At 70.7% G+C, this 56,781-nt stretch carries 53 protein-coding genes and 1 tRNA gene (1 of these 54 only partly in view); 24 read left to right on the top strand and 30 right to left on the bottom strand.

Going from position 1 to position 56,781, the window contains the following annotated elements:
- Positions 1-26 precede the first annotated feature (26 nt).
- Together ACTWQO_RS30385 and ACTWQO_RS30390 are read right to left on the bottom strand one after the other, a co-directional pair.
- Positions 27-743 (bottom strand): hypothetical protein, encoded by a 717-nt coding sequence (locus ACTWQO_RS30385; RefSeq protein ID WP_443240565.1) that lies wholly within the window; start codon positions 741-743, stop codon positions 27-29.
- 1 nt (position 744) lies between these two features.
- A complete protein-coding gene (locus ACTWQO_RS30390) occupies positions 745-1,266 on the bottom strand; it encodes a sigma-70 family RNA polymerase sigma factor (RefSeq protein ID WP_443240566.1) in 522 nt (173 codons plus the stop codon).
- Between the two features lie 208 nt (positions 1,267-1,474).
- Here ACTWQO_RS30390 and ACTWQO_RS30395 point away from each other — a divergent pair, with 208 nt between their 5' ends.
- Complete coding sequence (locus ACTWQO_RS30395; RefSeq protein WP_443240567.1) at positions 1,475-2,491, top strand: aspartate-semialdehyde dehydrogenase; 1,017 nt, start codon at positions 1,475-1,477, stop codon at positions 2,489-2,491.
- Positions 2,492-2,549: 58 nt separating this feature from the next.
- Here the strand turns inward: ACTWQO_RS30395 and ACTWQO_RS30400 are convergent, their stop codons facing one another.
- From ACTWQO_RS30400 to ACTWQO_RS30410, 3 genes are read right to left on the bottom strand one after another with little or no spacing between them, the layout of a single operon-like run.
- On the bottom strand, positions 2,550-2,897 hold the full coding sequence (locus ACTWQO_RS30400) for a type II toxin-antitoxin system PemK/MazF family toxin (RefSeq protein WP_443240568.1): 348 nt from the start codon (positions 2,895-2,897) through the stop codon (positions 2,550-2,552).
- Positions 2,884-3,114, bottom strand: coding sequence for a ribbon-helix-helix domain-containing protein (locus tag ACTWQO_RS30405; protein ID WP_443240569.1), 231 nt, complete (start codon positions 3,112-3,114; stop codon positions 2,884-2,886). The genes ACTWQO_RS30400 and ACTWQO_RS30405 overlap by 14 nt, the downstream gene beginning before the upstream one ends.
- Positions 3,115-3,172: 58 nt before the next feature.
- Complete coding sequence (locus ACTWQO_RS30410) at positions 3,173-3,646, bottom strand: DUF1203 domain-containing protein (protein ID WP_443240570.1); 474 nt, start codon at positions 3,644-3,646, stop codon at positions 3,173-3,175.
- Between the two features lie 120 nt (positions 3,647-3,766).
- Between ACTWQO_RS30410 and pepN the strand changes: the two genes are divergently transcribed.
- Positions 3,767-6,337 (top strand): aminopeptidase N, encoded by a 2,571-nt coding sequence (gene pepN / locus ACTWQO_RS30415; protein WP_443240571.1) that lies wholly within the window; start codon positions 3,767-3,769, stop codon positions 6,335-6,337.
- Between the two features lie 64 nt (positions 6,338-6,401).
- Here the strand turns inward: pepN and ACTWQO_RS30420 are convergent, their stop codons facing one another.
- The 4 genes from ACTWQO_RS30420 to ACTWQO_RS30435 form a co-directional block, all read right to left on the bottom strand.
- Entirely contained in the window at positions 6,402-6,905 is a 504-nt protein-coding gene (locus ACTWQO_RS30420) for a nucleoside deaminase (RefSeq protein WP_443240572.1), read from the bottom strand.
- 28 nt (positions 6,906-6,933) lie between these two features.
- Positions 6,934-9,258 carry a xanthine dehydrogenase subunit D gene (pucD, locus tag ACTWQO_RS30425; protein WP_443240573.1) on the bottom strand — a complete coding sequence of 775 codons (2,325 nt, stop codon included), beginning with the start codon at positions 9,256-9,258 and terminating at the stop codon, positions 6,934-6,936.
- Positions 9,259-9,481: 223 nt separating this feature from the next.
- On the bottom strand, positions 9,482-10,378 hold the full coding sequence (locus ACTWQO_RS30430) for a LysR substrate-binding domain-containing protein (RefSeq protein WP_443240574.1): 897 nt from the start codon (positions 10,376-10,378) through the stop codon (positions 9,482-9,484).
- A 9-nt stretch (positions 10,379-10,387) separates the two neighbouring features.
- A complete protein-coding gene (locus ACTWQO_RS30435; protein ID WP_443240575.1) occupies positions 10,388-11,308 on the bottom strand; it encodes a DMT family transporter in 921 nt (306 codons plus the stop codon).
- Between the two features lie 225 nt (positions 11,309-11,533).
- Between ACTWQO_RS30435 and ACTWQO_RS30440 the strand changes: the two genes are divergently transcribed.
- Entirely contained in the window at positions 11,534-12,412 is an 879-nt protein-coding gene (locus ACTWQO_RS30440; RefSeq protein WP_443240576.1) for a trypsin-like serine protease, read from the top strand.
- Between the two features lie 63 nt (positions 12,413-12,475).
- Here ACTWQO_RS30440 and ACTWQO_RS30445 read toward each other — a convergent pair whose 3' ends face one another.
- On the bottom strand, positions 12,476-13,951 hold the full coding sequence (locus ACTWQO_RS30445; protein WP_443240577.1) for an FAD-dependent monooxygenase: 1,476 nt from the start codon (positions 13,949-13,951) through the stop codon (positions 12,476-12,478).
- A 116-nt stretch (positions 13,952-14,067) separates the two neighbouring features.
- On the opposite strand from ACTWQO_RS30445, the gene ACTWQO_RS30450 reads away from it, so the two are divergent.
- Positions 14,068-14,646: a TetR/AcrR family transcriptional regulator gene (locus ACTWQO_RS30450; protein WP_443240578.1), complete on the top strand. Its 579-nt coding sequence runs from the start codon at positions 14,068-14,070 to the stop codon at positions 14,644-14,646.
- Between the two features lie 172 nt (positions 14,647-14,818).
- Here the strand turns inward: ACTWQO_RS30450 and ACTWQO_RS30455 are convergent, their stop codons facing one another.
- The 3 genes from ACTWQO_RS30455 to ACTWQO_RS30465 all read right to left on the bottom strand — a co-directional run bounded on the left by ACTWQO_RS30455 (position 14,819) and on the right by ACTWQO_RS30465 (position 17,611).
- Positions 14,819-15,106: a hypothetical protein gene (locus tag ACTWQO_RS30455; RefSeq protein ID WP_443240579.1), complete on the bottom strand. Its 288-nt coding sequence runs from the start codon at positions 15,104-15,106 to the stop codon at positions 14,819-14,821.
- A gap of 91 nt (positions 15,107-15,197) precedes the next feature.
- A complete protein-coding gene (malQ, locus tag ACTWQO_RS30460) occupies positions 15,198-17,291 on the bottom strand; it encodes a 4-alpha-glucanotransferase (protein WP_443240580.1) in 2,094 nt (697 codons plus the stop codon).
- 44 nt (positions 17,292-17,335) lie between these two features.
- Positions 17,336-17,611 carry a hypothetical protein gene (locus ACTWQO_RS30465; protein ID WP_443240581.1) on the bottom strand — a complete coding sequence of 92 codons (276 nt, stop codon included), beginning with the start codon at positions 17,609-17,611 and terminating at the stop codon, positions 17,336-17,338.
- A gap of 198 nt (positions 17,612-17,809) precedes the next feature.
- Here ACTWQO_RS30465 and ACTWQO_RS30470 point away from each other — a divergent pair, with 198 nt between their 5' ends.
- Genes ACTWQO_RS30470 through ACTWQO_RS30485 form a run of 4 tightly spaced genes read left to right on the top strand, consistent with a single transcriptional unit; the run spans position 17,810 to position 20,536 of the window.
- Positions 17,810-18,343: a PadR family transcriptional regulator gene (locus tag ACTWQO_RS30470; RefSeq protein WP_443240582.1), complete on the top strand. Its 534-nt coding sequence runs from the start codon at positions 17,810-17,812 to the stop codon at positions 18,341-18,343.
- A complete protein-coding gene (locus ACTWQO_RS30475; protein WP_443240583.1) occupies positions 18,340-19,026 on the top strand; it encodes an ABC transporter ATP-binding protein in 687 nt (228 codons plus the stop codon). The genes ACTWQO_RS30470 and ACTWQO_RS30475 overlap by 4 nt, the downstream gene beginning before the upstream one ends.
- Positions 19,023-19,190, top strand: a complete 168-nt coding sequence (locus ACTWQO_RS30480; protein ID WP_443240584.1) for a hypothetical protein — start codon at positions 19,023-19,025, stop codon at positions 19,188-19,190. Before ACTWQO_RS30475 ends, ACTWQO_RS30480 begins: the two co-directional genes overlap by 4 nt.
- Positions 19,187-20,536, top strand: coding sequence for an FtsX-like permease family protein (locus tag ACTWQO_RS30485; protein ID WP_443240585.1), 1,350 nt, complete (start codon positions 19,187-19,189; stop codon positions 20,534-20,536). Before ACTWQO_RS30480 ends, ACTWQO_RS30485 begins: the two co-directional genes overlap by 4 nt.
- 105 nt (positions 20,537-20,641) lie before the next feature.
- Here the strand turns inward: ACTWQO_RS30485 and ACTWQO_RS30490 are convergent, their stop codons facing one another.
- Complete coding sequence (locus ACTWQO_RS30490) at positions 20,642-21,181, bottom strand: HNH endonuclease (RefSeq protein WP_443240586.1); 540 nt, start codon at positions 21,179-21,181, stop codon at positions 20,642-20,644.
- 318 nt (positions 21,182-21,499) lie between these two features.
- Between ACTWQO_RS30490 and ACTWQO_RS30495 the strand changes: the two genes are divergently transcribed.
- Positions 21,500-22,594, top strand: a complete 1,095-nt coding sequence (locus ACTWQO_RS30495) for a mechanosensitive ion channel family protein (protein ID WP_443240587.1) — start codon at positions 21,500-21,502, stop codon at positions 22,592-22,594.
- A gap of 11 nt (positions 22,595-22,605) precedes the next feature.
- Here the strand turns inward: ACTWQO_RS30495 and ACTWQO_RS30500 are convergent, their stop codons facing one another.
- Both ACTWQO_RS30500 and ACTWQO_RS30505 read right to left on the bottom strand, forming a co-directional pair.
- Positions 22,606-23,025 carry a VOC family protein gene (locus tag ACTWQO_RS30500; protein WP_443240588.1) on the bottom strand — a complete coding sequence of 140 codons (420 nt, stop codon included), beginning with the start codon at positions 23,023-23,025 and terminating at the stop codon, positions 22,606-22,608.
- Positions 23,026-23,058: 33 nt separating this feature from the next.
- Entirely contained in the window at positions 23,059-23,256 is a 198-nt protein-coding gene (locus tag ACTWQO_RS30505) for a hypothetical protein (RefSeq protein WP_443240589.1), read from the bottom strand.
- Positions 23,257-23,488: 232 nt separating this feature from the next.
- On the opposite strand from ACTWQO_RS30505, the gene ACTWQO_RS30510 reads away from it, so the two are divergent.
- From ACTWQO_RS30510 to ACTWQO_RS30570, 13 genes are all read left to right on the top strand, one after another.
- Positions 23,489-24,700, top strand: coding sequence for an ROK family transcriptional regulator (locus tag ACTWQO_RS30510; protein ID WP_443240590.1), 1,212 nt, complete (start codon positions 23,489-23,491; stop codon positions 24,698-24,700).
- Positions 24,701-24,766: 66 nt separating this feature from the next.
- Positions 24,767-26,104 carry an ABC transporter substrate-binding protein gene (locus tag ACTWQO_RS30515; protein WP_443240591.1) on the top strand — a complete coding sequence of 446 codons (1,338 nt, stop codon included), beginning with the start codon at positions 24,767-24,769 and terminating at the stop codon, positions 26,102-26,104.
- Positions 26,104-27,045 carry a carbohydrate ABC transporter permease gene (locus ACTWQO_RS30520; RefSeq protein ID WP_443240592.1) on the top strand — a complete coding sequence of 314 codons (942 nt, stop codon included), beginning with the start codon at positions 26,104-26,106 and terminating at the stop codon, positions 27,043-27,045. The genes ACTWQO_RS30515 and ACTWQO_RS30520 overlap by 1 nt, the downstream gene beginning before the upstream one ends.
- Positions 27,045-27,938 carry a carbohydrate ABC transporter permease gene (locus ACTWQO_RS30525; RefSeq protein WP_443240593.1) on the top strand — a complete coding sequence of 298 codons (894 nt, stop codon included), beginning with the start codon at positions 27,045-27,047 and terminating at the stop codon, positions 27,936-27,938. The genes ACTWQO_RS30520 and ACTWQO_RS30525 overlap by 1 nt, the downstream gene beginning before the upstream one ends.
- A gap of 7 nt (positions 27,939-27,945) precedes the next feature.
- On the top strand, positions 27,946-29,211 hold the full coding sequence (locus ACTWQO_RS30530) for a 6-phospho-beta-glucosidase (protein WP_443240594.1): 1,266 nt from the start codon (positions 27,946-27,948) through the stop codon (positions 29,209-29,211).
- Positions 29,202-30,173, top strand: a complete 972-nt coding sequence (locus ACTWQO_RS30535; protein ID WP_443240595.1) for an N-acetylglucosamine kinase — start codon at positions 29,202-29,204, stop codon at positions 30,171-30,173. The genes ACTWQO_RS30530 and ACTWQO_RS30535 overlap by 10 nt, the downstream gene beginning before the upstream one ends.
- A 305-nt stretch (positions 30,174-30,478) precedes the next feature.
- Positions 30,479-31,894: a hypothetical protein gene (locus tag ACTWQO_RS30540; protein ID WP_443240596.1), complete on the top strand. Its 1,416-nt coding sequence runs from the start codon at positions 30,479-30,481 to the stop codon at positions 31,892-31,894.
- Positions 31,895-31,908: 14 nt separating this feature from the next.
- The gene (locus ACTWQO_RS30545) at positions 31,909-32,955 is read left to right on the top strand and encodes a glutamate ABC transporter substrate-binding protein (RefSeq protein WP_443240597.1); all 1,047 of its coding nucleotides are present in this window, start codon (positions 31,909-31,911) and stop codon (positions 32,953-32,955) included.
- 62 nt (positions 32,956-33,017) lie between these two features.
- Positions 33,018-34,352, top strand: coding sequence for a hypothetical protein (locus ACTWQO_RS30550; protein WP_443240598.1), 1,335 nt, complete (start codon positions 33,018-33,020; stop codon positions 34,350-34,352).
- Positions 34,349-36,868 carry a tetratricopeptide repeat protein gene (locus ACTWQO_RS30555; protein WP_443240599.1) on the top strand — a complete coding sequence of 840 codons (2,520 nt, stop codon included), beginning with the start codon at positions 34,349-34,351 and terminating at the stop codon, positions 36,866-36,868. The genes ACTWQO_RS30550 and ACTWQO_RS30555 overlap by 4 nt, the downstream gene beginning before the upstream one ends.
- Positions 36,869-38,194, top strand: a complete 1,326-nt coding sequence (locus tag ACTWQO_RS30560) for a PP2C family serine/threonine-protein phosphatase (RefSeq protein WP_443240600.1) — start codon at positions 36,869-36,871, stop codon at positions 38,192-38,194.
- Positions 38,195-38,307: 113 nt separating this feature from the next.
- On the top strand, positions 38,308-39,654 hold the full coding sequence (locus tag ACTWQO_RS30565) for a vWA domain-containing protein (RefSeq protein WP_443240601.1): 1,347 nt from the start codon (positions 38,308-38,310) through the stop codon (positions 39,652-39,654).
- An 82-nt stretch (positions 39,655-39,736) separates the two neighbouring features.
- On the top strand, positions 39,737-41,236 hold the full coding sequence (locus ACTWQO_RS30570) for an FHA domain-containing protein (RefSeq protein WP_443240602.1): 1,500 nt from the start codon (positions 39,737-39,739) through the stop codon (positions 41,234-41,236).
- Positions 41,237-41,264: 28 nt separating this feature from the next.
- Here the strand turns inward: ACTWQO_RS30570 and ACTWQO_RS30575 are convergent, their stop codons facing one another.
- The gene (locus ACTWQO_RS30575; protein ID WP_443240603.1) at positions 41,265-42,275 is read right to left on the bottom strand and encodes a methyltransferase domain-containing protein; all 1,011 of its coding nucleotides are present in this window, start codon (positions 42,273-42,275) and stop codon (positions 41,265-41,267) included.
- Between the two features lie 141 nt (positions 42,276-42,416).
- Between ACTWQO_RS30575 and ACTWQO_RS30580 the strand changes: the two genes are divergently transcribed.
- Positions 42,417-42,830, top strand: coding sequence for a globin (locus ACTWQO_RS30580; protein WP_362937883.1), 414 nt, complete (start codon positions 42,417-42,419; stop codon positions 42,828-42,830).
- Between the two features lie 41 nt (positions 42,831-42,871).
- Here ACTWQO_RS30580 and ACTWQO_RS30585 read toward each other — a convergent pair whose 3' ends face one another.
- The 7 genes from ACTWQO_RS30585 to ACTWQO_RS30615 form a co-directional block, all read right to left on the bottom strand.
- Positions 42,872-43,567, bottom strand: a complete 696-nt coding sequence (locus ACTWQO_RS30585) for a hypothetical protein (RefSeq protein ID WP_443240604.1) — start codon at positions 43,565-43,567, stop codon at positions 42,872-42,874.
- Complete coding sequence (locus ACTWQO_RS30590; RefSeq protein WP_210576617.1) at positions 43,564-43,977, bottom strand: acyl-CoA thioesterase; 414 nt, start codon at positions 43,975-43,977, stop codon at positions 43,564-43,566. The genes ACTWQO_RS30585 and ACTWQO_RS30590 overlap by 4 nt, the downstream gene beginning before the upstream one ends.
- Before the next feature lie 2 nt (positions 43,978-43,979).
- A complete protein-coding gene (gene ettA / locus ACTWQO_RS30595; protein WP_443240605.1) occupies positions 43,980-45,644 on the bottom strand; it encodes an energy-dependent translational throttle protein EttA in 1,665 nt (554 codons plus the stop codon).
- Positions 45,645-45,786: 142 nt separating this feature from the next.
- Entirely contained in the window at positions 45,787-47,199 is a 1,413-nt protein-coding gene (locus ACTWQO_RS30600) for a Cys-Gln thioester bond-forming surface protein (protein ID WP_443240606.1), read from the bottom strand.
- 260 nt (positions 47,200-47,459) lie between these two features.
- Positions 47,460-47,936, bottom strand: a complete 477-nt coding sequence (locus tag ACTWQO_RS30605; protein ID WP_443240607.1) for a single-stranded DNA-binding protein — start codon at positions 47,934-47,936, stop codon at positions 47,460-47,462.
- 248 nt (positions 47,937-48,184) lie between these two features.
- Positions 48,185-50,389 carry a GTP-binding protein gene (locus ACTWQO_RS30610; RefSeq protein WP_443240608.1) on the bottom strand — a complete coding sequence of 735 codons (2,205 nt, stop codon included), beginning with the start codon at positions 50,387-50,389 and terminating at the stop codon, positions 48,185-48,187.
- A gap of 3 nt (positions 50,390-50,392) precedes the next feature.
- Positions 50,393-52,000 carry a dynamin family protein gene (locus ACTWQO_RS30615; RefSeq protein ID WP_443240609.1) on the bottom strand — a complete coding sequence of 536 codons (1,608 nt, stop codon included), beginning with the start codon at positions 51,998-52,000 and terminating at the stop codon, positions 50,393-50,395.
- 318 nt (positions 52,001-52,318) lie between these two features.
- Here ACTWQO_RS30615 and ACTWQO_RS30620 point away from each other — a divergent pair.
- Positions 52,319-52,394, top strand: a tRNA-Arg gene (locus tag ACTWQO_RS30620).
- A 298-nt stretch (positions 52,395-52,692) separates the two neighbouring features.
- Here ACTWQO_RS30620 and ACTWQO_RS30625 read toward each other — a convergent pair.
- The 6 genes from ACTWQO_RS30625 to ACTWQO_RS30650 all read right to left on the bottom strand — a co-directional run.
- Positions 52,693-53,391: a response regulator gene (locus ACTWQO_RS30625; RefSeq protein WP_443240610.1), complete on the bottom strand. Its 699-nt coding sequence runs from the start codon at positions 53,389-53,391 to the stop codon at positions 52,693-52,695.
- A 4-nt stretch (positions 53,392-53,395) separates the two neighbouring features.
- On the bottom strand, positions 53,396-54,631 hold the full coding sequence (locus ACTWQO_RS30630; protein ID WP_443240611.1) for a sensor histidine kinase: 1,236 nt from the start codon (positions 54,629-54,631) through the stop codon (positions 53,396-53,398).
- A gap of 25 nt (positions 54,632-54,656) precedes the next feature.
- A complete protein-coding gene (locus ACTWQO_RS30635) occupies positions 54,657-55,544 on the bottom strand; it encodes a lysostaphin resistance A-like protein (protein WP_443240612.1) in 888 nt (295 codons plus the stop codon).
- Positions 55,545-55,786: 242 nt separating this feature from the next.
- Positions 55,787-56,002, bottom strand: coding sequence for an ATP-binding protein (locus ACTWQO_RS30640; protein WP_443240613.1), 216 nt, complete (start codon positions 56,000-56,002; stop codon positions 55,787-55,789).
- Between the two features lie 171 nt (positions 56,003-56,173).
- Positions 56,174-56,593 carry a CBS domain-containing protein gene (locus ACTWQO_RS30645; RefSeq protein ID WP_443240614.1) on the bottom strand — a complete coding sequence of 140 codons (420 nt, stop codon included), beginning with the start codon at positions 56,591-56,593 and terminating at the stop codon, positions 56,174-56,176.
- Positions 56,594-56,653: 60 nt separating this feature from the next.
- Positions 56,654-56,781, bottom strand: partial view of a VOC family protein gene (locus ACTWQO_RS30650; protein ID WP_443240615.1) — the end only. It continues 331 nt past the right edge of the window; the window shows 128 of its 459 coding nt (coding positions 332-459); its start codon lies beyond the right edge, outside the window — the gene reads right to left on this strand; its stop codon occupies positions 56,654-56,656.

The raw sequence follows: 56,781 nt of genomic DNA on the forward strand, positions 1-56,781 counted from the left end.
CGTCCTTTCGGACGCCCGCCCCTTTCTCATTCGCAGGTGAGGGTGCGGGACTCGGGGAGGGCCCTGGTGATCCAGGCACGTTCCCGGGCCATGTCCTTCCTGCCGACGGCCCACATGTCGGGCGAGGCCGCGTTCCGCGGGAGGCCGATCAGGGCGTGGTCGCCCTTGTTGAGAATGTCCTCGTCCATCACGAAGACGACCTCGTCCTCACCCTTGGCGGGCTTGTAGGAGCGGGTGACGTCCAGGGTGACGCGCTCCTGTGCGGTGCCGGGGACCGGCGCCACGGCGGTGACCGTGCCCTCGACGACGAGGCGGGCGCAGGCGAGATAGCGGGCGCGGCTCTTCGACTGGCTCTCCGCCTTTCCCGAGCTGTCAGAGGCGCTGTCTTCTGCCACCGCGCCACTGCCGCTGTCGTCCATCCCCGACCCGGACTGCACGACAAGCCACCCCGCCCCCACGAACAGCGCGGCACCGCACGCCACCGCGAGCCCGCCCAGCGCGACCCTCAGCGTCCGGCGCCGCCGCAGCCGTACGGCTGGAGCGGGTTTCTCGGCCCTCTTCTTCGCCGGCTCGGCGGCCAGCGCGTCCCCGATGGCCCCCAACTGCTCGCGCAGCAGCGCCAGATCGGCGAGTGCCGACTCGTGCTCGGTCATGAAGGCGGCGTCCGCGCGGGCCTCGTCCGTCAGCGGCTCGTCGGTGAGCGCGGCCATCAGCGCGTCGGCGCCGTTGTGTTCGGCGGTCATGTCACACCACCTCGTCCTCGTGCAGGCGGGCGCGCAGTGCCCGTACCGCCGTGTGCAGCCTGCTCTTGACCGTGCCTTCCGGGATGCCGAGTTCGTCGGCTATCGAGCGGACGGGCAGATCGGCGTAGAAACGCAGGACGAGGACCTGGCGCTGGGAGTCGGGCAGCTCGTCCAGGCCCTGGGCGACGGCGAGGGAGAGCACGCTGGTGTCCTCGCCGGAGGGGTGCTCCAGCTGGCGCAGGGAGGCCAGGCGCTCGCCGAGCCGTTCCTGGCGCCGCTTGGCGCGGTGCCAGTCCATGGCGAGGTTGGAGGCGACCACGGCCGCCCATGCGGAGACGTCGCGCGGGGCCTCGTACCCCTTCGCCGCCCGCTCAAGGAGCCGCAGGCGGACCTGCTGCACCCCGTCCGGCAGGTCCGTCTGCGGCACGCCGCCCAGCGCGAGCACCGCCCGCACCCGGCGTTCCTGAGCCGCGTCCAGGGGATCGTCGTTCCCCTGGTCACGGCGGGCCTTTCTGCGCAGCACAAGCCACCCCCCTCACCGCGTTTCCTCTACGACGCCGCAGCGCGCGGAAACGTTCGGCGGATGCTCGGGAAATCTGGCCGAGGTGTACGTCACACTGCCCGGTGTCCCATTCCTCGGGCATGGAGCGCAAAGAATTGGACAGGCGGACCGGGGTCGGCCGCATGATGGAAAAGCCGCAGACACGTACGTACACGTAGAGGGAGTCGCCGTGAGGGTCGGAATCGTCGGAGCCACCGGGATGGTCGGCACGGTCATGCGCAGGATCCTCACGGAGCGCGCCTTCCCGGTCACCGAGCTGCGTCTGTTCGCCTCGGCCCGTTCCGCGGGGACGACCCTGGACGGCGTGACGGTGGAGGACGCGGCGACCGCCGACTACAGCGGCCTGGACATCGTGCTGTTCTCCGCGGGCGGCGCGACCTCCAGGGCGCTGGCCGAGAAGGTCGCCTCCCAGGGCGCGGTCGTGATCGACAACTCGTCGGCCTGGCGCAAGGACCCGGACGTACCCCTGGTGGTGTCCGAGGTGAACCCGCACGCGATCGCCGACCGCCCCAAGGGCATCATCGCCAACCCGAACTGCACGACGATGGCCGCGATGCCGGTCCTGAAGCCGCTGCACGCGGAGGCGGGCCTCGAAGCGCTGGTCGTCGCCACCTACCAGGCCGTGTCCGGCTCCGGTCTCGCGGGCGTGGCCGAGCTGCACGGGCAGGCGCAGAAGGTGGTCGCCGACGCCGACCAGCTCACCCACGACGGCAGCGCGGTCGACTTCCCGGAGCCCGGTGTCTACAAGCGCCCCATCGCCTTCAACGTGCTGCCCTTCGCCGGCAACCTCGTCGACGACGGTCTGAACGAGACCGACGAGGAGCAGAAGCTGCGCAACGAGTCCCGCAAGATCCTGGAGATCCCGGACCTCAAGGTCTCCGGCACCTGCGTGCGCGTCCCGGTCTTCTCCGGCCACTCCCTCCAGGTCAACGCCCGTTTCGCCCGCCCGATCAGCGCCGAACGCGCGACCGAGCTGCTGGCCGGCGCCCCCGGCGTGGTGCTCTCCGACATCCCGACCCCCCTCCAAGCCGCCGGCCAGGACCCGTCGTACGTCGGCCGCATCCGCACCGACGAGACCGTCGACAACGGCCTCGCCCTCTTCGTCTCCAGCGACAACCTCCGCAAGGGCGCGGCCCTGAACGCGGTACAGATCGCGGAGCTGGTGGCGGCGGAGCTGAGCGCGTAGCGCTGTGGACCTGCGCGAAAGGGCGCCCGCCGGTGAACCGGGGGCTCCCTTTCCGTGGTCAGAGCGCCAACTGCTGCCGCAGTGCCCTGTCGATGTCCTTCATCACCTGCGGCGGCACTGTGCCGATCCGGTGCCCGAACCGGGACAGGTCGAGGGCCCGGATCTGCTCACACTGTGCCTTGGAGTCGCGCTTCAGTCCGCAGTCCCCTGCGTGGAGTAGCACCTGGAAGGTCCGCACGTGCTCCGTGTTGGACGTCACGGGCACTACCGCCAGTACGCCACGACCCGCGCGGTCCGCCATACGGTTCGCCGCGTCGTTCGTCACCAGAACAGCCGGGCGTTTCTTGTTGGCCTCATGACCCACCACCGGCTCCAGGTCGACCAGGTAGATGTCACCACGCCTCATCGGAAAGTCCATCCCCCGCCGTCCGGTCCCACAGTGCAGCGTCCTCGCTCGCATACCACTCGTCCCAGGCTGCGAGGTACTCCTCCTCCAGGACTGACTCTCGCAACAGCTGGATGGCTGCGTGTATCACGGCGGACCGGGAATCCGCGGCTCTTTCAACCGCGTACTGATCGACGAAGCTGACATCCTCCTGCGGCAGGCTCACACTGATCTTCATACCCCCAAGATACCAGGGTATGACTACCTTGCCTACTTTTCGCACTACCCTGCGAGGGCTAACCCCTGCGTACCTCATAGAGGAAGCACCCGTACTCCACGGCCCGCACATGCACGAGCGCCACGGCCGGGTCGTCGAACGCCTTCCGGAAGGCCTCGTCGTCGACCGCGTCAACCAGCTCGCCGCCCAGGATGCGGCCCTCGGCCGAGTAGCGCCGGACGGTGCGGTGGGCGTTCGCGAAGGGGTGGCCGTCCGGGTCGGGGCCGGGGCACTCCTCGGCGTGGATGAAGACCGGGCCCTGCTCGTCGTACGCGCCGGGGTCCGCTCCCGTCTCCGCCGCCCAGCGGCGCAGCGGGGCGTACGAGACGAGGGCGATCAGCTCCCCGGGGGCGCTGCGGCGCAGACAGCAGCGGAGTGGGGCACCGCCCCCCTCGTCGGTCACGGGAACCATCTCGCGCCCCGCGTCGTCAGCAGAGCGCAGCTCTTTCAGGATCACGGGGGTGATGGGTCGTGCGGTGTACGTCGTCGTCATACGAACAGCGTCCTGCGCGTCCGGCCCGCTCACCGGCGGGAACCGGACATCGCGTTTCTCGCAGGTCCCGTGGAAGGATGACCGAACCGCCGAAGCCACCCATATCGAGGAGATGACCGCGTGCCTGGCACCAACCTGACTCGCGAAGAGGCGCAGCAGCGAGCCAAGCTGCTCACCGTTGACTCGTACGAGATCGATCTCGACCTCTCCGGCGCGCAAGAGGGCGGTACCTACCGGTCCGTGACCACGGTGCGCTTCGACGTCGCCGAAACCGGCGCGGAGTCCTTCATCGACCTGGTCGCCCCGGCCGTCCACGAGATCACGCTCAACGGGGATCCGCTGGATGCCGACGAGCTGTTCAAGGACTCCCGGATCGCCCTGCCGGGGCTGCTGGAAGGCCGCAACATCCTCCGTGTCGTCGCCGACTGCGCGTACACCAACACCGGAGAGGGCCTGCACCGCTTCGTCGACCCGGTCGACAACCAGGCCTATCTCTACACCCAGTTCGAGGTGCCGGACGCCCGCCGGGTCTTCGCCTCCTTCGAGCAGCCGGACCTGAAGGCCACCTTCCAGTTCACCGTGAAGGCGCCGACCGGCTGGACTGTCGTCTCCAACTCGCCGACGCCGGAGCCCAAGGACGACACCTGGGTCTTCGAGCCGACGCCGCGGATCTCGACGTACATCACGGCACTCATCGTCGGGCCGTACCACTCCGTGCACAGCGTGTACGAGAAGAACGGGCAGTCCGTCCCGCTCGGCATCTACTGCCGCCCCTCGCTCGCCGAGTTCCTCGACTCGGACGCGATCTTCGAGGTGACCCGGCAGGGCTTCGACTGGTTCCAGGAGAAGTTCGACTACGCGTACCCGTTCAAGAAGTACGACCAGCTGTTCGTGCCGGAGTTCAACGCGGGCGCGATGGAGAACGCGGGCGCGGTGACGATCCGCGACCAGTACGTGTTCCGGTCGAAGGTGACCGACGCCGCGTACGAGGTGCGGGCGGAGACGATCCTGCACGAGCTGGCCCACATGTGGTTCGGCGACCTGGTCACCATGGAGTGGTGGAACGACCTGTGGCTGAACGAGTCGTTCGCCACGTACACCTCCATCGCCTGCCAGGCGTACTCCCCCGAGTCGCGCTGGCCGCACTCCTGGACCACCTTCGCCAACTCCATGAAGACGTGGGCGTACCGCCAGGACCAGCTGCCCTCGACGCACCCGATCATGGCCGAGATCCGCGACCTCGACGACGTGCTCGTCAACTTCGACGGCATCACGTACGCGAAGGGCGCGAGCGTCCTCAAGCAGCTCGTCGCGTACGTCGGCATGGACGAGTTCTTCCGGGGCGTGCAGGCGTACTTCAAGGCGCACGCGTACGGCAACACGCGCCTCTCCGACCTGCTCGGCGCGCTGGAGGAGACCTCCGGGCGGGACCTGAAGACCTGGTCGAAGCTGTGGCTGGAGACGGCCGGCATCAACATCCTGCGCCCGGAGATCGAGACGGACGACAGCGGCGTCATCACCTCCTTCGCCATCCGCCAGGAGGCCCCGGCGCTCCCGGCGGGCGCCAAGGGCGAGCCGACGCTGCGGCCGCACCGCATCGCGGTCGGCCTGTACGCCCTCGATGAGGACAGCGGCAAGCTGATCCGTGACGAGCGCGTCGAGCTGGACGTCGACGGCGAGCTGACGGCCGTGCCGCAGCTGGTGGGCAAGCGCCGTCCGGACGTGATCCTGCTCAACGACGACGACCTGTCGTACGCGAAGGTCCGGCTGGACGAGCAGTCGCTGGCCTTCGTCACGGAGCACCTCGGCGACTTCGAGGCGTCGCTGCCGCGCGCCCTGTGCTGGGCGTCGGCGTGGGACATGACGCGGGACGCGGAACTCGCCACCCGCGACTACCTCTCCCTCGTGCTGTCCGGCATCGGCAAGGAGTCCGACATCGGTGTCGTGCAGTCGCTGCAGCGCCAGGTGAAGCTGGCGATCGACCTGTACGCCGACCCGGCCGCCCGCGAGGCCCTGCTCACCCGCTGGACCGACGCCACGCTGGCCCATCTGCGGTCGGCGGAGCCGGGCGGCGACCACCAGCTGGCGTGGGCGCGGGCGTTCGCGGCGACGGCTCGTACGCCGGAGCAGCTGGACCTGCTGGAGGCGCTGCTGGACGGTTCGCAGACGATCGAGGGCCTGGCCGTCGACACCGAGCTGCGCTGGGCGTTCGTCCAGCGGCTCGCCGCCGTCGGCCGGTTCGACGAGGCGGAGATCGCCGGCGAGTACGAGCGGGACAAGACGGCGGCGGGCGAGCGGCACGCGGCCACCGCCCGCGCGTCCCGGCCCACCCCGGAGGCGAAGGCGGAGGCCTGGGCGTCGGTCATCGGCTCCGACAAGCTGCCCAACGCCGTCCAGGAAGCCGTCATCTCGGGCTTCGTCCAGACCGACCAGCGCGAGCTGCTGGCGTCGTACGCCGACACGTTCTTCGAGGTCGTCAAGGACATCTGGGAGTCCCGCTCCCACGAGATCGCCCAGCAGATCGCCGTCGGCCTCTACCCGACCCTCCAGGTCTCCCCGGAGACCCTGGCCAAGACCGACACCTGGCTGACCTCCGCCGAGCCGAACGCGTCCCTGCGCCGACTGATCTCGGAGTCACGCGCGGGCGTGGAACGCGCCCTGAAGGCCCAGGCGGCGGACGCCGTGCAGTAGTCCGTCGTACGACACTTCTCGGTACGTCGACGAGGGCGCCCGGCATGATGCCGGGCGCCCTCCGTCAGTAGTCGACGCGGTCGGACTTGGCCAGCCAGGCGTCGAACGGCGCCGTACGGTTCGGCAGGTCCAGCTGCTCGACCGAGGTCGGCCACATCGACTTGGGCTTCTTCTCGAACAGGTCGTAGAACTTGCGGTCGTCGAAGCCGGCCACCGCGGCGTCGTGCCGGTCGGCGGCATGGACGATCCGGTCGACGCGCGCCCACAGCGCGGAGGACAGGCACATCGGACATGGCTCGCACGACGTGATCAGGACGCAGCCGTCGAGCGAGAAGGTGTCCAGCGCCTTGCAGGCGGCGCGCATCGCGCTCACCTCGGCGTGCGCCGTCGGGTCCAGGGTCGAGGTGACCTGGTTGTTGCCGATCGCGACGACCTCGCCGTCCTTGGCGACCAGCGCGCCGAAGGGGCCGCCGCCGTTGGCGACGCTGTTGGTGGCCAGGCTGATCGCCTGTTCCATCCAGCCGCGCTCGGACTCGTGGACGCTCGTTTCCTGGGTGTGCGTGGTCATGGTCGTTCCTCTTTTCGGAGACGGTTCGTCAGGGCTGTGCGCCGCAGATGTGCTTCGGGGCGACCGGCGTGTGGGTGAGGTTCAACCCCGTCGCATTGCGGATGGCGTTGACGACCGCGGGGGTGGCGGAGATGGTGGGCGGTTCGCCGACACCCCGCACGCCGTACGGCGCGTTCGGGTCGGCCCTCTCGATCACATCCACCGCCATCGGGGGTGTGTCCAGGATGGTCGGGATCAGATAGTCGGTGAACGACGGGTTGCGGATCTTGCCGTCCTTGACCTGGATCTCCTCCATCACGGCGAGGCCGAGCCCCTGCGCGGAACCGCCCTGGATCTGTCCGACGACGGCGTCCGGGTTGATCGCCCTGCCGACGTCCTGCGCACAGTCCAGCTGTACGACCTTGACCAGACCCAGCTCGGTGTCCACGTCCACCACCGCCCGGTGCGCGGCGTAGGCGTGCTGGACGTGCACCCGCCGGCTCTGTCCCGTCTCCGGGTCCATCGCGTAGGTCTGGAGGTGGTGGTACTCCCTGGTCTCCTCGATCACGTCGTCGCCGAGCACCTCGACCAGATCGGCGACGAAACCGGTGGCGTGGGACACGACCTTGCCGCCGGAGATCGACAGATCGGCGGGGTTCTGGCCGAAGCGCTGGGCGACCCGGTCGAAGAGGGCCGCGCGGACGGCTTCGCACGCGTTCCGGACGGCACCGCCGGTGATGTAGGTCTGCCGGGAGGCCGAACTCGAGCCCGCGTCACCGACGTTGGTGTCGGTCGGGTGGATGTTCACCCGCTCCACGCCGAGTTCGCTGCGGGCGATCTGCTGCTGCACGGTGACCAGGCCCTGCCCGACCTCGGCCGCCGCGGTGTGCACCATCGCCACCGGTTCACCGCCGATGGCCTGCAGCCGCACCCGCGCCGTGGAGTAGTCGTCGACGCCTTCCGCGTAGGAGACGTTCTTGATGATCACGCTGTAGCCGACGCCCCGGACCACGCCTTCGCCGTGCGTGGTGTTGGACAGCCCGCCCGGCAGGCTGCGGACGTCCGCCGGTCCGGTCGGGTGCTGAGGCGGCAGCGGAAGCCGCTTGAGCCGTTCCAGCAGTTCGGCGACCGGCGCGGGGGAATCCAGCACCTGCCCGGTGTGCAGGGTCGAGCCCTCTTCGACGGCGTTGAGCTGCCGCAGCCGTACCGGGTCCATGTCCAGCGCCTTGGCGAGCTTGTCCATCTGGGACTCGTAGGCGTACGCCGGCTGCACCGCGCCGAGGCCGCGCATCGCACCGCAGGGCGGGTTGTTCGTGTAGAGGCCCCAGCCCTCGATCCGGACGTTCGGCACCACGTACGGCCCGGTGCCCAGCGAGGTGGCGTTGCTGACCACGACCGGCGTCTTGGAGGCGTACGCGCCGCCGTCGAAGTACATCCGCGCCTTGATGTAGACGAGCTTGCCGTCCTTGGTCGCGCCGTGCTCGTAGTACATCTTGGCCGGGTGCCGGTGCACATGGCCGTAGAAGGACTCCTGCCGGTTGTAGACCATCTTCACCGGCTTGCCGGTGTGCAGCGCCAGCAGACAGCAGTGGATCTGCATGGACAGGTCCTCGCGGCCACCGAAGGCACCGCCGACACCGGACATGGTGAAGCGCACCTTCTCGACCGGGAGCCCGAGCGCCCGCGCCGTCTGCTTCTGGTCCACGTGCAGCCACTGGGTCGCGATGAAGAGGTCGACCCCGCCGTCCTCGTCCGGTATGGCCAGACCGGACTCCGGCCCGAGGAACGCCTGGTCCTGCATACCCAGGGTGTACACGTCGGAGACCACGACGTCGGCCTCTGCCTCCGGATCGCCCTTGATGATCGGCTGGTAGCGCACCACGTTGCCGTCGGGGTGCAGCTTGGGCAGCGTGTCGTCGTGTGCGGCCCGCTCCGGGTCGGTGATCGGTTCGAGTACGTCGTAGTCGACGACGATCTTCGCCAGTGCGCGGCGTGCCGTCTCCGGGTGGTCGGCGGCTACGAGGGCGATGGGCTCGCCCTCGTAGCGCACGATGTCCTCGGCGAGCACCGGTGTGTCGGAGACCTTCAGGCCGTAGATGTTCTCGCCGGGTATGTCCTTGTGGGTGAGCACCGCGTACACGCCGGGGTGCTTGAGCGCGGGCGAGATGTCGATCGAGTTGATCCGCGCATAGGGGTGTGGGCTGCGCAGCGTGGCGCCCCAGAGCATGTCCTCCGCCCACAGGTCCGAGGAGTAGGCGTACTCCCCGCTCACCTTGAGCGTTCCGTCCGGTCGGAGCGGGCTGTCGCCGATCCCGCCGGTGATGGCCTCTTTGAGGTCCTGCGGGGTGCGGGCGGGGGAAGTCTGGCCGGCCATCAGGAAGCATCCGCCTTTGTCACGGGATTCTCTTTCGTTCGGAAAGTCAGTGATCCACGTCGATCTCAACCACCTGTTGAGGAGTAGACAGCCAACCGAACGGAGGCAGCCAGGAGTGGAAGGCATGAAAGCGACCGCAGGCAGGGAGCGGCTTTTCGTAGCTTTCTACGAGCGCCGGTCAGGCCCGCGGCCTTGGGAAACTCCCAGAACTCCGGCCCCGCGATCAGCCGGCCGCAGCACTCCGCAGGGCATCGAGCACCCGGCCGACCGCCGGTGCGTCCTCCGCGCCCTTCCGCACCGCCGCCACCACATGCCGCACCGGCCGATCGCCCGCCAGCTCCCGCATCACCACGCCCTCGCGCCGCGCCCCCACCATCCGCGGCACCAGAGCCACGCCCATCCCCGCCTCCACCATCGCCAGGATCGCGGTCCACCCGGCCGCCGAATGCCCCTGATACGGACTGAACCCGGCCGCCTCACACGCCCCCCGCGTGATGTCGGACCAGGGCCCGCTGCCTCCGAAGATCCACGGCTCGGCGGCGAGTTCGGCCAGCCGCAGCCCCTCGGCGGAGGCGAGCGGATGGTCGTGCGGGAGGGCGAGGTCCAGCGGATCGGCGAGCAACGGCACCCGGGTGAAGCGCGGATCCACCTCGCTCGGCGCCTGGGCCGCCAAGGACAGCGCCAGATCCACGTCCCCGGCGGCCAGCAGCTCGTACGCCTGCTCCGCCTCGGCCTCCCGCACCCGCACGCCGACCCCGGGATGTGTGGCCCGCAGCGCCTTCACGGCCGGTACGACCAGGGCGGGCACCGCGGTCGAGAAGGCACCGACCCGCACCTCGCCGACCTCGCCGTGCGCGTAGGCCGCCAACTCGGCGTCCGCACGCTCCAGTTGCTCGAACACCACCTCGGCATGGCGCAGCACCAGCCGTGCCGCGTCCGTGAGCCGCACCCGCCGCCCCTGCGCCTCCAGCAGCGGAACCCCGAGCTGCTTGGCCAGATTAGTCATCTGCTGGGAGACGGCCGACGGGGTCATCCGCAGCGCCTCGGCGGTCGCCGTGACGGTGCCCTGTTCCCGCAGCGTCCGCAGGATCTGCAGCTTCCGGATGTCCCACTCGGCCATGGCGGCAACCTATCCGGCGCCGATCCGCGAACCGGCGCCCAGCACGACCCCGCCCAGGATCAGCGCCATGCACAGCAGCTGCGCCGGGCCGGTCGTCTCGCCGAGCAGCGCCCAGGACAGCAGGGCCACACAGACCGGCTGGAGGTAGTAGACGACGCCGGCGCGGGTCGGGCCGACGAGCGCGATCGCCGTGTTCCAGGCGAAGAAGGCGAGGGCGGAGGAGGCGATACCGACGTAGAGCAGCGGCAGCACGGTTCCGGTCGTCGGTGTGAAGCCGCCCTGTACGGCGAGGCTCACGGTCTGGGCGGGCAGCAGCAGGGCGGTCCCGATGAGGAACGTGGTGAACAGGAAGGCGGTGCCGCCGAGTTCGGCCGGCCTGCGCCGCAGCAGTGCGCTGTACCCGCCGAAGCAGCAGGCCGCGGCGACCATCCAGAGGTCGCCCGCCGCGAAGCCGGCTCCGCCGCCCACGAGCAGCAGCACGCCCGTGCAGGCGATGAGCAGCCCGGCCACCCGGCGGGCGCCGAGCCGTACGCCGCTCGCCCGCTCGTACACCGCCATCAGCACCGGCGCCGCGGCCATGATCATGCCCATGTTGGCGGCGGGCGTGGACAGTCCGGCCTGGTTGACAAGCGTGTTGTAGACGGTGACGCCGAGGAGGGAGGCGAGGAGCACATAACCGAAGTGGCGCCGGATCAGCTGCCGTTGCCGCCAGGCCTGCCGGGCGCCGAACGGTGCGACGGCCACCAGTGCCACCACCCAGCGCCAGAAGGCGTGCTGGATTGGCGGCACGCTGTCGCCCAAGGCACGAGACGTGACGAAGCTGCCGGACCAGACGAGGGTGGCCAGGGCGGCGAGGGCGATCCCCAGGATGGGGGCCGCCCTCGATGTCGTAGGGGAAGAAGTGGTGATCCGGTCGGCTACGACGGCCACGGAGGTCCTTTCGCTGGTCGGTGATCGCGGTGGATCCACCGTCGCAGCGCGGGAACTGTCACGTCCATCGAATCTTTTCGAGCATTCCTTTCAGCAGAACTGAATGATCGCTAGGGCTTTCCCTATGAATCGATCACGCTCTTGTCGCGACGCTCCCCAGGCGCTTCACTTGGCCCACCTCCCACAGGAGAACACCCACTCCCACCTGCCGAAGGGGTAGTTCTTTTGTCAGCCATACGCGTTACCGCCACCGCCGTCACCGCGGCGGCCTGTGCGGCCGTGCTCGCCACCGCGCCGCCGGCCTCGGCCATCAACTCCTACAACGCGACGCCCGCCCCCGAGCGCACCGAGGTCGGCGCGCTCGTCGCCACATGGGACAACGACGGCAACCCCGCGACGCCGGACCGGGTCGACTGGGTCTGCTCCGGCACCATGATCGACGCCGACACCTTCCTGACGGCCGCGCACTGCACCACCGACTGGCCGGACAACGTGAAGTTCTATGTGTCGCTGGACCAGGACGTGCAGTCCGGCCTGGACACCGCCGCGAAGAAGTACCCGGGCGACCCGGCCGCCCAGGCGACCGCCGTCGCGGTCCAGGGCACGGCCCACAGCCACCCCGACTTCCCCGGGCCGGCCTCCGACACCCACGACATCTCGGTGATCGAGCTCTCCGCCGCGAAGATGAAGTCCCGCTGGTCCTTCACTCCCGCGGTCCTACCGACCGCCGGTCAACTCGGCGCGCTCGGCCCGCGGGGCCTCAACTCCACCGACTGGTTCGTCGCCGGATACGGCACTCAGGAAGCCGTCAACGGCCCCGGCGGCCAGACCCACCCCGGCGGCGGCGTCCGTATGAAAGCACCCGTCACCTTCGACGCGCTCAACAACTCCTGGGTGCGCCTGGCGATGACCGCCCCGCAGGGCAACGGCGGTGCCTGTTACGGCGACTCCGGCGGCCCCAACTTCGCGGTGATCGGCGGGAAGAACGTCCTGGCCGCCACCACCATCACCGGCGACACCCCGTGCTACGCGACCAATGTGACGTACCGCCTGGACACTCCGGGCGCCCGCGCGTTCCTGTCGCCGTTCGTCACGCTTCCCTAGGGCTGCCGACGGAGGGGCCGAGAAGAGTGATCCGCTCTCCTCGGCCCCTCCGCCCATTCGCCCTCACCCCAGGTGCGCGGCGAGCGCGGCCTCGATCGCGGCCGGTTCGGCGGAGTCCGCCGCCCAGGCCACGTATCCGTCGGGGCGCACGAGCAGGGTCGTACGGCGGTCTCCCGCCCAGTGCTCGACAGCCAGCCGGTCCTCGCGGGCGCCCCTCTCGCCGTACCCCTCGGGTGTGATCAGCACGAAGCGGCCGCCGCGCAGGGCCTCGTAGAGCCGGCCGCTCTTGAGGGCGACGTCGGGGACCCGGGTGCCGGTGAGGCGGTGGGAGCCGCGGGGGGCGGGGTACTTGTAGCCGAGGCCGGAGATCTGGGCCAGGGCCTTGCGCTGGGCGGGGCGGGCCACGTTGACGAAGGCCGAGACGAGCGTGCGCACGGCACGCAGTACGGGGCTCTGCGCGCGGGCCAGCCGGACCAGCCCGCCGCTGCTGCGCAGGACCGCCTTGCCGACGGGGTGGCGTTCGGCCTGGTAGGTGTCGAGGAGGCCCGCGGGCGCCCAGCCCTGGACGGCCGCGACGAGCTTCCAGCCGAGGTTGGCCGCGTCCTGAAGGCCGGTGTTCATGCCCTGCCCGCCGGCCGGTGAGTGGATGTGCGCGGCGTCCCCGGCGAGGAAGACCCGGCCGACGCGGTACTCGGGGGCCTGGCGCTCGTCGCTGTGGAAACGGGACAGCCAGCGCGCGTCATGCATGCCGTAGTCGGTGCCCAGGGCGCGGCGGGTGACCTCCTTGATCTCGTCGAGGTCGAGCGGGGCGTCGTCGGCCGCCTCGTTGCGGCGGTTCCAGCCCATGACGCGGTACCAGCCGTCGCCGAAGGACGCGATCATCGCGAAGGCGTCGCCCGCGCCGTTGACGGTGAGTACGCCCTCGGGCCGCTGCGCGAGCCTGACGTCCGCCAGGAGCAGGGACTTGATGACGGAGACGCCGGGGAAGGGCAGGCCGATCGCCTGGCGTACGGCGCTGTGGTGGCCGTCCGCGCCGACGACGTAGGCCGCGCGGTGCGTGACGACTTCGCCGTCGGAGCCTCGTACGTCGAGGTCGACGCCGTCTTCGTCCTGCCGCAGCCCGACGACCTCGTTCTCGTACACGAACTCCACCCCGGCCTCGCGCGCCCGCCGCTCCAGCAGCCGCTCGACCTCGTACTGCGGGGTGATCAGCAGGAACGGGAAGCGGGACGGCAGCGTGCTCAGGTCGAGTGAAAGGCGGCGGAAGAGGCGCAGGCCGGTGATGGTGTCGCCGGTGGCGAGCAGTGGGTCGGCGAGGCCGCGGGCGTCGAGCTGCTCCAGGGTGCGGGCGTGCACGCCGAAGGCGCGGGAGAGGTTGCTGATCTTGTGGGGGCGCTTTTCGAGGAGGGTGACGGGGACGCCGGCGGTGGCGAGGTCACCGGCGAGGAGCAGGCCGGTGGGGCCGGAGCCGACGACGATGACGGAGGGGGTGGTGCCGTTTCCGGTGCCCGTGCCGATGCTTGTGCCGGTGCCGTTCATGGTGGCCTCCCTGAATGCCAACGTTCGTTTGCCAACAGCTGTTGACCAACGCTCGTTGGCAAACATAGAGCCACCACCCTGGACGTGTCAACACGTGTTGGCCTACGCTTGTTGGCATGACCGACAGCAAGCCCCCCGCACCCTCCCGCCGCTCCGACGCCACCCGCACCGCGATCCTCGCCGCCGCCCGCGAGCGCTTCGCGACCGACGGATACGAGCGGGCCACCATCCGCGCCATCGCCAAGGACGCGAACATCGATCCGTCGATGGTGATGCGCTACTTCGGCAACAAAGAAGGCCTGTTCGCGGCGGCGGTCTCCGTCGATCTGCGGCTGCCGGAGTTCGCCGCGCTGCCCCGGCAGATCGTCGGCGAGACCCTCGTGACGCACTTCCTCACCATGTGGGAGGAGAACGAGGAACTCACCGCCCTGCTGCGGGTGGGCGCCACCAATCAGGCCGGCGCCGAGCGGATGCAGGGCATCTTCCGGGACCAGGTCCTGCCGGTCGCCCGGTACGCCTGTCCCGACCCCGAGCAGATCCCGGCGCGGGCCGGGCTGGTGGCGACACAGATGCTCGGGCTGGCGCTGACCCGCTACGTCCTGAAGTTCCCGCCGACTGTGGCGCTCAGCCGCGAGGAGATCGTGGCGTGGCTGGGACCGACGGTGCAGCGGTATCTGACGGCACCGAGCCCGTGACACCCCAGCCCGTGACACCCCGGGCCCCGGAAACGCGCCGACGGAACGCGAAAAGGCGCCGACCTCGCCCACGTACGGCTGCTGCGCGTACGTACGGCGGGGTCGGCGCCCCTCGGTTCAGGTGTCGGCCTCGGCTCGGACGCCCCTCGAATCAGGCGCCGGCCTCGGAGACTCAGACCTTCGCTTCCGCCTCGGTCCCGGTCTTCCGCTTGGCCACGGCCTTGGACTTCGGCTGACGGTCCGTGGACCGGTCGAGGACCATCACCAGGCCGGCGATGACCACGAAGAGGGCGAGCGGGGCCAGGACGAACAGGCCCAGCGTCTCGATGACGCTCAGGCCCGTGCCGGGGTCGTCGCCGTCGTCGCGGGTGAGCGCGAGCGCGGGGGACGACATGAGCAGCATCATCAGCGTCGTACCGGCAGCCAGGGCGCCGGCGCGCAGGGCGTTCTTCTTGTCCACGGGGCCAAAGTATCCAACGCCGGGTGGAGACGCGCGTCCGGGGTGCCGTAAGAGGCGGACCACGCACCACCGCACCGCGCACCACCCACGCTCACGCCTGCCGCCCACCGGACGCCCGTACCACCTCCACCAGCGCATGCAGCCGCGCCGACCCGGCCAGCTCCTCCAGCGTCATCGGCCTGCCCTCGGCGTCGGCCACCGGAAGCCGCCAGTTCGGGTACTGGTCCCACGTACCCGGCAGATTCTGCGGACGGCGGTCGCCGACCCCGTCCGGCAGCCAGATGCCGATCATGCGGGCCGGGGTGCGGAGCAGATAGCGGTGGACGGCCTGGACCTCGGCCTCCTCGGCGGACGTGCCGAGGCCTCCACTGGTCCCCTGCAGCAGACCCAGCCGGGCGAGCAGCGTCAGCCACTCCCCCGTGTCGGCGGCGGCCTCCGCCCGCTCCTCGTCGACGGGGCGCGTCAACAGACCGAGGCGGTCGCGGAGTTCGACGTGGTCGCCGGTGAGGCGGGCGGCGGTCGGGGGCAGGTCGTGGGTGGTGGCGGTGGCGAGGCAGTCGGCGCGCCACCGGTCGGGGGGCAGGGGGCGGCCGTCGCCCTCCCAGTCCCGTTCGAACCACAGGACCGATGTGCCGAGCACCCCGCGCTCACGCAGCGTCTCGCGGACCCCGGGCTCCACGGTGCCCAGGTCCTCGCCGATCACCACGGCCCCGGCGCGGGACGCCTCCAGGACCAGGATCGCCAGCATGGCCTCGGCGTCGTAACGGACGTAGGTGCCCTCCGTCGGCGGCAGCCCTTCCGGCACCCACCAGAGCCGGAACAGGCCCATGACGTGGTCGATGCGCAGGGCGCCGGCGTAGCGGAACAGGGCCTTCAGCAGCATCCGGAAGGGGGCGTAGCCCGACTCGGCCAGCCGGTCCGGCCGCCAGGGCGGCAGCCCCCAGTCCTGGCCGCGGGCGTTGAAGGCGTCCGGCGGTGCGCCGGCCGACATCCCGGCCGCGAAGTACCGCTGCTGCGCCCAGGCGTCCGCGCCCTCCGGGTGCACCCCGACCGCCAGATCGTGCACGATCCCGACCGGCATGCCCGCCTCACGCGCGGCACGCTGCGCGGCGGTGAGCTGGGCGTCGGTGAGCCAGGCGAGACGGCAGTGGAAGTCGACGCGGTCCATCAACTCGCGCCGGGCGCGGGCGGTTTCCGCCGAGCGGGGGTCACGCAGGCCCGTAGGCCAGCCGCGCCAGTCCGGGCCGTGCACCTCGGCCAGCGCGTACCAGGTGGCGTGGTCCTCCAGTGCCGCGCCCTGCTCGGCGAGGAAGTCGACGTACGCGGCCCGGCGGCCCGGCCCGAGCGGCACCTCCCGCACCAGCTCCAGCGCCTCCCGCTTCAGCCCCCACACCGCGTCCCGGTCGATCAACTCCCCTTTCTCCAGCACCGATTCCCGAAGCCGCGCCGCCCGCTCCAGCAGCCCCCGCACCCGCTCCCGCCCGTCGGCGTACGCGAACTCGGGGATGTCCTCGACCCGCAGATGCACCGGGTCGGGGAAGCGACGCGAGGAGGGCCGGTAGGGGGATGGATCGGTGGGCGTGCCGGGCACGGCCGCATGCAGCGGGTTGACCTGCACGAATCCGGCGCCGAGCGCCCGCCCGGCCCAGGCCGCCAGCTCGGCGAGATCTCCGAGGTCACCCATGCCCCAGGAGCGCCGGGAGAGCAGGGAGTAGAGCTGGACGAGGAGGCCGTACGAGCGTCCGGGAGGCGTGGGCAGCCGGGGCGGGGCGACGACCAGGTGGACGCGGGCGGTGCGGCCGTCGGGGGCGGTCGCGGTCAACCGGTGGACTCCCGGCGGGAGTTGCTCGGCGGCGGCGCGGGTCTCGCCCTGCTCGGTCTCGATCCGCAGCCGGGTGCCCGCCGGGAGGGCGGCGAGCGCGGCGGGCGCACTGCCGCTCCAGCACACCACCGTCGGCGGCAGCAGCCGTTCGCTCAGCTCCCGTTCCCGGGCGGCGAGCGCGGCGCGGACGGAACCGGGGGTGCTCGCGTCGACTCCGAGCGCGGCCAGCGCCCGGGTGAGCGCGGCGGTCGACGCGGTGACGGTGCGGTCGGGCGACGGGCTGTAGGACGTGGCGACGCCGTGCAGCTCGGCGAGCCGGGAGAGGTCCTCGTCGGGGGCCGCGGCCGACCGGGGTGCTGTCATCTACGGCTCCGCGCGGGAAGGGTCCGAAGTGTCCGGATGGACATCTACCACTCCGGGCGGAAGGTGTCCGAGTAGGCGTCGAGCTCGCCGGCCGGCGTGTCCGGGTAGGCGTCGGACTCGCTGGTCAGCGGGGCGGCGTCGGCGAGCGGCGGCTCGCTGGTGAGGGGTTCCGCGTCCGGCAGCGGGGGTTCGCTGGTCAGCGGGGCCTCGGCGCAGGCGCCCTCCGCGCTGAAGACGCACAGATGCAGATCGGGTGCGGCGGACGGCTCCGCCTCCTGTTTGGAGAGGGCCGAGAGCAGAAGGTGTGCCGATGCGGCCACGGGGGCCTCCTTGTCGAGTACGGCGGGTAAGGCTTCGTACGGGTTACCGCAGCCCTACCCAGCGGACGCGAGACCAGACGTCCACGGCCCGACGACGTGCGCCTCGTCACACACCGCCCGTGCGAGCGCAGAACTTGTACCCGCGAATTCGTAGATCACTATTCACTCAGTACATGTAGCGAGTGCATACTGATCCCCATGAGCACCCGCCACATCCTCCTGGGGCTGCTCGCGACGGGACCGAGCCACGGCTACGACCTCAAGCGACGCCACGACGAACGCTTCCCACAGGCCCGTCCGCTCGCCTACGGGCAGGTCTATACGACCCTCCAGCGCCTGGTCCGCGACGGCCTCGCCGAGATCGACGGCACCGACTCGGACGGCGGCCCGGAGCGCACGACGTACCGCTCGACGGACGACGGTGCGCGTGAACTCGCCGAGTGGGCGGGCGAGATCACCCCGCCCGCACCCTTCGTGACGAACGAGATCTTCGCCAAGGTCGTCGTCGCGATCCTGTCCGGCGGCGACCCGGAGGCCTATCTGCGCGCCCAACGCGCCGCGCACATGGAGCGGATGCGTGAGCTCACGGCGGTCAAGACCGCACCGGGCGCCGATCTCGCGACCGTTCTCTCCGCCGACTACGCCCTCAACCACCTTGACGCCGACCTCCGTTGGATGACCACGACGGCGGCCCGGCTCACCACCCTGACCGCGGAGGTCGACACAGCATGAGCAACCCAGTGCCGCTCCTGACGGCCCATGACCTGGCGAAGGCGCACGGCAGCACGCCGGCGCTGCGCGGCGCCTCGGTCGCGTTGCACGCCGGCGAGATCCTCGCCGTGACCGGCGCCAGCGGCAGCGGGAAGTCGACGCTGCTGCACTGTCTGGCGGGGCTGGTCCGCCCTGACGAGGGCGTGGTGACGTACGACGGACAGCGGCTGGACACGCTCTCCGAGAAGCGGCTGAGCGAGCTGCGCCGTACCGACTTCGGCGTGGTCTTCCAGTTCGGGCAGCTCATCCCGGAGCTGACCGCGCTCGACAATGTCGCCCTGCCGCTGATGCTGGCCGGAACCGCCCGGGGGGACGCCCAGGAGCGGGCCGGCGAGTGGCTGGAGCGGTTCGGGGTGCGCGGGCAGGAGGGACTTCGGCCCGGCGAGATGAGCGGTGGGCAGGCACAGCGGGCGGCGCTGGCCCGGGCCCTGGTCACCGGCCCGAAGGTCGTCTTCGCGGACGAGCCGACCGGCGCACTGGACTCCCTGGCGAGCGAGCAGGTGATGACCGCCCTGACCCACACGGCCCGCGACTCGGGCACGGCCGTCCTGCTGATCACCCACGACGCACAGACAGCGGCATACGCGGACCGCGAGGTACGCCTGAGCGACGGAACCGTGAGCCCGCTGGAGGTGACGGCATGACGGCCGACCTGGGGACCACCCCGACACACGCGGACCCGCCGGGTGCGGCTGAGCGTCGGGGCTGTGACGCCACTGCAGGCGACCGCATGACGGCCCACCTGCGGACCATCCGCCGGGTACGCCCGAGCGGCGTGACTGTGACCGCGCTGGAGGTGACCGCGTGAACGCCGATCTGCGGCTGGCCTGGCTGCTGACCCGGGGCTCGAATCGGCGGGAGTGGTGGCGGGCGGGGCTGACGGTGGTGGGGGCGGGGCTGGCCACCGGGTTCGGGCTGGCGGCCGTGGCGATCGCGTCGATCGAGGGGCAGTACTCCGTGTCGTTCGGCAACGGGCTGCTGAATCAGCCCGGCGAGCGGACGGGCGTGGTCTTCGCGCTGGTGCTCCTGCTGATCCCCGTGCTCGGGTTCCTCGGGCAGTGCGCCCGGGTCGGTGCCGTGCACCGCGACCGGCGGCTGGCCGCGCTGCGGCTCGCGGGGGCCGCGCCGGGGCAGGTGCGGCGGATCGCCGCGCTGGAGGCCGGGCTGGCTTGTCTCGTGGGGTCGGTGATCGCCGTACTCGCCGCCGTGGTGGTCGTACTCCGGGAGTGGGAGGAGCCGCCGGGCATCGCCTGGGCCGGGTTCGTGCTGGTCGCCGTCGCAGTGCCGGTGCTGGGTGCGCTGGTGAGCGCGCTGGCGCTGCGCCGGGTGATCACCTCGCCGCTGGGGTGGGTGCGGCGGGTGCGGACAGCGCGACGGCCGGGGCCCGTGCTCGCCGTGGTGGTGCCGACGTTCGCCGTCCTGGTGCTGCTGACCGCCCTCACGCCGTACCGGGACAATCCGCTCATCGGGTTCGCGATGATTCCGCTGACGGTTGTCGCCGCGGTGGTGCTGGTCGGGGTGGTCTCGGTGTGGCTCTCGGGGTTCACGGCCCGGCTGACCGGCCGGCACCTCGCCGCCCGCACCGAAAGCCCGGCCGTGCTGATCGCGGCGGAGCGGCTGAGCGACGACCCGTGGGCGGCGGCCCGTACGCATGCGGCCGTGCTGCTGGTGACGGTCGTGGGCACGGGCTTCGTGGGTGTCCGGCAAGGGCTGCTCGCCCAGCTGCACAGCATGAAGTACCCGGCCGAGGACATGTCCTTCTACGAGACGGGCCTCAACCTCACGGCCGCCGCGATCCTCGTCGCCCTCGCGATCACGCTGTGCGCGCTCGCCGTCGGCACCGCCGAGTCACTGGCCACCCGGCGCCGGGGCCTGGCCGCACAGACCGCCGCCGGGGTGCCGCGGACGGTGCTCGGCCGGGCACTGCTCCTGGAGACGGCGCTGCCGCTCGCGCCCGCGCTGCTCCTGGCGGGGTTCGGCGGACTGGCGATCGGTGTCGGATACGCCGGGATCGTCGGTGACGTGCTCGCCCCGTCCTCCGTCGCGGCCCTGCTGGTCCCGCTCGCGGTGTATGCGACCTGCCTGCTGGCGGCGGCCACCTCACTGCCCCTGCTGCGCCGCTCGGCACACCCCGGGGAGCTGCGCTACACGTGACGCTTCCGGTCCCGGGGGCACGGGGGACCCTCGGGACCGGCGGAAGGCGTGCCGCATGCCCGGCCGTGCGAGAAGCGGGCCGGGGCAATGCGAAAGCCCGGATCGTCAGGCGGAAATAGCGCCGTCGATCCGGGCCAGGGCGTCGTCCGCGCCGAACGGCTGCAAGTACGGCAGCCAGCGCGGATCCCTATGGCCGGTCCCGATGATGCGCCAGGCCAGGCCGGAGGGCGGAGCGGGTTTGTGGCGCAGCCGCCAGCCGATCTCGAAGAGATGCCGGTCGGCCTTCACATGGTTGCAGCGACGGCAGGACGCCACCACGTTGTCCCAGACGTGCTTGCCCCCGCGACTTCGCGGGACGACGTGGTCGACGCTGGTTGCGACGCCACCGCAGTACATGCACCGGCCCCCGTCGCGCGCGAAGAGCGCCCGCCGGGTAAGAGGAACGGGCCCCCGATAGGGAACCCGGACGAATCGCTTGAGCCGGACCACGCTTGGTGCGGGGACTGTGACAGTTGCGCTGTGCATAAAGGCGCCGGACTCCTCGAGGCATACGGCCTTGTTCTCGAGGACGAGGACGAGCGCGCGGCGGAGCGGTACGACGCCGAGCGGCTCGTACGACGCGTTCAGGACCAGGACATGCGGCACGGATGCCTCCTTGTGCGTCGGCGGCGCGTGGCTCGCGCCGGGACGATCTGTAGTCAGTCTCCCCTCATGCCTGGTGGAAGCGCCACCATGTCCCGGTAACGGGCTGGGAGTGTTTTCGACCACATCTTGAATCATCCCCAGGATCACGGGCGGTTCATCCCACCAGTTCATCCCCGGCGGAGCGCCTCTCCTCCCTCGAACACCGCAACGATCCACACACAATGCCCCGATAGTGTGGTGTGCCTGCCCGTCCGGTGACCTTCTTGTGATCTTTACTGCCTGCCGGCGGGCGGACCGCTGCACCTGGAGGTACCTGCCGTGTCCCTGTCCGCCGTCCTCTTGGCCGCCGGTTCGTCGCCGTCGCCGTCTCCCTCACAGACGACGCCCCCGGCGGTCCCTTCGCTCCAGGACGCCCAGGAGAGCGCGACCAACGCCGCCGGCTGGGTCGAGCAGAACTGGTCCACCTGGCTCGCGATCGGCCTCAGAGTCCTGCTGATCCTGGTGATCGCGGCGGTGCTGAGAGTGGCGGTGCGCCGGGCGATCACCAAGCTGATCGAGCGCATGAACCGCACGGCCCAGGCGGTCGACGGCACGGCGCTGGGCGGTCTGCTGGTCAATGTGGAGCGCCGCCGCCAGCGCTCGCAGGCGATCGGCTCGGTGCTCCGCTCGGTGGCCAGCTTCCTGATCATGGGCACCGCGGCCCTGATGGTCCTCTCCACCTTCGAGATCAATCTCGCCCCGCTGCTGGCCTCCGCCGGTGTCGCGGGCGTCGCGATCGGTTTCGGCGCCCGCAACCTCGTCACGGACTTCCTCTCCGGCGTCTTCATGATCCTCGAGGACCAGTACGGCGTCGGCGACACCGTCGACGCGGGCGTCGCCTCCGGCGAGGTCATCGAGGTCGGCCTGCGCGTCACCAAGCTGCGCGGCGACAACGGCGAGATCTGGTACGTCCGCAACGGCGAGGTCAAGCGCATCGGCAACCTGTCCCAGGGCTGGGCCACGGCCGGCATCGACGTCACGGTCCGGCCGTCGGAGGACCTGGACCGGGTCAAGGCCGTCCTCACCCAGGTCGGCGAGGAGATGAGCAAGGAAGACCCCTGGAACGAGATGCTCTGGGGCCCGGTCGAGATCCTGGGCCTGGACAGCGTCCTGCTGGACTCCATGGTCGTCCGCGTCTCCGCCAAGACCATGCCCGGCAAGGCCCTCGGCGTCGAACGCGAACTCCGCTGGCGCATCAAGCGCGCCTTCGACGCCGAGGGCATCCGCATCGTCGGCGGCCTCCCGCTCCAGCCGGACGGCGAGTCGCCCGCCGACCCGACCGCGGGCATGTCGGCCCCGTCGGTCTTCTCGAACACGTCGTCACCGCAGGCCTCGGCGGCCTCACCGCTCACTCCGCCGAGCACGACGAAGTAGTCGTCGCGGGACTACTCCGGTGCCGCGGCCGACTGGGTCTGGGGGTTGGACACCAGTTCCCACAGGTGGCCGTCGGTGTCGGTGAAGTAGCCCATGTAGGACCCGTCATAGGTGCCCGCGCTCTTGGGGACCGACCCGCCCGCCGCCGCGGCTCGGGCGAGGATGTCGTCGACCTCCGCCTTGCTGCCGATGGCACAGGAGATGACGCACGCGCCCGCCACGGCGGTGTCGGGAGTGGCAACGCCGGCACGGTCGGTGTACGTCGCGTACTCCTCGCGCTCGATCAGGAAGAGCGACAGGTTCGGCAGCTCGAAGAGGACGGCGCCTTCGTCGACGGCTGCCGCGGACAGCCCCAGTCCGTCCCGGTAGAAGCGCAGGGCCGCGTCGAGGTCGGCGACCGGAAGCGAGAGGACTACGGTTTTCGGCTTCATGGTTTCTCCTGACTTGGCCGGGTTCGCCAGGGACTAGTCGTCGCTGGAGCTGGAGCCCGATTTCCCGCTCCCGCTGCTTGCGCGCCCCACAAAGCGCACAACCGAGGCCATCCCCAGCGTCACGGCGGCCACCCCACGCACCCAGCGCGGGCCGCCCCGCTGCGCCCAGACGACGCAGACACAGCCGCCGAGGACGAGCACAAGGACGACGGACAAGACGAGTACGGCCATGCGCCGCCCCTCCTTCTGTTGCGGTCGCGTTCTGTTGTGATCACGCCATCCTGGCAGGAGCGGTTGCACCGATCTCTCTTGACGCCCCCTTCGCGCCGGGCTTACCTTCCTGAGCACCGCGATAGGAAACTTTCCTAACAGTGATCGGACGGGGCTCCGTCGAGCGCCCTCGATGGACTTCCCTCCCCCGTCACTGAAAAGCTGGGCGGCTGAAAGGCAGGTGTCGACTCACATGGCAGGAACCGCCGGTACGCCGGGCACCCCGCGCGTCCTGCGCGCCATGAACGACCGTGCCGCGCTGGACCTCCTGCTGGCCCACGGCCCCCTGTCCCGCACGAAGATCGGCAAGCTCACCGGTCTCTCCAAGCCGACCGCCTCCCAGCTCCTGGCCCGCCTGGAGGCCGCCGGGCTCGTCCTCGTCACCGGCACCAGCGAGGGCCGCCCGGGCCCCAACGCCCAGCTGTACGCGGTCAACCCGACCGCCGCGTACGCCGCGGGACTCGACGTCACCCCCGAACGCATCCACGCCGCCGTCGCCGACATCACCGGCCGCACGGTCGGCGAGTACGAGCTTCCGACCCCGGGCAGGCGGCCCAAGGGACCCGTCGTCCAGCAGGTCACCGACGCCCTCGACGGCGCCGTCAAGGCGGCCGGGCTCGCCCGCGCCGACCTCCACCGGCTCGTCATCGGCACCCCCGGCGCCTTCGACCCCGGCACCGGCCGACTCCGCTACGCCTCCCACCTCCCGGGCTGGCACTCCCCCACGCTCCTCGACGAACTCGCCGCAGCGCTACCGATGCCGGTCGAGTACGAGAACGACGTCAACCTCGTCGCCGTCGCCGAGCAGCGACTGGGGGCGGCCCGGGGGCACGAGGACTTCGTGCTGCTGTGGAACGAAGGGGGCCTGGGTGCCGCCCTCGTCCTCGGCGGGCGGCTGCACCGCGGCTGGACCGGCGGTGCGGGAGAGGTAGGTTTCCTGCCGGTCCCCGGCGCACCGCTCGTCCGGCAGGTAACCAAAGCCAACAGTGGCGGCTACCAGGAGCTGGCCGGTTCACAGGCGATCCCGCACCTCGCGCGCGAGATCGGCATCTCCGACATCCCCTCGGGTCCGTACGCCGAAGTCGCCGCCGCTCTCGTCGCGCGGGCCGCCGCGGAGGACACCGTCCTGCACCGGCTGCTCCTCGAGACCTACGCGACCCGGCTCGCCACGGGTCTCGCCTCCCTCGTCTCCGTCCTCGACCCCGAACTCGTCGTCCTCAGCGGCGCCGCACTCGCCTCCGGCGGCGAGGTGCTGCGCGCCCTCGTCCAGGCCGAGCTGGAGGAGCTGGCCGCGGCCCGGCCCCGGCTCGTCGTGGGCGACGTCCATGAACACCCCGTGCTGCGCGGCGCGTTGGAGAGCGCGCTGGCAGCCACCCGCGACGAGGTCTTCGACACCTCCCGCTGACCCCGTAGTCACACACCTTCCTTCCTCGCCCCGTCCCGTCCTGTCCCGTCCCAGGGAGTACTTGCCATGCCCGGAATATCCCGGAAAGCCGCGATCGCGCTCGCCGCCTCCGCCTCCATCGCCCTCCTCACCACCGCCTGTACCGGCCAGTCGAGCTCCGGCGCCGAGGACGACGCCTCCAAGGAGACGACCCTCAACCTCTGGCACGCCTGGAGCGCGCCCGCCGAGGTGAAGGCCGTCAAGTCGCTGATCGCCGGCTTCGAGAAGGCGCACCCCAACATCCACGTCAACGTCGTCGGCAATATGACCGACGACAAGATCAACCAGGCCCTGCGGGCCGGCGGCGACAAGGCCCCCGACGTGATCTCGTCCTTCACCACGAACAACGTCGGCAAGTTCTGCTCGTCCGGCGCCCTGGTCGACCTCAACCCGTTCTTCGAGAAGTCGAAGATCGACCCGGAGAAGACCTTCCCGAAGGCGATGAACGAGTACACGCAGTTCGAGGGCAACCGGTGCACCGTGCCGCTGCTGGGCGACGCGTACGGGCTCTACTACAACAAGACGGCCTTCGAAAAGGCGGGCATCAAGAGCCCGCCCAAGACCTGGTCAGAATTCGAGACGGTCGCCAAGAAACTGACGACCGCTCAAGGCAACACGTACAAGCAGCTCGGCTTCATGCCGAACTATCACGGCTGGGAGTCGACGACCGAGCACTACCTCGGCCAGTTCTCCCCGACATACTTCGACTCGGACGGCAAGTCCAACCTCGCCAAGGACCCCGCCTTCGAGGCCGGTTTCACCGTCCAGAAGAAGCTCGTCGACGCGCTCGGCGGCTACAAGAAGCTGGAGACCTATCGCGCCACGCTCGGTGATGAATGGGGACCCAAGCACCCCTTCCACACCGGTCAGGTCGCCATGCAGCTCGACGGCGAATGGCGGCTGGGCATGGCCCTGGACGCGAAGACGGACTTCGAGATCGGCGTCGCCCCGCTGCCCGTACCCGACGACCAGGCCGATGAGTACGGCAAGGGCTACATCACCGGGACGATCGCCGGAATCGCCGCCACCAGCGAGAAGCAGAACGCGGCCTGGGAGCTGGTGAAGTACATGACCACGGACACGGACGCGGTGGTCGGCTTCTCCAACGCGATCCACAATGTGCCGTCCACCCTGGAAGCCCTGAAGTCGCCCAAGCTGAAGTACGACCCGCGCTTCAAGACGTTCCTGGAGATCGCCGCGAACCCGAATTCCACGACGTCTCCCGCGTCCGTCAACGGCGGTGTGTATCTGGCCACGATCCAGGAGTTCGGATACGCCTACGAGAGCGGCAAGGAGACCGATCTCAAGGCGGGCCTCGCCAAGACGGCGAAGCAGATCGACACGGACATCGCGCAGGCGCAGTAATGGCCACGATCACCCTCGCGTCGAAGCGCCGCCGAGCGGCGCTTCGAAACGCCGCCTTCATGTCGCCCTGGCTGATCGGCTTCACGGTCTTCTTCGCGTATCCGCTGATCTCGACGGTCTATTTCTCGTTCATGCACTACGACGGCTTCAAACCGGCGACGTGGAGCGGAACGCAGAACTGGACCTACGTCTTCGAGCACTACACCTTCTTCTGGCCCGCCCTGCGCAACACCCTGTGGCTGGTCGTGATCATGGTGAGCCTGCGGGTCGTGTTCGGGCTCGGCGTGGGCCTGCTGATCACCAAGATCAAGACGGGTACGGGCGTCTTCCGCACGCTCTTCTATCTGCCGTACCTCGCTCCGCCCGTCGCCGCGACCATGGCCTTCGCGTTCCTGCTCAACCCCGGTACGGGCCCGGTCAATTCGATCCTGGAGAAGGTGGGCCTGCCGGCCCCGGGCTGGTTCAACGACCCCACCTGGTCCAAGCCCGCCCTCACCCTGCTCGCCCTCTGGGGCATCGGCGACCTCATGGTCATCTTCATGGCGGCGCTGCTCGACGTGCCCCGGGAGCAGTACGAGGCGGCCGAGCTGGACGGGGCGTCGGCATGGCAGCGGTTCCGCTATGTAACCCTTCCCAACATCTCGCCGATCGTGATGTTCGCGGTGGTCACGGGCGTGATCCAGACCATGCAGTACTACACACAGCCATTGGTCGCCGGGAAGGTCGCGTCGGGCGTCATCCAGGGCGCGGGCACCCAGTTCGAGCCCGGCTACCCGGAGAAGTCCACCCTCACGCTCCCCCAGCTCGTCTACAACCTCGGCTTCCAGCGCTTCGACTACGGCTCCGCCTGTGTCGTCGCCCTCGTCCTCTTCGCCCTGTCGATGGTGTTCACCGCGTTCCTGATGCGGCGCCGGGGCGGTCTCATCCAGGCAGGTGACTGATGACGCAAGTACTGGACAAGCCGGTGGAGTTGGGGGCCCCGGTCTCCCCCGCCGAGCGCACGGCCCGTCGCAAGGCGTTCCTGGAGTGGATCGCGGTCCACGCGCTGGGCGTCGCCGCCGCCCTGTTCTTCGTACTCCCCTTCGTGTTCGTCTTCCTGACCTCGCTGATGAGCGACAGCCAGGCCCTCAGCCGCGACCTGATCCCGAACACCTGGGAGTGGGGCAACTACCAGAAGGTCTTCGACACACCGGGTTTCCTGACCTGGTGGCGGAACACGCTGCTCTACGCCGGACTGGGAACAATCCTTACCGTCGTGTCGTCGATCCCGGTGGCGTACGCGCTGGCCAAGTTCCGCTTCCGGGGCCGCAATCTGTCCCTGATGCTGGTGATCTCGATGATGATGCTGCCACCGCAGGTGGTCATCATCCCGATGTACCTCTTCTGGGCGAAGCAGTTGGACCTGTCCGGCACACTCTGGCCGCTGATCATCCCGATGGCCTTCGGGGACGCGTTCTCGATCTTCCTGCTCCGCCAGTTCCTGATGACCGTCCCCAACGAGTACCTGGACGCGGCGAAGGTCGACGGCTGCGGAGAGCTGCGCACCCTGCTGAAGGTCGTCGTTCCGATGGCGAAGCCCGGCATCGCCGCCGTGGCGCTGTTCCAGTTCTTCTACGCCTGGAACGACTACTTCGGCCCGCAGATCTACGCCTCGGAGAACCAGAGCGCCTGGACGCTGAGCTACGGCCTGGAGTCCTTCAAGGGCATGCACCACACCGACTGGAACCTCACCATGGCCGCGACCGTTCTGGTCATGGCCCCCGTGATCCTCGTGTTCTTCTTCGCGCAGAAGGCGTTCGTCGAGGGCGTCACCCTAACCGGAGTTAAGGGTTGATTCTTGTATGAAACTCACCGTGGTCGGCGGCGGCTCGACCTACACACCCGAACTCATCGACGGTTTCGCACGGTTGAGGGACACCCTGCCGATCGAGGAACTCGTGCTCGTCGACCCGGCGGCCGAACGCCTGGAGCTGGTGGGCGGGCTGGCCCGGCGTATCTTCGCCAAGCAGGGCCACGACGGCAGGATCGTCACGACCTCCGACCTGGACGCGGGAGTCGACGGCGCCGACGCCGTCCTCCTCCAGCTCCGCGTCGGCGGTCAGGCGGCCCGCGAGCAGGACGAGACCTGGCCCCTGGAGTGCGGCTGCGTCGGCCAGGAGACGACGGGCGCGGGCGGCCTCGCCAAGGCGCTGCGCACGGTGCCGGTCGTCCTCGACATCGCGGAACGGGTCCGCCGTACGAACCCGAACGCCTGGATCATCGACTTCACCAACCCGGTCGGCATCGTCACCCGCGCCCTGCTCCAGGCGGGCCACAAGGCGATCGGCCTGTGCAACGTGGCGATCGGTTTCCAGCGGAAGTTCGCTGGAATGCTGGGCGTCGCCCCCGCGGACGTCCACCTGGACCACGTGGGTCTCAACCACCTCACCTGGGAGACGGGCGTACGGCTGGGCGGCCCCGAGGGCGAGAACGTGCTGCCCAAGCTCCTCGCGGAGTACGGCGACCCGATCGCCGCCGACCTGCATCTGCCCCGCCCGCTCCTGGACCGCCTGGGCGTCGTCCCGTCGTACTACCTGCGCTACTACTACGCGCACGACGAGGTCGTACGAGAACTGCGCACCAAGCCGTCCAGGGCCGCCGAAGTGGCCGAAATGGAACGGCAACTGCTGACAATGTACGGCGACCCGGCCCTGGACGAGAAACCGGAACTGCTCGCCAAACGGGGCGGTGCCTACTACTCGGAGGCCGCGGTGGATCTGGCGGCGGGGCTACTGGGCGGCGGGGGCAGCCCGTATCAGGTGGTGAACGCCTACAACCGCGGCACGGTGCCCTTCCTGCCGGACGACGCGGTGATCGAGGTGCAGGCGGCGGTGGGGCCCCAGGGCCCGTCGCCGCTGCCCGTGCCGGCTGTGGACCCGCTGTACGCGGGGCTGATGGCGCAGGTGACGGCGTACGAGGACCTGGCGCTGGAGGCGGCTGTGCACGGCGGCCGGGAGCGAGTCTTCCGGGCGCTGCTGTGCCACCCCCTGATCGGGCAGTACGCGTACGCGGAAGCCCTCACCGACCGACTGATCGCACACAACCGGGAGCATCTCGCGTGGGCATGACCGCATCCGTCCTCGCCGTCGACGCGGGCAACAGCAAGACCGACGTGGCGGTGGTGGCGGCGGACGGGCAGGTCCTGGCCACGGCGCGCGGCGGTGGATTCCGGCCACCCGCGGTCGGCGTGGAGGCGGCGGTGGACGTGGTCGCCGAGGCCGTGCAGCGGGCCTACGCCGACGCCGGGGTCACCTCCGCCGACCATGTCTCGGCATGTCTGGCCAACGCCGACTTCCCCGTGGAGGAGGAGCAGTTGGCTGCCGCGCTGCACGCGCGCGCGTGGGGCACGACCGTCGAGGTCCGCAACGACACGTTCGCGATCCTGCGGGCCGGGGTCACCGAACCGCGCGGGGTCGCCGTCGTCTGCGGGGCCGGCATCAACTGCGTCGGCATGCACCCCGACGGCAACACCGCCCGCTTCCCCGCGATCGGCCGTATCTCCGGTGACTGGGGCGGCGGTTGGGGCCTGGCGGAGGAGGCGCTGTGGTTCGCGGCCCGCGCGGAGGACGGCAGGGGCGAACCGACGGCACTGGCCCACGCCCTGCCCGCGCACTTCGGCCTCGACTCCATGTACGCCCTCATCGAGGCCCTGCACCTGGAACACATCGAGCCGCTGCGCCGCCACGAACTGACGCCGGTGCTCTTCGCCACCGCGGCGGACGGTGACCCGTTGGCCCGGGCGATCGTGGACCGGCTGGCCGACGAGGTGGTGACGATGGCGACGGTGGCCCTGACCCGCCTGGGACTGCTGGAGGAGGAGACGCCGGTGGTGCTGGGGGGCGGGGTGCTGGCCGCGGGGCACGCGCAACTGGACGACCGGATCAGGGACTTGCTGGCGGAGCGGGCTCCGAAGGCGGTGGCGCGGGTGGTGCGGGCCCGGCCGGTGCTGGGGGCGGTGTTGCTGGGGCTTGACCGGGTGGGGGCGGGGGCCGGGGTGCAGGAACGGGTGCGCACTCAGTATGTGACATAGCACTGCTGCGTATGTGACATAGCACTGCCGCCACAACGGGACATGACACCCCGAGCTCCCACCCGCCCCCGATGGAACCGAACCGATTCCCCCGGCGTATTCATGGGCAGGGGAGGGTGCGGAACGCCACGTCATGCCCGAAACTCGGGCTACACCGCTGCGATCCGATCAAGATCCAGTGAAGGCCGGTGCGGAATGTCAGTCCCGGCAGCGATACTTGCGGCGAAGGATGACCATGGGGGAGGTCAGCAGTGACACACTCGCCGAAAAGCAGCACGGCGCCACCAGCGGGCGCCGTGCCCACGATGCCATCACTACCGCCGCAACCGGACGGCCCCGGCGCACCCGGCCCATCCCTTCCCCCCGCAGCACAGGGATCGGCCGCCCCGGACCCCACCGAGCCGCCCCGCCGCACCGCGTTCGCCGAGGGCGTCGACCGCCTCCGCGAGGCGGCCACCACCGAACCCGGCCGCCTGCGCATCATCGGCGCGGTCCTCGCCCTGCTGGTCGTCGCCTTCGGCGCCGTGACGGCCTGGCAGACGACCGAGCGGGCGGGCGCGGCCGACGCCGTACTGCACAGCAGCCAGCCGCTCAGCTCGGACGCGGCCGACATCTACCGCTCGCTCGCCGACGCCAACACGGCGGCCTCCAGCGGCTTCCTGGCCGGCGGCCAGGAGACGGCAGCGACGCGTGACCGGTACGAGAAGGACATCCGCACCGCCGCGGCCAAGCTCGTCAACGCCGCCGCGAACTCGGAGCCCGACTCCCCGTCGGCGGCGACCATCGCCCGGCTCAACCGGCTGCTGCCGGAGTACAAGGGCCTGGTCGAGCGCGCCCGGACGTACAACCGGCAGGGCTTCCCGGTCGGCGGCGCGTATCTGCGGTACGCGAACGAGAAGATGCAGACCCAGATGCTCCCCGCGGCCGAGGATCTCTACACGAAGGAGAAGCAGCGGCTGCGCGACGACTACGACGACGCGACGCCGTATCCCTGGGCCGCGATCGCTCTCGGCGTCCTCGCGCTCTCCGGGCTGGCCTGGGCCCAGCACCGCAACTACCGGCGCACCAACCGCGTGCTCAACCACGGCCTGGTCGCCGCGACCGCGACCGCCACGGTGGTGCTGCTCTGGCTGGTCGTCGGCCACAGCGTCGCCCGCGCGGGCCTCAACGACTCGTACGACCACGGCGTCCGCTCGCTGAACGTGCTGAACGACGCCCGGATCGCTTCTCTGAAGGCACGCGGCAACGAGAACCTGACGCTGGTCGCCCGCGGTGCCGAGACGGTCGAGGTGGGCGGCAAGGTGGTCGACGCGTACGACAACGACTTCCGCACGGACATGGGCATCCTCGCCAAGGGCCTGACCGCGGCCGAGAATCTCGCCGACGACGACTCCGGCGAGCAGCCGGTCACGGCGGCCGTGGGCAACATGGAGGAGTGGCACAAGCGCCACACCTCCGCCCGCGCGGAGGACGACAACGGCAACTACCAGCAGGCACTGGACAAGGTGATCGGCGCCAAGGGTGCGACGGGCGAGTGCTTCGACAGCGTCGACGCGAACCTCGCCAAGGCACTCGCCCACGAGCAGACCGAGTTCAAGCAGGCTGCCGGTGACGGCCTCGACGCGATGACCGGTCTGTCGGTGGGCGCCGCCGTCCTCGCGGTACTCGGTGCCGCTGGCGCGGTACTGGGCATCGGGCGCAGGCTGTCGGAGTACCGATGAAAGGGGGCGTGACGATGCATGCACGGAGGTTCTCCCTTCGCCGCCTCCGAGCCGGCCTGAAGGGCTGGGGCGGTGTCGGTGCGATGGCGGTCGTGTGCGCCCTGGCGTTGGCCTTCGCGCTGCTGCTGCCGAAGACCCAGTCCACCGGCGAGGGCACGGACGGCCAGGAGGTCGCCCACGGCAGCCAGGCGCGGGCCGAGGAGTGCACCGCCCCGGAGAAGCAGACCCTGTCCCCGTCCGGCGCCGACGGCTCCACCATCGACGCGATCAAGGCTCGCGAGGGCGAGAAGCGGAAGCTGATCGTCGGCGTCGACCAGAACAGCTACCGCTGGGGCTACCGCAACCCCAACAGCGCCGGTACGGCCGAGCTGGAGGGCTTCGACATCGACCTGGTCCACCGGATCGCCCAGGACATCCTCGGCGACCCGGACGCGGTCCAGTTCAAGGCCATCCCCACCAACCAGCGCATCCCGGCCATCCAGGACGGCCGCGTCGACATGATCGTCCGCACGATGACGATCAATTGCAGCCGCCTCGAGGACGTCGCGTTCTCCGCGCCGTACTTCAAGACCGGCCAGCAGCTCCTGGCCCCCAAGTCCTCGACCATCACCGGCTACGACGACTCGCTGGCCGACAAGAAGATCTGCACGGCCGAGGGTTCCACCGCGTACACCAAGCTGGACGAGGACAAGAAGGCGAACGAACTGGTCTCCTCCGCCGACATATCCACCACCGTCCCCAACCAGCTCGACTGCCTGGTGCGGCTCCAACTCGGCGAGGCCGACGCCGTGGTGACCGACGGCGCGCTCGCCGCCAGCCAGGCCGCGCAGGATCCGACGGTCGAGCTGAAAGGCGCTCCCTTCACCACCGAGTACTACGGCGTGGCGATGAAGCAGGACGCCGACGATCTGGTACGCCGGGTCAACCAGATCCTCGTGGACTACCGGGAGGACACCGCGAACGGCTGGCAGGCGTCGTACGACAAGTGGTTGTCGGCCACACTGGGTGAGGACTCGGCGGAGTCGGAACCGCCCGCACCGCAGTATCTGCGCAAGAGCTGAACCACCGTCAACGTCCGCTCCACGTCAACCACATAGGAACACAGAGCAGCGAGAGGTGATCGATGGGCGTCACGGGACCCCCCGGGCCGGTGATGGACCGGGACGAGGTGGACCGTGCGCTGGCGCGGCTCGGCGCGGAGCACGAGGCGATCGAGACGTCGCTCCTCGCCCTGCAGGACCACGCGGGCCGCAGACTCCTCGAAGGTGCGCAGTTGACCGGCGTCACCAAGGAGCGCTGGACGGCGGCCGAGGCGTCGATCACCCTGCTGTGGGCGTACTTCGACGCGTACACGGACGCGTTGCGCGCCGCCCGCGAGATCCGCGCCCGGCGTCGCTGGTCCAGCCGTGAGGACCTGGCGGAGCTGACCGAGCTGCTGCGCGGCGAGGCCGTCACGGTCGCGGGCTCCACCGGAGCCATGGCCAACGCGCCGACCCTGCACGGCGGCTCGGGCAAGCTCAGTGAGCAGTTCACGCTGGTCACGCTCGTCGACCGGATGAACGAGCTGTACGCGACGTCGCTGGACATGGTCGTCGCCGCCGACGCGGTCTGGTCGGCGCTGCCCGCCCGGATCGATTTACTGGCCGCGGAGCTCCAGCGCACCCGCAAGCTCGCGCACTCCGTCGGCGTACGCCCCGGCGAGCACCCGGCCGGCGACGACCTGGAGCGCATCACCCGCACGCTGACGCACCTGCGCGAGCAGGTCGTCTCCGACCCGCTGGCCTTCTGGACGCCCACCCCCGGGAGTTCGGCCCCCGGCGGTGGCCGCCCGGACACCACGGTCTACGACCGTGAGGCGCGCGCCCTGGAGGACGTACGCCGTGAGATCGACGCTGTACTGACCGTCCGTCAGGATTCCGAGCAGCGTCTGGTCAAGCTGCGTGACGTGCTCTCCCGCGCGGACCGTACGCTCGCCGAGGCCCGCACCGCGCGCGGCGAGGTCCTGGCGAAGATCGCGGCCACGGAGGTGCCGGTCGTCAGCGGCCCGCCGACCGTGCTGCAGGAGCAGCTGGCGACGGCCGCCGAGTACCGCAGACACGCCCAGTGGCACCGGCTGTCCCCGCTTCTGGAGTCCCTGGAGCAGAAGGCGGAGGACGAACTGCTGCGCGCCCGTGAGTCGTTGACCGCGGTCACCCAGCCGCTGGCGGTCCGCGCCGAGCTGCGCGGCCGGCTCGACGCGTACAAGGCGAAGGTCGCCCGGCACGGCCTCGCGGAGGACCCGTTCCTGATCGAGCGGTACGACGCGGCGCGGCGGATGCTGTGGAGCGCGCCCTGCGACCTGCGGGTCGCCGAACAGGCCGTACTGCGCTACCAGCAGTTGGCGGCCGAACTGCTGGGCAGCCCGCGCGTCCCGGGGCAGGGCGGGCCGGAGGATCGTAGGGGGGAGCACTCGTCATGAGTCAGGCAGAGCAGAAGTGCCAGCGCCCGGGGTGCGAGGGCGCGTACGAGGACGTGGGCGGCGGCGAGCTGTACTGCGACACCTGCGGTCTCGCCCCGGTCGTCTCATCGAACGGGATGGTGGGCTCGCCGCCCACCGGCATCAGCCGCAGCGGCAAGGGCTCGTCCGGCAGCGCGAGTTCACGCTCCGGCTCCCGCGCCAGCTCTCGTACGTCGTCACAGTCGTCGAAGTCACGGCGCTCGGTGTCGGGACGCCTGTCGCGCTCCCTGTCGGGCCGTTCCACCGGCCGCTCGGTGTCGGTGCGCAGCTCCGGCGCCAGTACCGGTTCCGGCGGTCGCGGCCGGCTCGGCGTCGGGCTCGTCCAGGTGCCGGACGTGCCGCGCCCCGACCCGCGGGAGATGGTCCTGGAGAAGGCGGAGGTCCCGGAGCGCAAGCGGTTCTGCTCCCGCTCCGACTGCGGGGCCCCGGTCGGCCGCGCGCGCGGCGAGCGACCCGGCCGTACGGAAGGCTTCTGCACCAAGTGCGGTCACCCGTACTCCTTCATCCCGAAGCTGAAGGCGGGCGACGTCGTCCACGGCCAGTACGAGGTCGTGGGCTGTCTGGCGCACGGCGGACTGGGCTGGATCTACCTCGCGGTGGACCGCGCGGTGTCGGACCGGTGGGTCGTGCTGAAGGGCCTGCTCGACACCGGCGACCAGGACGCGATGGCCGCCGCGATCTCCGAGCGGCGTTTCCTCGCGGAGATCGAGCACGCCAACATCGTGCGGATCTACAACTTCGTGGAGCACCTCGACCAGCGGACGGGCTCGCTGGACGGGTACATCGTGATGGAGTACGTCGGCGGCAAGTCGCTGAAGGAGATCGCCAACGAGCGCCGTACACCGGGCGGCAAGCGGGATCCGCTGCCCGTGGAGCAGGCGTGCGCGTACGGCATCGAGGCGCTGGAGGCCCTGGGCCATCTGCACAGCCGCAACCTGCTGTACTGCGACTTCAAGGTCGACAACGCCATCCAGACCGAGGACCAGCTCAAGCTGATCGACATGGGCGCGGTCCGCAGGATGGACGACGAGGAGTCGGCCATCTACGGCACGGTGGGCTATCAGGCGCCGGAGGTGGCGGACGTCGGCCCATCGATCGCCTCCGACCTGTACACCGTCGCGCGTACGCTCGCCGTCCTCACCTTCGACTTCCAGGGCTACACGAACGTGTTCGTGGACTCCCTGCCCGACCCGGACAACATCGAGGTCTTCCGGCAGTACGAGTCCTTCTACCGGCTCCTGGTCCGCGCCACCGACCCGGACCCGGCCCGCCGCTTCGCCTCCGCGCAGGAGATGACCGAGCAGCTCACGGGTGTCCTGCGCGAGGTCGTCTCCCTGCAGACGGGCACGGCCCGGCCGTCGCTGTCGACGCTGTTCGGGCCCGAAGTCAAGGTGACGGACACCGAGTTGTTCCCCAAGCTGGAGGGGGATGTGTCGCGGCTGGGGGCGCGGGCGGTGGCGCCTCGGCGGCGCGGTACCGGTGCCGCCGAGCTGCCGGCCGGCGGAGCCGGCCATGGACAGGGCGTCCAGGACCTCGTCAAACACATCAACGCCCCCGCCGCCGCGCTCGCCCTGCCCGTGCCGCACGTCGACCCGAGCGACCCGAACGCCGGGTTCCTGGCGGGCCTGATCGCCTCCGCGCCGGGCGAGTTGATCAGTGCGCTCGCGGCGGCGCCGACGGAGTCGACCGAGACACGGCTCAGGCAGATCAGGGCCTGGCTGGAGACCGGCGACTCCGACACCGCGCTGGAGACCCTGGCACGCCTGGAGGCCGACCATCCGGACGACTGGCGGGTCGTCTGGTACCGCGGCGTCGCGGCGCTGGTGACGGGCGATCACGAAGGCGCCGCGCTCTCCTTCGACGCGATCTACGACGCCTTCCCCGGCGAGCCCGCGCCGAAGCTGGCGCTCGGCCTGTGCGCGGAGGTGCTGGGCCAGCTCGACAACGCCGCCGAGTACTACCGCCTGGTGTGGTCGACCGACCCGAGCTTTGTGTCCGCGGCGTTCGGCCTGGCCCGGGTCCGGCTCGCGACGGGCGATCGCAGGAGTGCCGTACAGACGCTGGAGTCGGTTCCCGAGTCGTCCATCCACTACACGGCCGCGCGCGTGGCCGCCGTACGGGCGCGGCTGCGTCAGCGCACGGCCGCCGCCGCCGACGTACCCTTCCTGGAGGACCTGACCGCGGCCGCCGGGCAGGTCGAGGCCCTGGAGGCGTACGGTCTGGACCCCGCGCGGCGCGAGCAGTTGTCGGCGGAGGTCCTCGGCTGTGCGCTGGACTGGATACTCTCCGGTGGCCAGGGTTCCGTACCCCCCGCCGCCGGGGGACGGGTGCTGCTCGGCAGCGGCCTGGACGAGCGGGGACTGCGTTTCGGCCTGGAGCGTTCGTACCGCATGCTGGCCCGGCTCGCACGCGGCGGCGAGGAGAGAATCGATCTGGTGGAACGTGCCAATCGTTACCGCCCCCGGACGTGGGTGTAGTTGATGTCGCAGATGCCCCAGCAGACCGCCCTGTCCCGGTGCCCGAGCTGCGAGGAACCCCTCGAGTCGGGTGACCGCTTCTGCGGTGCGTGCGGATACGACCTGTCCGCCGTCCCCGCACGACCGGAGGACCAACCGACGATCACCATGAACGGCTCGGCACCGCCCCCGCCGGCCGGTGCCGCCGATGTGGACTGGCCCGTCGCCCCCGGCCGGCCCGCCGCCACGCATCTGCCGACCGACCTCCCGGACACGGACCCGGGCGGCCACGCGATCCCCGCGCAGGCACCAGTGGGCTCCCCCGTGTCCCCCGCCTCCGGTGTCCGCTTCGACCGGCCGCCGGAGCCCGACGAGTACCCGCTCCAGGCGCCCGACCCGCGCATCGCCGACCTCGCGTCCCCGCCGGAGGGCACCACCGTGTGCGTCGCCTGTCGTTCCGGCCGCGTCGACAACGACGGCTACTGCGAGAACTGCGGGCACGCCCAGCCCCGCGAGCGCGACCACATGGAGCAGGAGACCGGCCCGGTCGCCGCCGTCAGCGACCGCGGCCTGCGCCACCACCGCAACGAGGACGCGTTCGCCCTCGGCTGCACCGCGCTGCCCGACGGCGCCCCCGCGACCGTGGCGATCGTCTGCGACGGCGTCTCCTCCGCGACCCGCCCGGACGACGCCTCCCTCGCCGCCTCCCGGGCCGCGAGCGAGTCGCTGCTGGCCGCCCTGCCGCGCGGCACGCACCCGCAGCAGGCGATGCACGAGGCGATCGTCGCCGCCTCACGCGCCGTCAACTCCCTGGCCGGGGAACCCGCCACGGCCCGCGAACACGCCCCGCACCAGAACGCCCCCGCCTGCACCCTCGTCGGCGCGATCGTGACCGCCGGACTGCTGGTCGTCGGCTGGGTCGGCGACAGCCGCGCCTACTGGGTGCCGGTGGACCGCAGCTCCCATCCGGCCCGGCTCACCGAGGACGACTCCTGGGCCGCGCAGATGGTCTCCGCGGGCCTGATGAGCGAGGCCGAGGCATACGCCGACGAGCGCGCCCACGCGATCACCGGCTGGCTCGGCGCCGACGCCTACGAACTGGAGCCGCACACCGCTTCCTTCAAGCCGGACCGTGCGGGTGTAGTGGTGGTGTGCACCGACGGACTGTGGAACTACGCCGAGGCGGCCGAGGAGATGGCCGAGGTCGTCCCCCTCGACGCCGCCGTGCGCCCCCTGCACAGCGCCCAGGTCCTGGTCGGTCACGCGCTCGACGGCGGGGGCCACGACAACGTAACAGTGGCCGTCGTGCCGTTCCCTGCCCCGCCGCAGGGGGCAGGATCGGCCTGAGGCCACCGCACGAAACGGACTGGAGGGGACCAGTCCGGACACAGTCATCACCCCGCTCCTGTGGGGTTTTCGAGGGGATCTTCAGGAGATCTTCAAGGGGGATCAGAGAAGGCATGGCCAATTTCTCGAAGTCGAACGTGCCGCAGTTCTCGGTGGACGTCTATCAGAACGAGTACCTGCCGGAGGGCGGTCGCGAGGTCAACGCGATCGTCACCGTGACCGCGACCGGCGGCGGCACGATCGGAAGCGCCGTCGCCGCACCCCACCTCTACGCTCCGGGCCAGGGCCCGGACGCGGCGGTGGCGATCATGGTCGACTGCTCCGGCTCGATGGACTACCCGCCGACCAAGATGCGCAACGCCCGGGACGCCACGTCCGCCGCGATCGACACCCTGCGCGACGGCGTGCACTTCGCGGTGATCGGCGGCACGCACGTCGCCAAGGAGATCTACCCGGGCGGCGGGCGCCTCGCGATCGCCGACGCCACCAGCCGCGACCAGGCCAAGCAGGCGCTGCGCAAGCTCAGCGCGGGCGGCGGTACGGCCATCGGGACCTGGCTGCGCCTCGCCGACGGCCTGCTGTCCTCCGCGGACGTCGCCATCCGGCACGGCATCCTGCTCACCGACGGCCGCAACGAACACGAGTCGTCCGAGGCCCTGAAGGCCGCGCTCGACTCCTGCGCCGGACGCTTCACCTGTGACGCCCGTGGCGTCGGCACCGACTGGGAAGTGAAAGAAGTCACAGGAATCGCCTCCGCCCTGCTCGGCAGCGCCGACATCGTCGCCGATCCGGCCGGTCTCGCCGCCGACTTCACGCAGATGATGGAGACGGCCATGGGCAAGGAGGTCGCGGACGTCGCCCTGCGGCTGTGGACGCCGGTGGGCACCACGGTGAAATTCGTCAAGCAAGTCGCGCCCACGGTCGAGGAGTTGACCGAGCGCCGCACCGAGTCCGGCCCGCGCGCCGGGGACTACCCCACCGGCTCCTGGGGAGACGAGTCCCGTGACTACCACGTCTGCGTCGAGGTCCCGGCCGCCAACCTCGGCCAGGAGATGCTCGCCGCCCGCGTCTCCCTGGTGATTCCGCAGCCCGACGGCACCGCTCAGAACCTGGGCGCCCAGGGCCTCGTACGGGCCGTGTGGACCGATGACATGGTCGCCTCGACGTCGATCAATCCCCAAGTCGCCCACTACACCGGCCAGGCCGAACTGGCACAAGCCATTCAACAAGGGCTCGATCTGCGCAAAGCGGGCGATATCGATGGTGCAACGGCCAAACTGGGCCGCGCCGTTCAGCTCGCCAGCGACTCCGGAAATGCGGATACCGCGAAACTCCTTGCGAAGGTGGTGGACGTTGTCGACGCCGCGACAGGTACTGTGCGACTGAAGGCGAAGGTCGCGGAGGCCGATGAGATGACCCTCGAGACCCGGTCCACAAAGACTGTTCGTGTAAAGAAGTGACCTGAGACAGACGCGAGCCTGACCCCTTGGGGTTGGAGAAATCCGGTCGTCGCGGCCGGAAAGGAGAGGGGGAAGCGCCGACATGCCGACCTGCCCGAACGGACACCAGTCGGGTTCCGACGACTGGTGCGAGGTCTGCGGTCACCGCATGGCCGGTGCCGTACCCCCGCCCCCGCCCCCTCCGCCCCAGGCCGCCGGGTACGGCTACCCGCAGCCCGGCCCGGCCCAGGCCCCGCCCGGCGCCCACCCCGGGGGGCGCCCGCACCTGTCCGCCGTGCCGGACCCCGAGCCGGAGCTCTGCCCGCAGTGCCGTACGCCGCGTGAGGGCGGCGCGCCGTTCTGCGAGGAGTGCAGGTGGAACTTCCTGACGAACACGGCGACCTCGTACACCCCGGCGGCCCCGCGCCAGCAAGGGCCCGGCCCGGCCGTGCGCTTCCAGCAGCAGCCGCCGCCCGGTCCGTCGTACGGCGGTGGAGAGTCGTACGACTACCAGAGCTCGCGTCCGTCGCAGATGAACCGGCCCGCTGAGCCGATCCCACCGTTCGGCACCGACCCGTCGGCGCAGGGCGGCCCGCCTGGTCCGCCCGGTCCGCCCGGTGGTCCCGGCGGCCAGCCCGGTCACGGCGGGCAGCCCGGTCCCGGCGGTCCGTCCGGCTTCGGCGGCGACCCGTCGCGGCAGGGCCCGCCGCCCGGTGGTCCTGGGGGCCCCAACGGCCCCGGTGGTCCGTCCGGTCCCGGTGGTCCGTCCGGCTTCGGCGGCGATCCGTCGCGGCAGGGCCCGCCGCCCGGCCCTCCCGGGGGTCCTGGTGGTCCTGGTGGTCCTGGTCGCCCCAACGGTCCCGGCGGCCCCATGGGTCCCGGTGGCCCCAACGGTCCCGGTGGGATGGGTGGTCCCGGTGGTCCGGGGCATCCCGCGCAGGCGTTCCAGCAGTCCGGTCCGCCCGCCCCGCCCGCGTTCCCGCAGGAGACGAACAGGCCGCAGCAGCAGCCCGGTGGCCAGTCCTTCGGCGGCGGTGACGACGACTGGTTGCTCTCCCCGCCCGGCTCGACCGCGCCCGGCGGTCCTGGCGGCCCCGGCCCCGGCGGTCCTGGCCCCGGTCAGGGCGGCTACGGCTATCCGCAGCCCGGCGCGACCCAGGCCCCGCCCCCGCCCGGCCCGGCGTACCAGCAGCAGCCGGCGACCTGGCTGGCGACCATCGGTCCGGACCGTGACTACTTCATGGCGATGATGCAGCGCTCCGGTCCCGAGGCCGCGGGCCTCAACCTGCCCGCGTACTCTCCCGAGCAGCAGCGCACGCTCACCGGCAACCAGGTCACCATCGGCCGCCGCCGCCACTCCACCGGCGACACCCCCGACATCGACCTCTCGGTGCCACCGGAAGACCCGGGCGTCTCGCACCAGCACGCGGTGCTGGTCCAGCAGCCGGACGGCAGCTGGGCGATCGTCGACCAGAACTCGACGAACGGTACGACGGTGAACGGCTCCGAGGAGCCCATCCAACCCTTCGTGCCGGTGCCGCTGCAGGACGGGGACCGGGTCCACGTGGGTGCTTGGACGACGATCACGATCCGCCGGGGTTAGTGGCTTCCGCTCACCCGGTGGTGTCCGCTCACTCGGTCAGCAGGTGGGGCCGGTCGTTCGGGAGGGGCCAGGCATACGGCCCCTCCGGGTCGTCCAGCCAGGCCCACTCGTGCTCGCCGCTGACCGTCACGCCGTAACGCTCGCGCTGCGGCTGTCCCTCGCGCTCCCACAGTGCGTACGCCTCCTGCGGTTCGAGGCTGCCGCGGCTCAACGCCAGCAGGAAGCGGAACAGCTCATGCTCCCGGGCCCGGCGCGGTACGCCGCCGAGGTGCGCCGGTTCCGAGTCGGGCCTGGCCGATCCGCGCAGCGGCACGAAGTAGGCGGGCGTGTGCAGGAAGCGCCCCTCGGCGTGCTCGGCGTCCTGTACCTCCAGCGCGATGAGGCCGGTGGCCAGCGGTGTCAGGATGCGGGCGCCGGGATTGCACTGGGCCAGCCAGGCGCACGGGATCGAGGTCAGGGTGCAGGTCGCGATGATCCGGTCGAAGGGGGCGCGTTCCGGCACCCCGCGCGCTCCGTCGCCGGTGACGACGGTCGGGTGGTAGCCGGCGGCGGCCAGGTGCCGACGGGCCGACTCGGTGATCTCCGGTTCCAGGTCGACGGTGGTGACGAGGTTGTCGTCGCCTAGCCGGTGGGCCAGCAGGGCGGCGTTGTAGCCGGTGCCCGCGCCGATCTCCAGGACCCGGTTGCCGTTCTCCACCCGCAGCTCGACCAGCATGATCGCCATGAGCGAGGGCTGGCTGCTGGAGGAGAGCAGCTCGCCGTCGCGCAGCCGGGTGGCCAGCGGGGCGTCGGCGTACGCCCCGCGCATCCAGCGTTCGCGCGTACGCGGGTCGGGGCTCTCACTCCAGCGGCGTTCATGGCCGCCGACGACGCCGACGTAGTAGTACGGCACGAAGAGGTGGCGCGGCACCGCCTCGAACGCCTCCCGCCACACCGGATCCCCCGCCCAGGCCCCGCTCAGCTCGATCTCGCGCACCAGCGCGGCCCGCGCCGACGCGGCGAGGTCGTCGAGTTCGTTGTCGAGAGCGTGCGCGCCCATACGTCCACTTTGCTGCGGGACGGCCCTAGAGGCGAGCACCCATACCGGTCGAACCGGAATCGACCAGTCAGTACGGGTGGGGATCCACCGGTCGGGACTGTGGTCCTAAGCCTTGAGTCCTGGTCCTTGCCGTCTGAGACCATGGGTGATGTGAAAGAGATTCGGCGCGGCACGCTTCAGGAGCAGACCTTCTACGAGCAGGTCGGCGGGGAGGAGACCTTCCGTCGGCTCGTCCACCGTTTCTACGAGGGAGTCGCCGAGGACCCGATCCTGCGGCCGATGTATCCCGAGGAGGACCTGGGCCCGGCCGAGGAGCGCCTCACCCTCTTCCTGATCCAGTACTGGGGCGGCCCGACGACGTACAGCGAGAACCGCGGCCACCCTCGCCTGCGCATGCGCCACGCCCCCTTCACCGTCGACCGCGCGGCCCACGACGCCTGGCTGAAGCACATGCGCGACGCCGTCGACGACCTCGGCCTCTCCGAGGAACACGAGCGCACGCTGTGGAACTACCTGACCTACGCGGCGGCCTCGATGGTGAACACGCCGGGCTGACCGACCCTCGCCAAGATCCGGCCTCCGGCGTGACCCGGCCTCTAACGGGACACGCTGACGTCCAGCGCCCCAAGTCCCGCCCTGCGTACCGCGATCGACCCGTACGGCGTACGCAGCCTGAGCCAGGCGCCCGACGAGAACAGCACGAGCTGCGCCTCGTCGGGCGCGCGCGTGTCCTGTCGTACGCGGAGAAAGCCCAGTGACTGGGCCGCGTGCACGGCCCGCACCGGCAGATGTGTGTCCCCGACCGACCGGGACCAGATCTCCCGCCCGATCCGGTCGAGTGCGGCCCGCGTACGCTCCTCCGGCGTCAACTCCTGCGTACGGGACCGGAATTCGGCGACCCCCGCCCGGACCATGGCCCGCAGGGCGTCCGGTGCCGGCAGGCCCGGCTCGGGCCGCCACCCGCCGCGCGGCGGCAGCACCCCGGCCCACGGGGGCCCGGTGACCTCGGCCGGGACGGCAGCGGTGGCCGCCGGCTCGTCCAAGGCTTCCAGCAGCTCACCCGCGGAGACGGTCACGTCCAGCGTGACGTCGAGCCCGTTCTCGTACGGCTTGGCGAGCCGTACCGCACGGATCGCCAGCACCTCGAAGGACGGCGGCCGCCCGAAGACGGCGAGCGCGGTCCCGGCCGCCTGCAGGCGCACCGCGGCTCCACGGTCGTAGTGGAGCAGCCGGGAGAGGAAGGCAGCGAAGTCCGCCGCCTCCCCCTCGTCGGCGAGGTGGAGCACCGTCATGCGGCGACGGCCTCCTCCTCGTCGTCATCCCTGTACTCCGCGAGGAACTCCCGTTCCTCCGCCGTGAGCCGGCGCGGACGCTGCGCCTCGAAGTCGAACGGCACTATCACCGTCGAGGCCCGGACATAGACCTGGTCCGGATCCTTGACCTCGTAGGTGATGGTGAAGGAGGCCGCCCTGATCTGGGTGATCCACAGCTCGATGTCCACGGGCGTGTGCCGGTGGACGAGCTGCCGCTTGTAGTCGATCTCATGGCGCGCCACCACCGACCCCTGCTTGAAGTCCTTCTCCGGGCGGAACAGGAAGTCGATGCGCGCCTCCTCCAGGTAGCGAAGGAAGACCACGTTGTTGATGTGGCCGTACGCGTCCATGTCCGCCCAGCGCAGTGGGCAGCGGTAGATGTGCCGCAAGATCAGCCTCGGGTCAGCTTCTTGTAGGTGGCGCGGTGCGGTCGGGCGGCGTCCGGGCCGAGCCGCTCGATCTTGTTCTTCTCGTACGACTCGAAGTTGCCCTCGAACCAGAACCACTTGGAGTCACCCTCGTAGGCGAGGATGTGCGTGGCGACCCGGTCCAGGAACCACCGGTCGTGGGAGACGACCACGGCCGCGCCCGGGAACTCGAGCAGCGCGTTCTCGAGGCTGGACAGGGTCTCGACGTCGAGGTCGTTCGTCGGCTCGTCGAGGAGCAGCAGGTTGCCGCCCTGCTTGAGGGTGAGCGCGAGGTTCAGCCGGTTGCGCTCACCGCCGGAGAGGACGCCGGCCGGCTTCTGCTGGTCGGGGCCCTTGAAGCCGAAGGCGGAGACGTACGCGCGCGAGGGCATCTCGACCTGGCCCACATTGATGTAGTCCAGCTCGTCGCTCACGACGGCCCACAGCGACTTCTTCGGGTCGATGTTCTCGCGGCTCTGGTCGACGTACGAGATCTTGACGGTGTCGCCGACCTTGATCGTGCCGGAGTCGGGATCCTCCAGGCCCTGGATCATCTTGAAGAGCGTGGTCTTGCCGGCGCCGTTCGGGCCGATGATCCCGACGATGCCGTTGCGCGGCAGCGTGAAGCTGAGATCGTCGATGAGGACCTTCTCACCGAACGCCTTGGAGAGGTTGTTGACCTCGACCACGACGTTGCCCAGACGCGGGCCCGGCGGGATCTGGATCTCCTCGAAGTCCAGCTTCCGCATCTTGTCCGCCTCGGCGGCCATCTCCTCGTAACGGGACAGTCGCGCCTTGGACTTGGCCTGCCGGCCCTTGGCGTTGGAGCGCACCCACTCAAGTTCTTCCTTGAGCCGCTTCGCCCGCTTGGCGTCCTTCTGACCCTCGACCTTGAGGCGGGAGGCCTTCTTGTCGAGGTACGTGGAGTAGTTGCCCTCGTACGGGTGGGCGCGGCCGCGGTCCAGCTCGAGAATCCACTCGGCGACGTTGTCGAGGAAGTACCGATCGTGGGTGACGGCGACGACGGTGCCCGCGTACTTCGCGAGGTGCTGCTCCAGCCACTGCACGGACTCGGCGTCCAGGTGGTTGGTGGGCTCGTCGAGGAGCAGCAGGTCGGGGGCTTCGAGGAGCAGCTTGCACAGGGCCACGCGGCGGCGCTCACCACCGGAGAGGTTGGTGACGGGCCAGTCGCCGGGCGGGCAGCCCAGGGCGTCCATGGCCTGCTCCAGCTGAGTGTCCAGGTCCCACGCGTTGGCGTGGTCCAGGTCCTCCTGGAGCTTGCCCATCTCGTCCATGAGCGCGTCCGAGTAGTCGGTCGCCATGAGCTCGGCGACCTCGTTGAACCGCTTGAGCTTGCCCATGATCTCGGCGGCGCCGTCCTGCACGTTCTCCAGGACCGTCTTGTTCTCGTCCAGCGGCGGCTCCTGGAGGAGCATGCCGACGGAGTAGCCGGGCGACAGGAAGGCATCGCCGTTCGACGGCTGCTCAAGACCGGCCATGATCTTGAGAACGGTGGACTTACCGGCCCCGTTCGGACCGACCACACCGATCTTCGCGCCGGGCAGGAAGCTCAGCGTCACGTCGTCAAGGATCACCTTGTCGCCGTGCGCCTTACGCGTCTTGCGCATGGTGTAGATGTACTCAGCCAAGAGAAACCGTCCGGCAGCTTGAATTCTGGCAGTGGGCAGATACACCCCATCTTGCCCGACCGCCACCCCTCGGGGGAAACGGGTATGGTCGGGGGGCTCTGACCTGGGGATTCGCTATTGAGTTGGCAAGGATCCGTACCGCTCAGCCCTTCGTGGGCGTATTCCTGTTCCGTACGAGGACCAGCACGCCGCCGCCGATCACGACGAGGGCGATGGCGGTGCCGCCGATCACGGGGGTCGCGCCGGAGCTGCCGGTTTCGGCGAGGTTGGTGTCGGGGCTGGTGCCGCCCACGGTGGCGGGGCTGGGCTCGGTGAGGAGCTGGGTCGAGTCGCCGGTGTCGCTGCCCTTTGTCCGGCAGTCGAGGACGCCGGTGAACCGCTTCTGGAAGCCGCCCGGCGCCTCGATGGTGAAGTCGTACGCCTGGTCCTCCTGCAGGGGGATCGTCACCGTCCGGGACTCGCCGGCGGCGATGGTGTGCTCGATCCCCATCAGCTTGAAGGTGAAGTCCTCGTCGCCCTTGTTGGCCGCGGTGAGGTCCACGCCGCCCGCGGCGCAGTTCTCCACCGCGGACAGTGCGGGTATCGGGCCCTGCTCTGCCCAGGCCGCGCTCGCCGTCGCCGAGACCGTCGACTCGCTGGAGCCGGCCAGGATCTGCGTCTGGCTGCGGCTCTCGGAGGCGAAGGCGCGGCCCACCGGCACGGTGGTCGAGGCCTGCACGGTCAGCTCGGCCGACCCGGCCGCGGCCTCCTCGGGGACCTCGAAGAACACCTGGCTGCCGTCGGCCGCGGAGGTGACGGCCTTGCCGTCCCCGTCGACGATCGTCACCCCGCTCGTGGCGGAGTCGGCAGGCGGTGTCACCGTCACGGAGTCCGCGTTGGTGTGCACCGTCACCGGGCCGAGCCGCTCGCCGGAGCGGCCGGAGACCGCGGGCGGGTCCAGGGTCAGCGACGCCTTCGGCTCCGCCACGTCACGGGCGTTCTTCTCGAGGTAGTCCGCGAGCTTCTCGGCCTGCGGGTCGACGGCATCGACGTCCACGTCGTCCGAGTAGCGCCAGATGGCCACCTGGGTGCCGGCCGCCGCGTCCTGCTCGGTGAGGCCGCCCTTGACGCCGGCCTTGCCGGCGAGCGCCGCGAGGTCGTTCACCTGAGGGTAGGAGTTCTGCAGGATCCAGCGGATCTTGCCCGCGTCCTTGTTGGCGCCCAGGGAAGTACCGCTCCAGGGCGTCTCGTGGTACTTGGCGTCCTTCTGCGTGGGGTTGCGGATGTCGACGCAGTACGTCTGCAGCATGCCGCCGCCCTCGACGGACATCTCGAACAGGCCGGCCGACAGCTCCTGGTCCCCGGCCGCGTCGTGGATCACGGCCGCGCCGTACGTCTTCAGACCACCTATGGTGGCGGTCGCACCGCCCTGGTTCTGCGCCGTCCCGTCCGCGACGGCCGTGCCGGCGCCGGCCATCACACCGGTGACGGCCACGAGCCCGGACACCAACGTCGCCACGGCGAGGCGAACTGCCCCTCGCCCGCGCGCGGACGGCGCAGAGAACGAAGAAAACACAGAATTCCCCTTCGAGCAGGACCCGTTGATGTGGGGGGTGCGGTCCCACCAGCAGAATCAGAAGCCCCGAGAGCTACGTCCCGCATCCTAAGGACGTGGCGCACCACGCCTCCCGGGGATACCGTCGGACAGCCGATCCGACTCGGAATCGTTATCGCCAAGACCGCTTGCGAGCAGGGCTTATCGACAAATCCACCGCAGTGGTGCGGTGCGCATTCGCCGATAAGCCGCAGTTCAGTCGGCTCCGGGCGAAGGTGACATCACGTCACCGCCACGGGTTCCGGCTCTCGTTGGGCCTCCGCGCCGACCCTGTCCCCGGGCGGCGTCTCCCAGCTGGGCTCCGACTGCGCGGGCGCCGCACCGGCCGCCCCCATGTCCGGCTTGTTCGGGCGCCGGAAGACCGATGTGCCCCGTGAGAGGTCGTGCCCGATCGCCACCGCGTCGATGTCGGCCGACGTCCAGCTCTGCCCCTCACGCACGTCCGAACGCACCTTCAGCCTGCCCTGCACGATGACCGGGTCGCCCACCGACAGCGACGACGCCACATTCGTGGCCAGCTGCCGATTGGCCCACACCGTGAAGAAGTTGGTGTGCCCGTCCGTCCAGGTGTTCTTCTCCCGGTCCAAGTACCGCGCGGTCACCGCAAGCCGGAACCTCGCCGAACCGCCCGACGCCAGCTCCCGGTACACCGGCTGCGTCGCCACGTTTCCCACCGCGCAGACCATCGTCTCGTTCATCACAACCCCTCCCTCGCCCCGAGCGGTTCACCCCGGGCGGATACGCCGACGGGCCCGTCCCGTACGGCTGCGTCTGCCGCGACGACCCGGTACACCAGGTACGCCGCCGTCTCCGCGACCACCGCGTCCGCCGCGATCGCCGCAGAGCCAGACTGCCTCCGCCGAGCCGAGCCCGCTGGGCGCTGTGGACCACCGCCCGCCTGTGGAAAAGTCCGTCACCCGATCGGGCGCCCGCCCCCCGCGCCCCCTCACCTCACCACTGCCTCCGCCCCCAGCACCCTGCCGTACTGCTCCCGCACCTCCCGATATCGCAGCAGCTCAGCCGCCACCGGATCCAGCACGCGCGCCCGCCCGCATCCGGCGGCGGCCTCCCGCAATCGCCGCTCCGCCTCCAGCCCGTACCGCCGTGCCGGTCCACGCGCCGCGAGTTTGCAACTCCACTCGACGAGCGGACCGCCCACGATGCCCGCCACCATCAGCAGCACCGGCACGCCCAGGTTCGGCGCCATGAACTGAAAGATCTGCCCGGTCAGCCAGATTCCGCCGACGACCTGAAGGATCGTCATGGCGGCCTGTGCCAGTACGGCCACCGGCCACCAGCCCGGCCGCGGCGGTCGCCCCGGAGGCAGCCCGGCCCGCGCTGCCAACTCGTCCAGCGCCTCGGGCAGCCCCTGCGCCCCCCGTGCGGCGGCCTCCCGCACCGCCTGCGCCCAGGGGGCGGGCAGCCCCGCCGAGGCGCGCTCGGACACCGCCCGCACGGCCTGCTCGACGCGTTGCCGGGCCGTGGCCTCCTCGTCGTTGTGCGTACGCAACGACAGCCGCCCGGTGGGCGGTTCGCGCCGGTCGTTGTACCACCGCCACAGCCGCAGCCAGGGCGTGCCGCACGCGCGACCCGCGTTGCGCAGCCACGCGCGTTCGGCGGCTTCACCGGCGGCGGTGGCGCCCACCGCGTCCGCGAGCCGCGCGGAGAACTCTTCCCGTGCGTCCTCGCTGAGCCCGCTGCGCCGCCCCGTGGCGTACACGGGCCGCAGCCGCCAGGCCGCGGCGTCCACGTCGGCCGCGATCCGGCGCGCCGCTGCCCCGCGTTCCGCCACGAACTCGCCGAGCGCCTCCCGCAGTTCCCCGACCCCGTCTCCGGTGAGCGCGGACAGCGCGAGCACGGTCGCGCCCGGCTCGCCGTACTCCCCCAGGGCGATGCCGTCCTCGTCGAGCAGCCGCCGCAGGTCGTCGAGGACCTGGTCGGTGGCCTCCCCGGGCAGCCGGTCGATCTGGTTGAGGACCACGAACATGACCTCCGCATGCCCCGCCATCGGCCGCAGATAGCGCTCATGCAGCACGGCGTCGGCGTACTTCTCGGGATCGACCACCCAGATGACCGCGTCGACGAGCGCCAGGACCCGCTCCACCTGCTCGCGGTGCTGTACGGCGGCCGAGTCGTGGTCGGGCAGGTCGACCAGGACGAGCCCGCGCAGTTCGGCCTCCGTGTCCGGATTCTGCACCGGGCGCCGCCGCAGCCGTCCCGGAATGCCGAGCCGGTCGATGAGGGTCGAGGCGCCGTCGCTCCAGCTGCACGCGATGGGGGCGGCGGTGGTGGGCCGACGCACCCCGGTCTCCGAGATGTTCACTCCGGCGAGCACGTTGAACAGCTGCGACTTTCCGCTGCCGGTGGCGCCCGCGATCGCCACGACGGTGTGCTGCCCGGAGAGCCTGCGCCGCGCCGCCGCCTCGTCGAGGACGCGCCCCGCCTCGGCCAGCGTCTTGCTGTCGAGCCGCGTACGGGACAGTCCCACCAGCTCGCGCAGCGCGTCCAGCCGCGACCGCAGCGGCCCGTCGTACGCCAGCGGCGCCACCGTCTGCGGTCCGGAACGCCTGCTCTCCACGACGACGACCGGCTCCGCAGCAGCGGTCTCGTCGACCCGCCGTGCGATCAGCCCGTCGTCCCAGGGGCTGACGGATTCGGTACCGCCGGACTCCTCATGGCCGGATTCGGTACGACTGGACTCCGTACGACTGGACTCCGTACGACCGGACTCCGTACGACCGGACTCACCATGCCCGGAGTCAGCGCGGCCGACGTCAGCACGGCCGGCATCCCGTCGACCGAAGTCTTCTCGGTCGGCCTCCCCGCGCCCGGATTCATCCCGCCCGGCCTCCTCCGTACACCCGAATCCGCCGCCCCCGTCCCCCACGCGCGCGTGCTCGTCGAGGTCGCCTTCTGCATCTGTTTCTGCATCAAAGAACCCGCTGCCCATGGACGCACTCTCCCGGTCAGAAACCTCCCCAAGGTCGCCGGACACGCTCTCCCTGATCGGCCTGTCCCCAGGGATGCCGTTTCTGGAATCGTGCTCTGCAGGGAGCTCGATATCGACGCGGGCGTCCTCGGATGCCACGCCCTCCGGGCGCTCGGCGTGCTCGGTGTGCTCGGTGTGGTCCCGGTCAGTGATGGCGGTCACCGGTCACCTCTCCTTCTGCAGTACGGACAGCGCGGCGATGAGTTCGGCCTGAGGTTCGGGGTGTACGTCGAGTGCGTCGAGCGGGGCGAGACGGCGCTCGCGTTCGGTGTGCATGACCCGGTCCAGGTGGTCGGCGAGCAGTCGTCCGCCCCGGTCGCGCAGCCGCAGCGCCCCATGCGCGCCGATCCGCTCGGCGAGCGCCTCACCACCGGACCGCGCCCGGCGACCGCCGAGCAAGGTGGTGGCGGCGAGGGCGGCGACCACTTCGGCATCGGGCGCGACACTCCGGTCGAGGTCGCGCACCTCTTCCTCGGCGAACTCCTCGAGCTCCCGCCGCCACCGTCGTACGGCCATCCCGATCCGGTGCTCGGCGCTCTCCAGCGACGGATCGCGGTCGGTGAGCCCCGGGGCGCCGGAGGCGGGTTCGCGCCGCCAGGCGTCGTCTACGCGCTCGTCGGCGGCGGTGACGGCGCACAGCAGGAGGGCGGCAAGGCTCTCCACAAGGGCGTCGAGCAGTTCGCCCGCGGAGCAGTCGAGCGGGAAGGCACGCCACCGCTTGAGGGCGTCGCCGGCCAGCACGGCGCCCGCTTGCAAGCGACCCCGCACGCGCGCGTACTCGCTGTCGTAGGCCGAGTCGACGGCGGCGGTGAGCCGCAGGGCGGCGGCGTACTGGGCGGCGGCGGCGCTGGCCAGCTCGGGCATCCGGGACCGTAGCGATTCCAGGAGGCCGTACGCCGTACGGGCCATCGAGTGCTGTCGGGCGGCCGGCTCCTGCGCCTGCTGGACGAGCCAGGTCCGCAGCGGCGCCACAGCGGTGGCCGGCAGCAGCCCGCCGCCCCAGGCCGACTCGGGCAGCTCGGGCACCGTGAACCGGGGTACGTCGCCGAGTCCGGCCTTGGTGAGCAGCGCCGCGTATTGCCGGGACACCTCGGACACGACCTGGTGGGGCACCCGGTCCAGGACGGTGACCAGGGTGACGTCGTACTCCTTGGCGGTGCGCAGCAGGTGCCAGGGCACCGCGTCGGCGTACCGGGCCGCCGTGGTGACCATGAGCCAGATGTCGGCGGCGCAGATCAGCTCCGCGGCGAGGACCCGGTTGTCGGCCACCAGGGAGTCGACGTCGGGCGCGTCGAGGAGGGCGAGCCCGCGCGGCAGGGTGTCGGCGGTCTCGATCCGCAGCACGCGTGCGGGGTTCTCACCCGGCAGCAGTAGCTCGTCGCCGGGGTCCTGATGAGGCCTCCACACGCGCGTGAGGTCGGGCAGCACCCGCATGCCGCTGAACCAATGATGGTCTTCCGGGTTGCACACCAGCACCGGAGTCCGCGTCGTCGGGCGCAGTACCCCCGCCTCGCTGACCCGCCGTCCCACAAGGGAGTTGACCAGCGTCGACTTCCCGGCCCCGGTGGATCCCCCCACCACGGCGAGCAGCGGCGCTTCAGGCTCTCTCAGCCGGGGCACCAAGTAATCGTCGAGCTGAGCGAGAAGTTCGTCGCGGTTGGCACGCGCGCGTGGGGCCCCCGCCAGGGGCAGCGGGAAGCGTGCGGCGGCGACACGGTCGCGCAGGGCAGAGAGTGCATCGAGCAGCTGAGGCCGTACGTCCAAGGTCACCACATGCGAAGAATGCCCAATTTTAGGGGATATCTGAAGCATATGAGCATGTCTGCGCGCCGACAGGACACAAGGGATGGAAGGGACGAGTGGGGCGAGGGCCAAGCCCAGGCATAACGAGTGCACAACACCCGAGGTGTGAGACGCCAAAAGCGATGCACGATTCGTACCTGCCTGCGATTATCAGGACCGCTTCACCGAACCTCCACATCGAGCCACGGAGGCGAAGCAACAGGGACAAGGATCGGGGAGCCCTATCCTTGTCCCCGGCAATGTCACGGATCAGCCCCCGCCCGGGCACCACGACACAAGCCACCACCGGCCCCCGTAGCTCAGTGGATAGAGCAGGCGCCTTCTAAGCGCTTGGCCGCAGGTTCGAGTCCTGCCGGGGGCGCCACAAGCTTTCTGACCTGGGACTACGGGGCAGATGGATCATTGAAGACGGCGTGGCTTACCTACCAGACTCGGTTGGGTAAGGCGCCTAGCAGACAGGCCACGGCCCAGGACTACGCCACGCATCTACGAGCGACCAACAACAAGCGTTGCCGGTCCACTCGGCGACCTGGGCAGGTGCGGGTCCAGGCGTTGCGTACGGCGGTGAAGGCCGATGTCAGGCCGAGGTCGGCCCAGCGGACGGTGATGTGAGAGGGCGATGAGTCCGCCGCGCCGTGCCTCGGGCACAAGGCCGTGCCGGTTCACGGCGTGCCGGGTACCAGTCCGACCCGGTAGGCGAGGACGACGGCCTGGACGCGGTCGCGCAGGGCGAGTTTCGCCAGGATTCGCGAGACGTACGTCTTGACGGTCTCGGGCGTGATGAACATCGCCGCGGCGATCTCCGCGTTCGACAGCCCCTCGGCGATCAGCTGGAGCACTTCCAGCTCACGGGGGGTCAGCGCGCGCACGACGTCCTGCCTGGCCGGCCGGGAGGTGTCGGCCGGTCGCAGGTGTTCGGCGAAGTGGCCGATGAGGTGGCGGGTGACGGTGGGTGCCAGCAGGGCCTCGCCCCGGGCGACGGTCCGGATGCCGTTCACCAGCTCCGCCGGAGGCGCGTCCTTGAGGAGGAAGCCGCTGGCTCCGGCGCGCAACGCGTCGTAGACGTAGGCGTCGACGTTGAACGTGGTGACGACCAGCACCTTCGGCGCGTCCTCGGCCTCGGTGTCCGGGCCGGCCAGTTGCCGGGTCGCCTGGATGCCGTCGAGCAGGGGCATCCGGATGTCCATGACGACCACGTCGGGGCGCAGCCGCCGCGCGGACTGGACCGCCTCGTGGCCGTTCTCGGCCTCCCCGACGACCTCCATGTCGGGCTGCGCGGAGAAGATGGTGACGTATCCGGTCCGTACGAGCGCCTGGTCATCGCAGACGAGTACGCGGATCGGGGGCGGCGCATCGCTCACGGGGTCACTCCTGAGGGGGCTTGGACGGAATCGTGGCACAGACCTCGAAGCCGCCTTCGCGCCGGGGACCGGCCTCCAGTTCGCCATCGAGCATCCGCACCCGTGCACGCAGCCCGGTCAGCCCTCGTCCGCCCGCAGGGTCCGGCTTCGCAGGGTCCGGTTTCCGCGTGGCCGGTGCGGCCACGGGTCCGTCGGTGGTCACCGCGATCTCGATGTGCTCCTCGCCGTGCCGGAGCAGGACCCGCGTCGGCATTCCGGCCGCGTACTTCATCGCGTTGGTGAGCGCCTCCTGCACCACCCGGTACGCCGCCAGCTCCACGTCCACGAGCTGCGGCCGCCGCTCGCCCTGCTCGCTGAACTCGACCGGCTGCCCCGACCTGCGGGCCTGCTCGACCAGGTCCCCCACGCGTCCCAGGGTGGGTGCCCGGCCCGCACGCGCCGGGTCCGCGGACGCCGACTCGCCGGTCGCCTCCAGCACGCCGAGCAGGTACCGCAGCTCCGTCAGCGCCCGACGGCCGGTGTCACTGACGGCCGACAGTCCCTCGCCGGCGCGCTCCGGCGCGGACGTGACCAGGAACTGCGCCGCGTCGGCCTGGACCACCATGGCCGTCACGTGGTGGGTGACCACGTCGTGCAGCTCGCGGGCGATCCGCGCCCGCTCGGCGGCCGTGGCCACCTCGGCGGCCAGCCGCCGCCGCTCCGCCTCTTCTGCCCGCCGTGTGCGCACCGTGCTCCCCACCAGCCAGACCGCGGCCAGAGTCAGGTAGTACGCCAGATAGTCCGGGAATGACTGCGGTGAGCCGAGGCGGTCCAGTACGACGGCCAGCACGGCGTAGCCCGCACTCGCCACGGCGATCAGACCGTGGCGGAACCGGACCTGATGGGCCCCGGCGGAGTACAGGGCCAGATACAGCCCCACACTCGCGAACGTCGTCGCGAAGCCCAGCGCCTGGTGCACGGCGAACGCGCCCGCGACGACGGCCAGACAGGCCGCGGGCCACCGGCGGCGGACCGCCAGCGGCAGGGCCTGGGCCAGGACCAGCCCGACGCTCAGCGCGTTCGCCGGCCGCTCGGTCAGATCGCCGATCTGCGCACCGAGGTTGGACAGGGTCGGCACGAAGGCCAGCGCAGTCAGCACCAGCGCGAGGACGCCGTCCTTGAGGAAGGCATCCCGCTCCTGCCACCAGTCCAGCGGCGCCCGGAGCAGCGAGGGACCCCAGGGCGCCTGACGGGACATCATTTCCGTTTCCTCCAGTCGTCCGGTCTCAGCCCTTGGCGCGCCGGCCGGGCCGCAGAGCGCCGCTCCGGTGGGCGAGAACGAACATGGGGACGGCGAGAGCCACGCCGATGAGGACGGGCACGATCGACGTCTCCAGACCGAAGCTGCCGCCGTTCAGCAGGGCGGAGCCGTGGACGTCGACGGTGAACAGGCCCTCGGGGGTGTGTCCGGAGACCGGGATGCCGAGCAGCTGCTCCGTGGTGTTCCAGGCGAAGTGCAGACCCACGACGAACCAGATGCTACGCCGCCACAGGAACGCGGCACCGAGCAGGACGCCCGCCTCCAGAGCGATCGCCAGTCCGCTCCACGCGCTCGCTCCCGGGGCGCCCAGGTGGGCGACACCGAAGAACAGCGAGGTGATCACGATGGCGGCCCGGCTGCCCCACAGCCGCTCCAGGGCCTGTAGGGCAAGACCGCGGAACAGCAACTCCTCGGTGACCGCGGCGCCGATCTGCACCGCGACCGTGGTCCAGACGACCGACATGAAGCCGTTGCCCGCCCAGGAGAACGAGTAGCCCCCGAACGCCGTGATCAGGAGGGCCGATACGAGGATGAAGCCCAGGCCGATCCCGCCGCCGAGCAGCGCCTCCCGACCGGCCCCGCGCCGGGCGATCTCCGGCGTGGAGCGCCGTGCGACCCGGCGCATGACCCACCAGTACACGGCCACCGCGGCGACCGCGCCCAGCACCGGCACCGGGCCGGGTCCGGTCGCCGTCAGGCCCGACACCAGGCCGACGCCGACCATGCCCGCCAGCATCCAGCCGAGCGGGGAGCGCACGATCCGCCCGAAACGCCCACCGCGGCCGCCTGGGCCGTTGTCCGTGCCTGAGCCTGAGCCTGTGTCGTGCTGTGGTGTGGCGGACGTCGTGCCCATGGTGGCCTCCCCTGTAGTGGCCGCACCTGCGGCGACCTGATGACCACGCTAGGAATCCACCGACGTCAGCGAATCACCCGCACATGGACAACTCCCGTAGCTCTCACGGGGGATGCGCCACCCCCGGCCCGCGTGAGCGGCCCCCATCTGGCATCCCGCAGGCTCAGGCAGCGACGGGCGGGTCACCGGCGGGGACGATCACGTGCAGGGGGAGGTGCTGCTGCCGTCGGAGACCTCGCAGATCAGCATGCCGTTGTGAATCTGCCAAGCGTGATCGGGGCGTGAGCGTGCCGGATGGCGTTGGTGACCAGCTCGCTGACGATCAGCTCAGTGGTGGGCACGGCCTCGGCCAGACCCCACCCCCCCAGCCGCGCGACGGCCCATCGGCGGGCGTCCGCGACCGCCGCCGGGTCGGCGGCAACCCTCCACGTGGCGCGGGACAGGTCAGGGGCAGGCACCCGCGCGATTGTCACCATGACGAGAAGAAGGGTGCCGGATCAGGTACGGGCAGGGGCTGCCGCCACTGCACAAACGACGACTGCTGCACCCTGCGCGTCCTGATCACGGCACAGTGGTCGACCTGGCGACGGATGCCGCCGTCGCCAGGTCGACCACGCGTCCAAGGGCGTTCAGGCGGTGGCGTACACCCGCTCGGCGAACTCGGCAATCTGATGTTCGCTGAGGTGCCGGGCGATGTCCTGCTCGCTGATCATGCCGACCAGCGTCTTGTTCTCGATCACCGGCAGGCGCTTGATCTGGTGCCGCTCCATCGTGGCGAGCACCTCGCTGACGTCGGCGTTGACGTCGATCCACTGCGGGGTGCCCTGGCACAGCTCCGTGCACTTGGTCGCGGCGGGGTCACGCCCCTCGGCGACGCACTTCACCACGATGTCGCGGTCGGTGATGATGCCGCACATCCTGCCGTCGTCCTCACAGACCGGCAGTGCGCCGACCTCCAGTCGTTTCATCAACTCGGCGGCGCGTGTGAGGGTTTCCGTCTTGTTGATGCACTCTGCGCCTCGGTGCATGATCTGCCCGGCAACCGGCATGGAGTCCTCCTGTTTGGGAACCGTCTGACTCCCCCCTCGTCCTGGTACGGCGCTTCCACGCTAGGCGCGGGCACTCCGCGGCCCCTGCCGTAGTACGCCACTTGGGTGACGGGGCGGGCCAGTGCCGCGAGGGAGGCCGCGGCACCCGGCACCACCCCGCAGGTTTCCCAGCGGATCGCGTACCCGTC

It is taken from the genome of Streptomyces sp. 4N124, assembly GCF_052245395.1.
GTDB lineage: Bacteria > Actinomycetota > Actinomycetes > Streptomycetales > Streptomycetaceae > Streptomyces.

Bases quoted from the DNA above. Each gene is read 5' to 3' on its own strand.
- ACTWQO_RS30420 (WP_443240572.1), bottom strand. From the start codon at position 6,905: ATGACCACGCACACCCAGGAAACGAGCGTCCACGAGTCCGAGCGCGGC.
- ACTWQO_RS30400 (WP_443240568.1), bottom strand. From the start codon at position 2,897: ATGAGGCGTGGTGACATCTACCTGGTCGACCTGGAGCCGGTGGTGGGT.
- ACTWQO_RS30515 (WP_443240591.1), top strand. From the start codon at position 24,767: ATGCCCGGAATATCCCGGAAAGCCGCGATCGCGCTCGCCGCCTCCGCC.
- ACTWQO_RS30480 (WP_443240584.1), top strand. From the start codon at position 19,023: ATGACGGCCGACCTGGGGACCACCCCGACACACGCGGACCCGCCGGGT.
- ACTWQO_RS30470 (WP_443240582.1), top strand. From the start codon at position 17,810: ATGAGCACCCGCCACATCCTCCTGGGGCTGCTCGCGACGGGACCGAGC.
- ACTWQO_RS30410 (WP_443240570.1), bottom strand. From the start codon at position 3,646: ATGACGACGACGTACACCGCACGACCCATCACCCCCGTGATCCTGAAA.
- ACTWQO_RS30500 (WP_443240588.1), bottom strand. From the start codon at position 23,025: ATGAAGCCGAAAACCGTAGTCCTCTCGCTTCCGGTCGCCGACCTCGAC.
- ACTWQO_RS30530 (WP_443240594.1), top strand. From the start codon at position 27,946: ATGAAACTCACCGTGGTCGGCGGCGGCTCGACCTACACACCCGAACTC.
- ACTWQO_RS30505 (WP_443240589.1), bottom strand. From the start codon at position 23,256: ATGGCCGTACTCGTCTTGTCCGTCGTCCTTGTGCTCGTCCTCGGCGGC.
- pucD (WP_443240573.1), bottom strand. From the start codon at position 9,258: ATGGCCGGCCAGACTTCCCCCGCCCGCACCCCGCAGGACCTCAAAGAG.
- ACTWQO_RS30575 (WP_443240603.1), bottom strand. From the start codon at position 42,275: ATGGGCGCGCACGCTCTCGACAACGAACTCGACGACCTCGCCGCGTCG.
- ACTWQO_RS30520 (WP_443240592.1), top strand. From the start codon at position 26,104: ATGGCCACGATCACCCTCGCGTCGAAGCGCCGCCGAGCGGCGCTTCGA.
- ACTWQO_RS30525 (WP_443240593.1), top strand. From the start codon at position 27,045: ATGACGCAAGTACTGGACAAGCCGGTGGAGTTGGGGGCCCCGGTCTCC.
- ACTWQO_RS30565 (WP_443240601.1), top strand. From the start codon at position 38,308: ATGGCCAATTTCTCGAAGTCGAACGTGCCGCAGTTCTCGGTGGACGTC.
- ACTWQO_RS30635 (WP_443240612.1), bottom strand. From the start codon at position 55,544: ATGGGCACGACGTCCGCCACACCACAGCACGACACAGGCTCAGGCTCA.
- ACTWQO_RS30405 (WP_443240569.1), bottom strand. From the start codon at position 3,114: ATGAAGATCAGTGTGAGCCTGCCGCAGGAGGATGTCAGCTTCGTCGAT.
- ACTWQO_RS30645 (WP_443240614.1), bottom strand. From the start codon at position 56,593: ATGCCGGTTGCCGGGCAGATCATGCACCGAGGCGCAGAGTGCATCAAC.
- ACTWQO_RS30475 (WP_443240583.1), top strand. From the start codon at position 18,340: ATGAGCAACCCAGTGCCGCTCCTGACGGCCCATGACCTGGCGAAGGCG.
- ACTWQO_RS30580 (WP_362937883.1), top strand. From the start codon at position 42,417: ATGGGTGATGTGAAAGAGATTCGGCGCGGCACGCTTCAGGAGCAGACC.
- ACTWQO_RS30550 (WP_443240598.1), top strand. From the start codon at position 33,018: ATGGGCGTCACGGGACCCCCCGGGCCGGTGATGGACCGGGACGAGGTG.
- ACTWQO_RS30445 (WP_443240577.1), bottom strand. From the start codon at position 13,951: ATGAACGGCACCGGCACAAGCATCGGCACGGGCACCGGAAACGGCACC.
- ACTWQO_RS30510 (WP_443240590.1), top strand. From the start codon at position 23,489: ATGGCAGGAACCGCCGGTACGCCGGGCACCCCGCGCGTCCTGCGCGCC.
- ACTWQO_RS30570 (WP_443240602.1), top strand. From the start codon at position 39,737: ATGCCGACCTGCCCGAACGGACACCAGTCGGGTTCCGACGACTGGTGC.
- ACTWQO_RS30605 (WP_443240607.1), bottom strand. From the start codon at position 47,936: ATGAACGAGACGATGGTCTGCGCGGTGGGAAACGTGGCGACGCAGCCG.
- ACTWQO_RS30630 (WP_443240611.1), bottom strand. From the start codon at position 54,631: ATGATGTCCCGTCAGGCGCCCTGGGGTCCCTCGCTGCTCCGGGCGCCG.
- ACTWQO_RS30450 (WP_443240578.1), top strand. From the start codon at position 14,068: ATGACCGACAGCAAGCCCCCCGCACCCTCCCGCCGCTCCGACGCCACC.
- ACTWQO_RS30545 (WP_443240597.1), top strand. From the start codon at position 31,909: ATGCATGCACGGAGGTTCTCCCTTCGCCGCCTCCGAGCCGGCCTGAAG.
- ACTWQO_RS30555 (WP_443240599.1), top strand. From the start codon at position 34,349: ATGAGTCAGGCAGAGCAGAAGTGCCAGCGCCCGGGGTGCGAGGGCGCG.
- ACTWQO_RS30585 (WP_443240604.1), bottom strand. From the start codon at position 43,567: ATGACGGTGCTCCACCTCGCCGACGAGGGGGAGGCGGCGGACTTCGCT.
- ACTWQO_RS30540 (WP_443240596.1), top strand. From the start codon at position 30,479: ATGCCATCACTACCGCCGCAACCGGACGGCCCCGGCGCACCCGGCCCA.
- malQ (WP_443240580.1), bottom strand. From the start codon at position 17,291: ATGACAGCACCCCGGTCGGCCGCGGCCCCCGACGAGGACCTCTCCCGG.
- ACTWQO_RS30430 (WP_443240574.1), bottom strand. From the start codon at position 10,378: ATGGCCGAGTGGGACATCCGGAAGCTGCAGATCCTGCGGACGCTGCGG.
- ACTWQO_RS30385 (WP_443240565.1), bottom strand. From the start codon at position 743: ATGACCGCCGAACACAACGGCGCCGACGCGCTGATGGCCGCGCTCACC.